This window comes from Gilliamella sp. wkB178 (genome assembly GCF_001690705.1).
In the GTDB taxonomy this organism is placed as follows: domain Bacteria; phylum Pseudomonadota; class Gammaproteobacteria; order Enterobacterales; family Orbaceae; genus Gilliamella; species Gilliamella apicola_K.
Genome location: NZ_LZGK01000013.1, coordinates 1 through 57671, shown reverse-complemented (window position 1 = coordinate 57671; position 57671 = coordinate 1). Strand labels below are relative to the sequence as shown.

At 34.2% G+C, this 57671-nt stretch carries 47 protein-coding genes, 4 tRNA genes, 2 rRNA genes and 2 pseudogenes (1 of these 55 running past the window's edge); 15 read left to right on the top strand and 40 right to left on the bottom strand.

What is annotated here, in order from left to right; all coding sequences use genetic code 11:
* Window positions 1-1774, bottom strand: partial view of a KUP/HAK/KT family potassium transporter gene (locus tag A9G13_RS04530; RefSeq protein ID WP_065556433.1) — the 5' portion only. It extends 245 nt beyond the left edge of the window; the window shows 1774 of its 2019 coding nt (coding positions 1-1774); the start codon lies at window positions 1772-1774; the stop codon falls past the left edge of the window.
* A gap of 385 nt (window positions 1775-2159) precedes the next feature.
* Between A9G13_RS04530 and A9G13_RS04525 the strand changes: the two genes are divergently transcribed.
* Window positions 2160-2573, top strand: a complete 414-nt coding sequence (locus A9G13_RS04525; protein WP_065556432.1) for a hypothetical protein — start codon at window positions 2160-2162, stop codon at window positions 2571-2573.
* Window positions 2574-2584: 11 nt separating this feature from the next.
* Window positions 2585-2944: a fumarate reductase subunit FrdD gene (gene frdD / locus A9G13_RS04520; protein ID WP_081301161.1), complete on the top strand. Its 360-nt coding sequence runs from the start codon at window positions 2585-2587 to the stop codon at window positions 2942-2944.
* Window positions 2945-3004: 60 nt separating this feature from the next.
* Here the strand turns inward: frdD and A9G13_RS04515 are convergent, their stop codons facing one another.
* The 5 genes and pseudogenes from A9G13_RS04515 to A9G13_RS04495 all read right to left on the bottom strand — a co-directional run bounded on the left by A9G13_RS04515 (window position 3005) and on the right by A9G13_RS04495 (window position 9639).
* Entirely contained in the window at window positions 3005-3865 is an 861-nt protein-coding gene (locus A9G13_RS04515; protein WP_065556431.1) for a hypothetical protein, read from the bottom strand.
* A 237-nt stretch (window positions 3866-4102) separates the two neighbouring features.
* A pseudogene (gene yejF, locus A9G13_RS04510) lies at window positions 4103-5686 on the bottom strand (microcin C ABC transporter ATP-binding protein YejF); the annotation flags it as partial.
* Window positions 5683-6714: an ABC transporter permease gene (locus A9G13_RS04505; protein ID WP_065556429.1), complete on the bottom strand. Its 1032-nt coding sequence runs from the start codon at window positions 6712-6714 to the stop codon at window positions 5683-5685. The gene A9G13_RS04505 and the pseudogene yejF, both read right to left, overlap by 4 nt.
* Window positions 6714-7802 (bottom strand): microcin C ABC transporter permease YejB, encoded by a 1089-nt coding sequence (locus A9G13_RS04500; RefSeq protein ID WP_065556428.1) that lies wholly within the window; start codon window positions 7800-7802, stop codon window positions 6714-6716. Before A9G13_RS04500 ends, A9G13_RS04505 begins: the two co-directional genes overlap by 1 nt.
* A gap of 1 nt (window position 7803) precedes the next feature.
* Window positions 7804-9639 (bottom strand): extracellular solute-binding protein, encoded by a 1836-nt coding sequence (locus A9G13_RS04495; protein ID WP_065557076.1) that lies wholly within the window; start codon window positions 9637-9639, stop codon window positions 7804-7806.
* Window positions 9640-10160: 521 nt separating this feature from the next.
* Here A9G13_RS04495 and A9G13_RS04490 point away from each other — a divergent pair.
* Window positions 10161-10631, top strand: a pseudogene (locus tag A9G13_RS04490) (GNAT family N-acetyltransferase); the annotation flags it as partial.
* A 75-nt stretch (window positions 10632-10706) separates the two neighbouring features.
* On the opposite strand, the gene A9G13_RS04485 reads toward A9G13_RS04490, so the two are convergent.
* From A9G13_RS04485 to A9G13_RS04465, 5 genes are all read right to left on the bottom strand, one after another.
* Complete coding sequence (locus A9G13_RS04485; protein ID WP_065556426.1) at window positions 10707-10940, bottom strand: hypothetical protein; 234 nt, start codon at window positions 10938-10940, stop codon at window positions 10707-10709.
* Between the two features lie 43 nt (window positions 10941-10983).
* Window positions 10984-11499: a ClbS/DfsB family four-helix bundle protein gene (locus A9G13_RS04480; RefSeq protein ID WP_065556425.1), complete on the bottom strand. Its 516-nt coding sequence runs from the start codon at window positions 11497-11499 to the stop codon at window positions 10984-10986.
* Window positions 11500-11512: 13 nt separating this feature from the next.
* Window positions 11513-11812 carry a chorismate mutase gene (locus A9G13_RS04475; protein WP_065556424.1) on the bottom strand — a complete coding sequence of 100 codons (300 nt, stop codon included), beginning with the start codon at window positions 11810-11812 and terminating at the stop codon, window positions 11513-11515.
* 95 nt (window positions 11813-11907) lie between these two features.
* Window positions 11908-12210 carry a zinc ribbon domain-containing protein gene (locus A9G13_RS04470; RefSeq protein WP_141670866.1) on the bottom strand — a complete coding sequence of 101 codons (303 nt, stop codon included), beginning with the start codon at window positions 12208-12210 and terminating at the stop codon, window positions 11908-11910.
* A gap of 119 nt (window positions 12211-12329) precedes the next feature.
* Entirely contained in the window at window positions 12330-14249 is a 1920-nt protein-coding gene (locus tag A9G13_RS04465) for a sigma 54-interacting transcriptional regulator (RefSeq protein ID WP_065556422.1), read from the bottom strand.
* A 237-nt stretch (window positions 14250-14486) separates the two neighbouring features.
* On the opposite strand from A9G13_RS04465, the gene A9G13_RS04460 reads away from it, so the two are divergent.
* From A9G13_RS04460 to A9G13_RS04450, 3 genes are read left to right on the top strand one after another with little or no spacing between them, the layout of a single operon-like run.
* Window positions 14487-15683: a CaiB/BaiF CoA transferase family protein gene (locus A9G13_RS04460; RefSeq protein WP_065556421.1), complete on the top strand. Its 1197-nt coding sequence runs from the start codon at window positions 14487-14489 to the stop codon at window positions 15681-15683.
* Window positions 15684-15695: 12 nt separating this feature from the next.
* Complete coding sequence (locus A9G13_RS04455) at window positions 15696-16637, top strand: hydroxymethylglutaryl-CoA lyase (protein ID WP_065556420.1); 942 nt, start codon at window positions 15696-15698, stop codon at window positions 16635-16637.
* Between the two features lie 10 nt (window positions 16638-16647).
* Window positions 16648-17985 (top strand): MFS transporter, encoded by a 1338-nt coding sequence (locus A9G13_RS04450; RefSeq protein ID WP_065556419.1) that lies wholly within the window; start codon window positions 16648-16650, stop codon window positions 17983-17985.
* Window positions 17986-18475: 490 nt separating this feature from the next.
* Here the strand turns inward: A9G13_RS04450 and A9G13_RS04445 are convergent.
* The 9 genes from A9G13_RS04445 to A9G13_RS04405 form a co-directional block, all read right to left on the bottom strand.
* A tRNA-Ala gene (locus tag A9G13_RS04445) sits at window positions 18476-18551 on the bottom strand.
* A 125-nt stretch (window positions 18552-18676) separates the two neighbouring features.
* On the bottom strand, window positions 18677-19672 hold the full coding sequence (secF, locus tag A9G13_RS04440) for a protein translocase subunit SecF (RefSeq protein ID WP_065557075.1): 996 nt from the start codon (window positions 19670-19672) through the stop codon (window positions 18677-18679).
* 15 nt (window positions 19673-19687) lie between these two features.
* Window positions 19688-21544 (bottom strand): protein translocase subunit SecD, encoded by a 1857-nt coding sequence (secD, locus tag A9G13_RS04435; RefSeq protein WP_081301160.1) that lies wholly within the window; start codon window positions 21542-21544, stop codon window positions 19688-19690.
* Between the two features lie 58 nt (window positions 21545-21602).
* Window positions 21603-21935 (bottom strand): preprotein translocase subunit YajC, encoded by a 333-nt coding sequence (gene yajC / locus A9G13_RS04430; protein WP_065556417.1) that lies wholly within the window; start codon window positions 21933-21935, stop codon window positions 21603-21605.
* Window positions 21936-22126: 191 nt separating this feature from the next.
* Window positions 22127-23818 (bottom strand): NADH-quinone oxidoreductase subunit N, encoded by a 1692-nt coding sequence (locus A9G13_RS04425; RefSeq protein ID WP_065556416.1) that lies wholly within the window; start codon window positions 23816-23818, stop codon window positions 22127-22129.
* A 5-nt stretch (window positions 23819-23823) separates the two neighbouring features.
* Window positions 23824-25368, bottom strand: coding sequence for a complex I subunit 4 family protein (locus tag A9G13_RS04420; RefSeq protein ID WP_065556415.1), 1545 nt, complete (start codon window positions 25366-25368; stop codon window positions 23824-23826).
* Window positions 25369-25385: 17 nt separating this feature from the next.
* Window positions 25386-27233 carry an NADH-quinone oxidoreductase subunit 5 family protein gene (locus A9G13_RS04415; RefSeq protein ID WP_065556414.1) on the bottom strand — a complete coding sequence of 616 codons (1848 nt, stop codon included), beginning with the start codon at window positions 27231-27233 and terminating at the stop codon, window positions 25386-25388.
* Window positions 27230-27532, bottom strand: coding sequence for an NADH-quinone oxidoreductase subunit NuoK (gene nuoK, locus A9G13_RS04410; RefSeq protein ID WP_065556413.1), 303 nt, complete (start codon window positions 27530-27532; stop codon window positions 27230-27232). The genes A9G13_RS04415 and nuoK overlap by 4 nt, the downstream gene beginning before the upstream one ends.
* A gap of 1 nt (window position 27533) precedes the next feature.
* A complete protein-coding gene (locus tag A9G13_RS04405) occupies window positions 27534-28025 on the bottom strand; it encodes an NADH-quinone oxidoreductase subunit J family protein (RefSeq protein ID WP_065556412.1) in 492 nt (163 codons plus the stop codon).
* Window positions 28026-28373: 348 nt separating this feature from the next.
* Between A9G13_RS04405 and ppc the strand changes: the two genes are divergently transcribed.
* Window positions 28374-31019: a phosphoenolpyruvate carboxylase gene (gene ppc, locus A9G13_RS04400; protein WP_065556411.1), complete on the top strand. Its 2646-nt coding sequence runs from the start codon at window positions 28374-28376 to the stop codon at window positions 31017-31019.
* A 39-nt stretch (window positions 31020-31058) separates the two neighbouring features.
* Here ppc and A9G13_RS04395 read toward each other — a convergent pair whose 3' ends face one another.
* The 5 genes from A9G13_RS04395 to aspS all read right to left on the bottom strand — a co-directional run bounded on the left by A9G13_RS04395 (window position 31059) and on the right by aspS (window position 36447).
* Entirely contained in the window at window positions 31059-32120 is a 1062-nt protein-coding gene (locus tag A9G13_RS04395; RefSeq protein WP_065556410.1) for an SEL1-like repeat protein, read from the bottom strand.
* 135 nt (window positions 32121-32255) lie between these two features.
* Window positions 32256-33719 carry a 4-hydroxy-3-polyprenylbenzoate decarboxylase gene (ubiD, locus tag A9G13_RS04390; protein WP_065556409.1) on the bottom strand — a complete coding sequence of 488 codons (1464 nt, stop codon included), beginning with the start codon at window positions 33717-33719 and terminating at the stop codon, window positions 32256-32258.
* A gap of 80 nt (window positions 33720-33799) precedes the next feature.
* The gene (locus A9G13_RS04385; RefSeq protein ID WP_065556408.1) at window positions 33800-34216 is read right to left on the bottom strand and encodes a hypothetical protein; all 417 of its coding nucleotides are present in this window, start codon (window positions 34214-34216) and stop codon (window positions 33800-33802) included.
* A 10-nt stretch (window positions 34217-34226) separates the two neighbouring features.
* Entirely contained in the window at window positions 34227-34679 is a 453-nt protein-coding gene (gene nudB / locus A9G13_RS04380) for a dihydroneopterin triphosphate diphosphatase (RefSeq protein WP_065556407.1), read from the bottom strand.
* Window positions 34680-34689: 10 nt separating this feature from the next.
* A complete protein-coding gene (gene aspS, locus A9G13_RS04375; RefSeq protein ID WP_065556406.1) occupies window positions 34690-36447 on the bottom strand; it encodes an aspartate--tRNA ligase in 1758 nt (585 codons plus the stop codon).
* A gap of 273 nt (window positions 36448-36720) precedes the next feature.
* On the opposite strand from aspS, the gene A9G13_RS04370 reads away from it, so the two are divergent.
* The 5 genes from A9G13_RS04370 (at window position 36721) to dusC (ending at window position 41094) form a co-directional block, all read left to right on the top strand.
* A complete protein-coding gene (locus A9G13_RS04370) occupies window positions 36721-37506 on the top strand; it encodes a DUF3100 domain-containing protein (RefSeq protein WP_065556405.1) in 786 nt (261 codons plus the stop codon).
* Window positions 37506-37955: a hypothetical protein gene (locus A9G13_RS04365; protein ID WP_065556404.1), complete on the top strand. Its 450-nt coding sequence runs from the start codon at window positions 37506-37508 to the stop codon at window positions 37953-37955. Before A9G13_RS04370 ends, A9G13_RS04365 begins: the two co-directional genes overlap by 1 nt.
* Before the next feature lie 18 nt (window positions 37956-37973).
* Complete coding sequence (locus A9G13_RS04360) at window positions 37974-39293, top strand: amidohydrolase (protein WP_065556403.1); 1320 nt, start codon at window positions 37974-37976, stop codon at window positions 39291-39293.
* Window positions 39294-39370: 77 nt separating this feature from the next.
* Window positions 39371-40141: a molybdopterin-synthase adenylyltransferase MoeB gene (locus A9G13_RS04355; RefSeq protein ID WP_065557074.1), complete on the top strand. Its 771-nt coding sequence runs from the start codon at window positions 39371-39373 to the stop codon at window positions 40139-40141.
* Window positions 40141-41094 carry a tRNA dihydrouridine(16) synthase DusC gene (dusC, locus tag A9G13_RS04350; protein ID WP_065556402.1) on the top strand — a complete coding sequence of 318 codons (954 nt, stop codon included), beginning with the start codon at window positions 40141-40143 and terminating at the stop codon, window positions 41092-41094. The genes A9G13_RS04355 and dusC overlap by 1 nt, the downstream gene beginning before the upstream one ends.
* A gap of 14 nt (window positions 41095-41108) precedes the next feature.
* On the opposite strand, the gene A9G13_RS04345 is transcribed toward dusC, so the two are convergent.
* The 10 genes from A9G13_RS04345 to znuA form a co-directional block, all read right to left on the bottom strand.
* A complete protein-coding gene (locus A9G13_RS04345) occupies window positions 41109-42077 on the bottom strand; it encodes a hypothetical protein (RefSeq protein WP_065556401.1) in 969 nt (322 codons plus the stop codon).
* Window positions 42078-42150: 73 nt separating this feature from the next.
* Window positions 42151-43689: a murein biosynthesis integral membrane protein MurJ gene (murJ, locus tag A9G13_RS04340; protein WP_065556400.1), complete on the bottom strand. Its 1539-nt coding sequence runs from the start codon at window positions 43687-43689 to the stop codon at window positions 42151-42153.
* Window positions 43690-43850: 161 nt separating this feature from the next.
* Window positions 43851-43926, bottom strand: a tRNA-Lys gene (locus A9G13_RS04335).
* Window positions 43927-44064: 138 nt separating this feature from the next.
* Window positions 44065-44814, bottom strand: a complete 750-nt coding sequence (gene ybgF, locus A9G13_RS04330) for a tol-pal system protein YbgF (RefSeq protein ID WP_065556399.1) — start codon at window positions 44812-44814, stop codon at window positions 44065-44067.
* 66 nt (window positions 44815-44880) lie between these two features.
* On the bottom strand, window positions 44881-45354 hold the full coding sequence (gene pal, locus A9G13_RS04325; RefSeq protein WP_065556398.1) for a peptidoglycan-associated lipoprotein Pal: 474 nt from the start codon (window positions 45352-45354) through the stop codon (window positions 44881-44883).
* A 176-nt stretch (window positions 45355-45530) separates the two neighbouring features.
* The gene (gene tolB, locus A9G13_RS04320) at window positions 45531-46823 is read right to left on the bottom strand and encodes a Tol-Pal system beta propeller repeat protein TolB (protein WP_065557073.1); all 1293 of its coding nucleotides are present in this window, start codon (window positions 46821-46823) and stop codon (window positions 45531-45533) included.
* Between the two features lie 427 nt (window positions 46824-47250).
* Complete coding sequence (gene mutM / locus A9G13_RS04315) at window positions 47251-48060, bottom strand: bifunctional DNA-formamidopyrimidine glycosylase/DNA-(apurinic or apyrimidinic site) lyase (RefSeq protein ID WP_065556397.1); 810 nt, start codon at window positions 48058-48060, stop codon at window positions 47251-47253.
* Between the two features lie 10 nt (window positions 48061-48070).
* Window positions 48071-50389 (bottom strand): bifunctional glycosyl transferase/transpeptidase, encoded by a 2319-nt coding sequence (gene mrcB / locus A9G13_RS04310; protein ID WP_065556396.1) that lies wholly within the window; start codon window positions 50387-50389, stop codon window positions 48071-48073.
* Window positions 50390-50512: 123 nt separating this feature from the next.
* A complete protein-coding gene (mepM, locus tag A9G13_RS04305; RefSeq protein ID WP_065556395.1) occupies window positions 50513-51874 on the bottom strand; it encodes a murein DD-endopeptidase MepM in 1362 nt (453 codons plus the stop codon).
* A 12-nt stretch (window positions 51875-51886) separates the two neighbouring features.
* A complete protein-coding gene (znuA, locus tag A9G13_RS04300) occupies window positions 51887-52831 on the bottom strand; it encodes a zinc ABC transporter substrate-binding protein ZnuA (protein ID WP_218059150.1) in 945 nt (314 codons plus the stop codon).
* Between the two features lie 93 nt (window positions 52832-52924).
* On the opposite strand from znuA, the gene znuC reads away from it, so the two are divergent.
* The 3 genes from znuC to A9G13_RS04285 all read left to right on the top strand — a co-directional run bounded on the left by znuC (window position 52925) and on the right by A9G13_RS04285 (window position 56148).
* Complete coding sequence (gene znuC / locus A9G13_RS04295; RefSeq protein ID WP_065556394.1) at window positions 52925-53710, top strand: zinc ABC transporter ATP-binding protein ZnuC; 786 nt, start codon at window positions 52925-52927, stop codon at window positions 53708-53710.
* Window positions 53703-54497, top strand: coding sequence for a zinc ABC transporter permease subunit ZnuB (gene znuB / locus A9G13_RS04290; RefSeq protein ID WP_065556393.1), 795 nt, complete (start codon window positions 53703-53705; stop codon window positions 54495-54497). Before znuC ends, znuB begins: the two co-directional genes overlap by 8 nt.
* Window positions 54498-54624: 127 nt before the next feature.
* A complete protein-coding gene (locus tag A9G13_RS04285; protein WP_065556392.1) occupies window positions 54625-56148 on the top strand; it encodes a YifB family Mg chelatase-like AAA ATPase in 1524 nt (507 codons plus the stop codon).
* 6 nt (window positions 56149-56154) lie between these two features.
* On the opposite strand, the gene A9G13_RS04280 is transcribed toward A9G13_RS04285, so the two are convergent.
* The 5 genes from A9G13_RS04280 to A9G13_RS04260 all read right to left on the bottom strand — a co-directional run.
* The gene (locus tag A9G13_RS04280) at window positions 56155-56493 is read right to left on the bottom strand and encodes a DUF413 domain-containing protein (protein ID WP_065556391.1); all 339 of its coding nucleotides are present in this window, start codon (window positions 56491-56493) and stop codon (window positions 56155-56157) included.
* Between the two features lie 135 nt (window positions 56494-56628).
* Window positions 56629-56704: transfer RNA gene (locus A9G13_RS04275), tRNA-Trp, on the bottom strand.
* A gap of 8 nt (window positions 56705-56712) precedes the next feature.
* A tRNA-Asp gene (locus tag A9G13_RS04270) sits at window positions 56713-56789 on the bottom strand.
* Window positions 56790-56829: 40 nt separating this feature from the next.
* Window positions 56830-56945 (bottom strand): 5S ribosomal RNA (gene rrf, locus A9G13_RS04265).
* A 126-nt stretch (window positions 56946-57071) separates the two neighbouring features.
* A 23S ribosomal RNA gene (locus A9G13_RS04260) occupies window positions 57072-57671 on the bottom strand; the annotation flags it as partial.

The following is a 57671-nucleotide window of genomic DNA, read 5'->3' as shown; positions in this document are numbered from 1 at the left end:
CATTGCGTAATGTACGTTCAACAATTACGTATAAACTATCACCACGTTGTTCTTTTATTGAAGGGTACCTTGAGGATAAATTAACTAAATTTTGTTGTTCCATCCTAGTTGCAATTAATTGTACATATTGTTCAACATGCATATCCACTTTAAAACCAATATTTAGATCAATACGAAAAACTTTATAGGGTACTAAAACTTCAATCTGATACTCAAATTTATAAGGTTCATCCATCCGATTAATTGAAATGAACCAATATGTGTCTGCACGCTTGGGCTTACGTTCAAATAACGAATAGGTTATCTTACTCTCAACCGCGTGTAAACCTTGTGCCCGAGTTAAATAAAAAAGATGGGTAGCGGTTTTATCGATAGTTTTATCACGGCTAATTGCCACAATTTTAGCTAAATATTCCGAATCCAGCTTAACAAATGAATTATGTTCTCGTTTTAAACGGCGCCCGGTGAACCAAGAGTACATAAGAATAAAAATAAAACCAGCAATTAAAATAGACGCAAAACCACCATGGAAGAATTTTTGAATATTAGCAACAAAAAAACCGATTTCAATTAGCATGAAAAATAGTGTTAATGGCACACTATACCAAAGAGGTTTATTATTTTTCATAAAATAAAAGAATAATAATACCGTGGTCATCAACATACTTAAGGTAATAGCTAACCCATAAGCAGCTTCTAAATTAATTGAGGATTGGAAGCTCAGTACCATCAATCCCGAAAGAATAAAAAGGATATAATTTATCGATCTTATATACATCTGACCTTTAATTAAAGTTGGGTATTCAACCCGGACATTTGGCCATAAATCCAGTGACATGGCTTCACTAATAATGGTAAATGCACCACTAATTAATGCCTGACAGGCAATAAATGCAGCCAATGTTGACATGATGATGCCAATTAATCTGAACCATTCCGGCATCATCATAAAGAAAGGATTGACGTCAGGGCTAATAATTTGAGGGTTATAGATTACCCATGCAGCCTGCCCTAGGTAATTAATAATCAAACAACTTTTAACATATCCCCAAGAAATACGAATATTTTTCAACCCACAGTGACCTAAATCAGAATATAAAGCCTCTGCCCCAGTAGTACACATGAAAATTGCGCCTAAAATAACTAATGCATCAGGTGCTTCAAGAATAAATCGTAGCGCATAAATAGGGTTAAAAGCTGCCAATACATTAAAATGCGGCACTAATCGATAAAGCCCTAAAATACCCAATGTTGTAAACCAAATTGTCATCGCTATACCAAAATAACGACCCAAAGCCCCTGTTCCTAATGGTTGGATAAAAAATAAAATCGCAATTAATAATAGGGTGACCGGAATCACTGGAACATAAGGATAAATAACATTCAAACCTTCAATTGCAGTAATAATGGTGATGGCTGGAGTTATGGCACCATCCGCCAGTAAAGCAGCGGCACCAATAATAGCAATAACAAATGTCCATTGATAACGCCGGCGAATCAGAGCATATAAAGATAAAATACCACCTTCACCTTTATTATCAGCACGTAAGGTAATAATCACATATTTGAGTGTTGTTTGAATAGTTAATGTCCAAATCACACATGAAACCGCCCCCAAAATATAAAAAGGGTCAGCCCACTGATTATCAGGTAAACCATGAATGATAGACTTGAGTACATACAATGGTGAAGTACCAATATCACCATATACAATACCAATAGCACTAATAATACCAATAATTCCAACCGGAATTTTATGATTTGAATTATTCATTTCTGCTTGCAGTAAAATATTTTTCAGCGAAACTTAGCATAAGATAGATAATTTAAGCAATATAAAGTAAAAAAATTTGTTTTAATATTATTTAATTGTCTAAGAAGATATCGATACTAAATAACTATTGCATATAATTTAAGGTAATAATGACTTGGATCATCTAATTGATTAACTGAATTAATTCTGGCTATTAGCCTTATTTCAATAAAAAGGATTATTGGTGAGACGCACATAATGCGAAGCTTTATATTGTTAAAAACCGATATCATTACCCACTTTAATTTAGTAACCTAAAATAGGTTTACTACTAAAATGTATGTGCAATACTATCGAATAACCATAAATGTAGTTGCACTAAGGTAAAAGTAACATTGAGAGATTTATGAATCCAAAAAATAATGATAAATATCCAAGCAATGATCATCAACTTAATATTCTTCAACCCCAAACGGCGCCCTCACGATTATTTACTATTTTGCGAAGATTAATTCCATTTGCTATGATTTGGGTGAGCCTAGTGTTAATGTTTGGCGTTATTTGCATGTACACCAATGCAATGGGGCAAGATGAATTTTATCGCTTTATCTTTTTTTTACATAATCCAATTGTTGTTGCTCTAAATAGTTTGGCACTATTAATTGCTTTATTACACTCAATACTATGGTTTAATTCGACTTCTAAAATAGCATCTTTAAGTCAGGGTAATCAAAAATCACGGGCATGGTTAATCTCTGCTGGTTTGTGGATCGTAACAATAGCAATATCGATTTATTTACTTCTATTGGTATTGAAATAAGTGGTATTTAAATGATGAAAAATCAACAATCAGAAAATAAACAGTCAAATAGTACCGTCGCTCGGGGATTATTTATACTTGGTGGCACTTGGGCGGCAATTTTTTCGCCAATTGTGATTATTATTATGGCGTATATTATCCCATTTGGTAATGCACTTAGTCGCTCTTATATTCTTAAATTAGTGAACACTGATCTTGGTAGAGTATTTTTATTACTAATGATTTCACTACCAATTTGGTTTGGATTACCCAAAATATTAACTATATTGAATAAATTCAAAATTTATCCCAAACGCGGTAAATTACTTATTTATGCCTTAGCTCTCGCTTGGACTGCTCATGCAATTTTTATTTTATTCGTACGCGTTTAAATTGACTGTATCCCCTAGTAAATAGCGTTATTATGAATAACGCTATTGTAGTTTGAACAACTAATAATAGGTCAGTTCTCTTGTAATATTAATATGTTTATTATCTTGATTTGCCTTTACTTTAGTCGCTGAAAGCCAATCATTTTTATCGTTAAAATTAAAGAATTTAGTTGTATATTGAGTGGCATCTTTACGAGCAAATAAAAAAGATGATTGAATAGAATTAATGCGATTTTCATCATCAAATTGATATAAGAAAGCAGTTTCATTTTTCATGTTGTTACTAAAATCATATAACACATGAGCTAATTGATTTTCTTTATATTCAAAAGTATATTTTGATGATCCATTTTGATTTGTACCAGTAAATTTACCATTGGCATTAATTTCTTTAAGTTGCCATTGAACATTCTTATTAATCAAGCAACTGTTATCATCATAATGGTAAGTATCCGTTTCCACAAAGACAAAATCTAAAGCTTTTTTGGTTTGGAGTGACTGCATAATTCTACCCTGATCATCAGTAGTAAATTGGACAATACTGGTAGTTTTATCCTCTACATCTTCAATAATATTTTCCCAACCAGCAGCATTTTTATGTAAGTGTTCGGAATAAAGCCGTTGATTTTTCCCAGAGTACAGATCATATTTGCTTTGAGAAATTAATCCATTGCGATCATATTCTAGTGTTTGCTTAGCCGTTGTTGCGATACCTTTATCATCAATCATCGTGTTGGTTGTTCTAATTTCTTGCTTTATTCCTTTCACTGGTGTATCAATAAAATCAAGTATCTGAAAAATATAATTATTTGATGAAACAATATTTTCATCAACTTTATTACTGCAAGTAAGTGCTAGCACATTGATTGAAAAAAGTGATAGGCACGGTGTTAATAAAAAAGCTAAAGTTCGTTTGTTCATAATAACTCGCTAACTTAATCAATATATTTATTTGTTAAAAATAATACTATCTTAATATCAGTATATTAAGAATCCTATATAGTTTTATATGGTATCTTACTTTTTCCGCATTAATAAAGCATCAGCCCAATTGACCTCTTTTTGTTGTTTTTTATCCTCTTTTTGGTCTTCTTTTGCTTCTACTTTTGTTATTTTATCAACATGAATGAGTGTCTTGTTTTTAGGTTTTGGTGGTTTATCCAAAAAAGATAGTAATGCTTTAGTATAATCTGTTTCGGGAGAATAAAAGATCTTTTCACGCGATCCTTGCTCAATAATTTTACCGTCTTTCATCACTACAACTTGATGGCACATTGAATAAACTAGTGATAAATCATGACTAATAAACAAGTAACTTAATTGATGTTTTTCTTGTAATGATTTGAGTAAATTGATAATTTGCCGTTGAATTGTGTAATCGAGTGATGACGTTGGCTCATCTAAAATTAACAATTCCGGTTGTAAAATGAGCACTCGGGCAATGGCTATACGTTGTCGTTGACCACCAGAAAATTCCGTTGGATAGCGGAAACGCATATCAGGCTCTAAGCCAACCTCTTGCATTATATCAATAACTGTTTTTTCACGTTCTGCTTTACTTAGTTTTTTATAAGTAACTAAGCCCTCACTAATTATCTGCTCCACATTAAAACGTGGATTAAGTGAAGAAAAAGGATCTTGAAATACTACTTGCATACGGCTACGAAATGGCAACAGTTTTTTTCCGCTTAGATTTTGTATTGGATGGCTATCAAATAAAATATCTCCACGTGATTTAAGCAAACGTAAAATTGCTAAAGCCGTCGTACTCTTACCAGAACCAGATTCGCCAACAATACCAACTGTTTCACCTTGATGAACCGCAAACCCGATATTATCAACAATCTTCCTTTTTTCTGTGCTAAATAGGTGTTTTTTACTTATCACTTCAACATTGAGATGATTAACATTTAGTAATATTCCCGGAGTATCGGGTAATGGCACTGGATCACCTGTTGGTTCAGAATTTAATAATGTTTTAGTATATTCATGTTCTGGACGTAAAAATATACGTTGCCGATTATTACACTCAACAATTTGCCCTTGTTGCATTACCGCAACTTTATCCGCTAGTTTTTTGACAATGCCTAAATTATGCGAAATAAACAACATACTCATGTTGAGTTCATTTTTTAGCTCTTTAAGTAACTGAATGATTTGTGCCTGTACTGATACATCCAATGCAGTTGTTGGTTCATCAGCAATTAATAATTTTGGATGAGTTAAAATTGCCATCGCAATCATTACTCGCTGCCTTTCTCCACCGGATAATTGATGCGGATATGCGGCTAATTTATTTTTAGGTTGTTTAATGCCTACCCGATCAAGATACTGTAAAATTTCAGCACGCGCAGCATTACGGCGTATTCCTCGGTGTAATGATAAGACCTCATACAATTGTTTTTCTACCGTATGTAAAGGATTAAGTGACACCATAGGTTCTTGAAAAATCATGCTAATCTGATTACCACGAACTTTACGTAGTTCTTTTACTGGGGCATTAAGTAACGATTTTTCCGCAAACAAAATATCGCCAGTTGGATAAGTAACTAACTCTTTAGGCAGTAAGCGTAATATTGACAACGCAGTCACACTTTTACCTGATCCTGACTCACCAACTAATGCTAGTGTTTCTTGCTCATTAATATCAAAACTGATATTACTCACAACTTGTAATTGTTCTTTTGCATTTTTACTAAACGCAATACTTAAATCCTGAATCGATAATAAAGGAGAACTCATCGATACCCTCCTTTGTTAGGATCAAATGCATCTCTTACTGCTTCACCAATAAATATTAATAATGACAATAAGGTAGCAATAATTAAAAAAGAACTAATGCCAAGCCACGGTGCTTGTAAATTATTTTTTCCTTGTAGCAATAAACGGCCAAGTGAAGGAGAATCAATCGGTAATCCATAACCTAAAAAATCCAATGAAGTCAGAGTGGTAATTGAACCGCATAATATAAATGGTAAAAAAGTTAATGTTGCAACCATTGCATTTGGTAACATATGGCGGAACATAATTTTACTATCGCTAACCCCCATGGCTTTTGCTGCGCGAATATAATCAAAATTACGGGTGCGTAAAAATTCAGCCCGGACAATACCCACTAAAGCCATCCAGCCAAACAGAACTATAATCCCAAGTAACCACCAAAAATTAAGCGGTAAAATACTGGCTAATAGGATAATCACAAATAATTCCGGTAAGCCACTCCAAATTTCAATCAATCTTTGCCCAATTAAATCAACTTTACCGCCATAATAACCTTGGATAGCACCAATTATCACTCCAATAATCGAGGTAATAACTGTTAAGAAAATAGCAAAAAACATTGAAATTCGAAAACCATACAAAATGTTAGCTAACACATCAAAACCGGCATCAGTGGTTCCTAACCAGTGTGTTGTCGATGGTGGAGTGGGGAAAGTGCTTGGTGTGTCTGCAATTAATGTATTGTAACTATAACGAAATGGTGCCCATAAAATCCAACCATTAGCGTTGATTTTACTTTGGATTGCTGGATCCAAATAATTAGTTTGGGTCTCAAATTGTCCACCAAATTCAGATTCAGGATAAAAATGGAAAATTGGTGAATAGTATTTATCTTGATATTTAATAAAAATTGGTCGGTCATTAACGATAAAATCTGAAAATAGACTAATTACAAAAAAAATCGAGAATAGCCACAAAGAATAATAACCACGGCGATTATGTTTAAATCGTTGCCAACGTTGCTGATTAATAGAATAGTTTGTGGTCATCAGTTGCGAACCTCAAAATCAATACGCGGATCAATCATCATATAAGATAAATCAGATAACAATTTAGTTATAAGTCCAATTAAGGTAAAGATATACAGTGAACCAAAAATTACCGGATAATCACGCTGAATAATGGCTTCATAGCCTAATAGCCCAAGCCCATTAAGTGAAAAAATAATTTCAATCAATAACGAACCAGTAAATAAAATCCCAACAAATGCAGCAGGAAAGCCTGAAATAATTAATAAAGTGGCATTACGAAATACATGTTTATACAAAATCTGCCGTTCACTTAATCCTTTGGCACGTGCAGTAATAACATATTGTTTGCGAATTTCATCTAAAAATGAGTTTTTAGTCAACATTGTTAATGATGCAAAACCACTAACTACCATAGCTATAGTTGGTAAACAAATATGCCAAGCATAGTCTTTAACTTTACCCCATAGATCAAGTTGCTCAAAATGGTTGGAAACTAATCCGCGCAGCGGGAAAATATCCCAATAACTACCACCCGCAAATAAAACGATTAGTAATACTGCCAATAAAAAAGGTGGTATGGCATAACCAATAGTAATCAGAGTACTTGACCAAAAATCAAAAGTTGAACCATCTTTAACTGCTTTACGAATACCTAAAGGGATGGAAATTAAATAAACAATTATGGTACTCCAAAGCCCTAATGAAATTGAAACAGGTAAACTTTTAGCAATTAGACCTAGTACCGATTCATTTTTAAAAAAACTATTACCAAAATCAAAAAGCACATACTTTTTAAGTGTTTCCAAATAACGTTCCATAATAGGTTTATCAAAACCATATTGTTTTTCTATCATCGCCACAATTTGTGGATCAAGACCACGCGAGCCTCGATAATTAGATTCGTTTTTAGGTTGCTGTAATGGTACCGCGGCACTCCCCCCTCCTGGTAATAATCCTTGACCAGTTTGTGGACCGTTCTCAATCATGGATAATGCTTGATCAACCGGGCCGCCAGGTGCTACTTGCACAATAAAGAAGTTGATCGTTAAAATCACAAATAGCGTAGGAATAATCAATAATAAGCGACGAATAAAATAATTTAGCATATTAATGTTCCCGATTCTTTGACAGGTTGGCTACTTTATCAACATCATACCACCAACTATCGATGCCAATACCATAAATTGGTTTTATAGCTGGCTGACCAAATTTGTTCCAAAATGCGTAATAAGTTTTACTGTTATACCACATTGGGATCATTGGATATTCTTGAGTTAATATTCTATCTAGCGCTCGTCCGAGTGGAATTAATTCTTCTTGGTTGTCCACATTCTTAATTATCTCGGCAATGATGTTATCAATGGCTTCATTGTGTAAACCCGAACCATTCCAAGACGAATTAAGGTATTGGCTGCCCCAACTGATCATTAAGTTTGAAGTTGGGTAATTCACCGCATAATAATTACGTGGCGCCATATCATAATCTCGTTCACGTATACGACGAATAAATTGCGCATGATCCAAGGTTGTAATTTTCATGGTGATCCCTAAACGGGCCAAATTTTGCTGAAAAGGAATAGCATATTTAATATCATCACCAAGATCAGCAATCAGTTCAAACTCAAAAGGTTGTCCTGTTTCAGCATTGAAAAGTTTCCCCTCTTTAATAACCCACCCAGCTTGTTTTAATAATTCACTGGCTTTTAATAAATTGTCGCGGTTAAACCCCTTGCCATCACTTTTGGGTACATAATAAGCATTATCAAACACACGCTCAGGAATAATATGCTTATAAGGCGTTAGCCATTTTAATTCTTGTTCACTTGGTTTACCTATCGCCGCATAAATAGTATTTTCAAAAAAGCTGTAAGGCCTTTTATAGCTTTCATAATAAAAAGCTCGGTTTAGCCATTCGAAATCAAAAGCTAAAGTTATTGCTTCGCGAATTTTGATATCTTTAAATAGATCTTTTTGCAAATTGAAAGCTAACCACCGACTATCTGTAGCTGTTTGTACCGGTTTTTCTTGTTTTATAATCTCGTTGGCATCAAAATATTTACCTTCATATTGAGTAAACCAATTTTTAGGCTGGGATTCACCACGGAAATCGTATTCGCCCGCCTTAAATGCTTCCAAGGCAATACTATTGTCCATGTAGTACTCAATACGCTTTTCATCAAAATTATATAAGCCTTTATTAATCGGCAAATTAGTCGCCCAATAATTAGGATTACGCTTGTAAACCACATATTGTCCCATCTTATAGTCACTAATATAGTAAGGACCACTACCAATTGGTGGGGTGCTAAGTGGTTCCGAAAAATCATGATCTTGCCAAAAATGTTTGGGAATAACCGGAATATTACCAACAAAAGAAAGTAATTTTTCGCGGTCAGTAGCAGGCAAATCAATACGTACTCGATTATTATCTATTGCTTTAACTGTTACCCCTTGATTGTAGACTCGATATTGAGGAACACCTTCAGTCATAAATTTATGAAAGGTAAAAGCCACATCTTCAGCAGTGATCGGTTTACCATCTTGAAAACGCGCATCGGGGTTAATGGTAACTTCCGCCCAACGATAACTATCTGAATAAGTTATCGAAATGGCAATAAGTGGATAAAAGCTAGTAATATCGTCGGCGGTATTAGTAAAAAGAGTGTCGTACAGAGAGGCCGAATTTAGTTCAGGAACACCTCGACTAGCAAATCGATTAAAATTATCAAAATTACCTATCTCAGCTAATTTTATGATTCCACCTTTATAAGCATTAGGATTAGCATACTCAAGATGATCAAAATCATCGGCATATTTAGGCTCACCCAATAATGAAAACACTTTTTGACGATAAACTTTCTCTGTTGTTGAATGTAAACCAGCGTTTGCAGATGATGAAGTTGCTTCCGTTGTATCTATTACTGGTTGTGGTTCAGATGACATTGGTAGTTCTTGATCAGCATAAACAGGCACAGAAAAAACAACTAATCCACTCAGGCAACTAAGTAGGAACAATGCTAGTATTTTTTGTTTAATCTGTTTAATCATCCTAATTTAATTCCTGGTTTATCAAATGTTTGAGGAAAATTGTGTTTAATTTGTCACTCAAATTTTACTAATACTCATTATTAACGATGTCATTTTTACTAATTAAGTTGTCTATTTTGCCAAACTTCAATCGAATGAGCAAAACCTAATTAATAATCTTAGAAATAAGTTATAATATTACCGTAGGTAATCGTTTTAAATTATTCATGTTTAATTGATTTACAATACAAAAAATGAAATCACTCTTTGTAAAGATGTTTCAGGAGAACATAATGTTTTAGTATATAATTAAATCATAACATGCTAAATCCTTCGAGTTAAAATTAGACTTTCTTTTTATAGTAAATAAGTTATATTAATTGTTAAAAATCATACGTAATACTAATAAATTAGCGTTGATGAGTTAAAACAAATTAGAGGCAAAAATGATTGAGATTGTTCCTTACCAAGCAGGTTACCAAGTAATGTTTAGAGCATTAAATGAAGAGTGGATTAAAAATTACTTCGAAATGGAAGAATCAGACTACAAAGCACTAGATAACCCTCAAGAATATATTTTAGACAATGGTGGGCACATCTTTATTGCTTTATTAGAAAATGTACCGGTGGGTTGCTGTGCTTTAATTAAAATGAATAATAACAATTATGATTATGAGTTAGCAAAAATGGCGGTATCACCTAAAGCTCAAGGGAAACAAATCGGCTTTCTTTTAGGAAAAACTGCCTTAGATAAGGCGAAAGAACTCGGTGCTAAAAAAATCTATTTAGAAAGTAATACCAAATTAAAACCAGCAATAGGGCTTTATCAAAAACTCGGATTTAAACAAATTTTTGGCTTACCATCACCTTACCAACGTTGTGATATTCAAATGGAATATATATTGTAAAAACTATCTATTCTACTAAATAGTTAATGAATTGAATTTTGCTAATAACGAAAAATGGTTAAGCAAATATAATCACTATGATTGTTTTACCAATGTTAATATATTCAATATAGCCGTTTTAGCCTGATGGCTATTTTTCCAACAACTGGATCCGGTTAGTAGTGCGCCTTTATTAAGAATTTCTTCTAATGAAGAATTGCGTAATTTAGCAAAGGAATCGAGCTCCATTTGTTCAAGACGCTCGATTATTTTGGTTCCAACAAACTTCAATGCCACTAGTTGATTATATTCTTGTTCTGAAAAAGCCATAATTTCCCTCTTAAGCAATGTTGAAAAAATGTTTAAAATTATCTTAAATTGCAGTATTTAATTTTTTCCATTTCCTGATTTTGGTTCTAAATGATTTAAAAGGTGCGACTGAGTTAATGTGAATAAACTTCGCAACAGTCCAAGCTTCAGGATAGGGTTTAGTCCAATTACGATTATCTTTGGTAAAGAGTGTCGCTTCACTTAAGGACTCAATCCAACGATTCCATATGTCAATTTGTTGTTTAAATGACAGGATTAACTCTTGTAACGATAAGCTTTGATAGGTTTTATAAAATTCTTGATAAAGATCACCTAACCGATTCCATTTATAACCCGGAGCCGGTAATACTGGATTGTCACCGGCAAGTTCTTGATCATCCCAAGATTTAACTAAATTTAACCAACCAAGTTGATAAGCAAGCATTTGTGAGGGTGTGCGATCGACACCGTCAACTAAAACATTTTTTTGCGACTCAGGAATCGAACTAAATTCATCAATAAATAATTGAGCCGTTTTATTAATTTCAGTTAATAACTGCTGTTTATTCGTATATCCCATGTGCAAACTCTATTTATTGTTCTTTATTATTGAAATGCTTCAATTCTTCATTAATAAAATATCTAACTAAATCGGCGTAAAGGTCTTTAATAATATCACCATTTAATCCTAACTCTATAGCCCACTGTTTGCGCTGCTCTAGCATGCTATTAAAGCGCGCTTTTGCTTGAACTTCGTTAGTATTTTTTTTGAATTTACTTGCAGCTTTCACATAAGTAAAGCGTGTAGCTAATAGTTGGATAACACTATGATCAATATTATCTATTTCAGTACGAATATCCTTCATATCTAAGCATTGTTCTGGTGTTTTCATAAGATTGTATTTCCTAGTAATGACTTATAATTGTAACTAAATTAATTAGCAAAACTCGTTTAGACACAATTAGTTACATTAATTAATATTATTCATTATTTACAAAATAGTTTTTTAAATTCCTCATCGGAAAGCATTTCACCTTTTAAGCAAGCTGACGGATTATTTTTCCAATAAGGAAGCAACGTCATATTTTTTCTAACTATTTTTTCAGCATATTCTTTAGGATAGTTTTCTTCATTTATAAAATACTCAACGCCACCTTTAAAAATATCTTCACATGACTTTACTTGTTTTTGGTCGTCAACACAATAAATACAAAAATCACCATCCGCATTATGAAGTGCTATAAACTCTTCTTTTTCAAGTGGCATTGAACAAGCTACACAGAATTTCATCTTTACGTCCTTATATAGTTTAATTAGGATTATTTGACTACTAATTTTAATTTTTTCTTTTTTATCTTTATTAATTAACTTTTTACTCACCTTTTTGTTAGTAATTCAGCGCGACAATATTAAGTTATATTATTCAATTTACGCCATAAACTCATTTTACTTATACCTAATTTTTTTATTACTTTATTTTGATCTTGTCTATAAACATCCATATAGTATTTGATTATTTTATTTTCCATATTTTGAATAATTTGTTTTAAATTCCCTTTTTCTATGTCGATAATTAGTGAAAAATCAGAACAATTCTCTGTGACTACTTTGTTTAGAGCAAAGCCTGTTAATTCTAAGATTTCAATCCAATTCAAATTAGGAAAACTATCAGATAATAATGATAAACGATCAATAAGTTGCTTAAGTTCTCTAACATTACCTTTCCATTGATAATATTTAAAATTATCTAAGAATTGATCAAGCTTAGGTAAATCTTGTTGTTTTTTTAGAAATGATTTTGCCAAATATAAAATATCACCTTTGCGTTCACGTAAAGGTGGTAATGTTAAAGGTAAAACATTTAAACGATGAAAAAGATCCGTTCTAAACAAATTTTCTGCACACATTTTCTCAAGATTTCTATTCGTTGCACTAATAATTCGGATATTGATAGGAATAACATCTTTACCCCCAATACGCATAATCTCATATTCTTGTAATACTCTTAATAATCTACTTTGCAGTAATTTGGGTAATTCACCGACTTCATCCAAAAATAATGTTCCATTATGAGCTAGTTCAATTAATCCTTCTTTACCATCTTTTTTCGCTCCAGTAAAAGCCCCTCCTTCATAACCAAATAATTCTGATTCTAAAAGATTTTCAGGAATGGCAGCACAATTAATCGCGACAAAAGGACCTTTATTACATTGACTTGCTAAATGAATACTTTGCGCAAATAATTCCTTCCCTGTTCCAGATTCACCATAAAGTAGTATTGGAGCATCAGTTCTAGAATAAATCTTAGCTAACGAAATAATCTTCTTTAAGTTTTTATCTTGAGTTTGTATATCATCAAATTTGTATTTTGCATTAAATCCCTTTTTTACTAATTTACCACGAATAATTCTCTCTGCCTTTTGGATTTGAGGAGTTTCTGAAAAAGAACAAACAACACCAATACATTTATTTGCATTAAAAATAGGAATTCTACTAGTAATAATTAAAGTGTTTCCTATATCTTGTAATTCTCCAATTTCTGGGGAACGATTTAATAATACCTGATTTATACGTGTATTTTTAACAATGAGGTCAACTTGCTTACCAATTGCATTAGATGCAGTTAAATTAAAAATTCTTTCTGCTGCTTTGTTGAAAATTAAAATTGTATTGCGTTCATCAGTAACAATGATACCTTCATTTATAGAAGAAAGAATACTTTCTAATCTAGCTAAATAATTATATTGTCGTTGTTTAGTTTCTATTATTGCTTTTGCTTCCCTTAAAGCATTATCTATAGACTCAGTTCCATTTTCAATAAGTGCCGCTTTTAAGTTATTTCTTTTAGCGGCAAAATAAACAGGTGTTCCTCCAATGATTAAGTCATATTTTTTTTTCTTACAAATATCAATGTTGTTTTCAATATCTTGTGAATTATGGAAAATATATTCATCAATCTTTATACCCATTGCTTGAGCAATTTCTTCTACAGAAGGTAAATAGCTACCAAAATTGAAATATGCGATTTTTGTTACCTGATTTTTATAAGGCATAATTGATCGTAATAGGTCTAAAGCCGTTGTTATAATTCTAACTACTGGAATTTCAGTAGTCTTATCAATAAAATCTGCTGTTCCTCCTCGACTTAAAATCACATCATAAATATCAGGATTGAGAGTCTGTGCTATTTGCGCAGCTATATCTAATGAACCATGAAAAACATGGCAATTAAATTGTCCTAATGATTGTTGCGAGACTCCATGACTCAAATTTTGATATGGAGTTATAAGTGCCAAATTAGGTAAATTTGGTTCATTCTGTTTATACATAGGTCTTTTTTACCATTAAATATAATAAAGTATTATCAGTCTTATGCTTTTATATCAAATACGATAAGAATATCAAATTTGATATCTTTATTTTGTGATGTAAATTTTTAATTATTTAAAATAACAATATTTTTCATATAGATATATTTCCTGACAATTCATTTTCTCTGTTGGCACATAAATTGCTGAATATCCATTGCAATAAAATCAACTATTTTTTTTAAAAGGAGAAAAATGATGTCAAGTTATTCAGGTGTTTTAAGTGGAGTTAAGGTTCTTGATTTAACTCGTGTTCTAGCAGGACCTTATTGTGGAATGTTACTGGCTGATATGGGTGCTGATGTAATTAAAATTGAAATGCCAGGTAAAGGAGATGATTCTCGTGCTAACGCACCACAAGTTAATGGTGAAAGTGCTTATTTTATGAATCTGAATCGTAATAAACGAGGGATCACATTAAACCTTAAAAGTGATAAGGGTAAACAACTCTTTCTTGAAATGGTTAAAACCAGCGATATTGTGTTAGAAAATTATCGACCGGGTGTGATGAGAAAACTAGGCTTAGATTATGAAGATCTAAAAAAAGTTAATCCTGCTATTGTTTATGGTGCTGTATCAGGTTTTGGTCACTACGGACCTTATTCACAAAGAGCTGGTTATGACATTATAGGCCAAGCCATGAGTGGTTTGATGAGTACAACTGGTTGGCCAGATTCACCGCCCACTCGTACTGGTACTGCAATTGCTGATGTAGCTGGTGGAATGAGTTGTGCAATTGGCATTTTGGCAGCATACATAAATCGATTAAAAACAGGAATTGGAGATAAAGTTGACATTTCTCTTGTCGATTCAATGGTTTCATCATTAGAAATCATTAATATGATTTATCTATGTTCTGGTCGAATACCTACGAGAATTGGTAATCGTTATGAAGCAATCTATCCTTACGATTCATTTAAAGCTGCAAACGGTTTTGTAATTATTGCTTGTGGTAACGACAAATTATTTAATTTATTAAAAGAGGTATTAAAAATAGATGCATTAGAAGATGAACGGTTTAGTAACAATATTAAACGTGTTGAAAATCATGCAGTATTAAAACCTATTATAGAAAATTGGACCCAAACTAAAAATATAGATGAAATTGTCGATTTACTACTTAAAGTAGGCATCCCATCGGCACCAATAAATACAATTGATCGTGTAACTAAAGATCCTCATATAGCAGTAGCTCGTGAAATGTTTATTGAAACGGTACATCCAGTTGCTGGGAAAATAACTTTAACTGGTAATCAAATTAAATTTACTAATAAAAAAACCTCTATTCGTTCTCCTGCACCATTATTAGGTCAACACAACGCTGAAGTGTTGAAAGAATTTTTCAATTTTGATGACGCAACAATTGAAGAATTAAAAAATAACGGAATTTTATAGAGGATTGGAAAAATGTCTAAAATATGTTTTCAAAAAATAAGAATTACAGAAGTTGGTCCAAGAGATGGGTTTCAAAATATTAAACACCATATTGCTACTGAAATAAAAATTAAAATAATTAAACAGCTTATAGAATCAGGTATAAAAAAAATGGAAATAACCTCAATGGTTAGCCCTAAAGCAATACCGCAACTAGCTGATTCAAAGGAGGTAATCAATGAAGTATTAACTCTTTTTCCTAATCTCATTTCTCATGTGCTTGTACCTAATTTGAAAGGAGCTCAAATAGTTTATGATTTAGGAATACGACATATAAATTATGTTATTTCCGTCAGTCCTGCACATAACAAAGCCAATATAAATCGAACTCATGAAGAGTCTATTGAAGGAATGAAAGTAATACGCCAAGATTTTCCGGATATGGATTTTACTCTTTCATTAGCAACAGTGTTTGGATGTCCATTTATTGGTGCAACTAGCCTTTATATTCTATTAAAATTAATTGAACAGGCTCATCAAGTTGGAATTAATGCTATTACTTTGTGCGATACAATTGGAGTTGCAAATCCAGCACAAACGCAACAAATTCTGACTATATTGAAGAATGAATTTCCTGATATAGACATAGGTATGCACATGCACAATACGCATGGAATGGCGTTAGCTAATATGCTAGTAGGGTTAAATAATGGTATTTCTCGTTTTGAAACAGCGATAGGTGGATTGGGTGGATGTCCATTTGCACCTGGAGCAGCTGGAAATGCAGCTACAGAAGACTTAGTCAATATGCTCAACCGCATGGGTTACGAAACTGATATATCTATCCCAAACCTTTTGTTATGTAATGAAACAATAAAACAATATGTTGAACCTAATCTATTAAGTAGCCTTTCAAAAGCTAGGCTTTATGACGAATTCAACTTTAATGCTAAATTATTGCCAATCGGTGAATAGGAGAATTTTTATGAATAATTTAAGTAAAACTATAAAGATGTCTCACTATCGTTGGTACGTAATGAGTTTTATTTTCATAATTTATACTGTTGCAAATGCAGATAGAGCCAATATAGGTTTCGCTATTCCTTATATTCAAAAAGAATACGATTTAAGTAATACGATGGCAGGTTTATTAATTAGTCTATTTTTCGCAGGTTATGCATTATTTCAAATACCATCTGGTTTTTTAACCAAAAAGTTTGGGACTAGAAAAATGTATTCACTAGGTATGTTTTTTACTTCAGTTTGTACCGGTCTAATGGGTTTAGTTAATTCTGTTTTAATGCTTAAATTTTTAAGACTACTTGTAGGTATTTGTGAAGCTCCAGTTGTTATTGGTTCTACAGCAACAATAAATCAATGGTTCCCTGCGAAAGAAAAAGGTACTGCAACAGGTCTATTTTTAGCTGGTTCAAAAGTTGGCCCGTTAATTGTACCCCCTCTATGTGCATGGATTATTATGACTTTAGGTTGGCGTTATATATTTGTTTTCTTTGCAATTCCTGGACTTATCTTTTCTATATTTTGGTATGTTATGGTTAGAGATAAACCAGAAGAAAGCCGTTTTGTTAATAAAGCTGAAGCGGATTATATTAGAGAGGATAGCTTAACATTAAACAATGTTGATAAAGCAACATCACTTCCTGAATTCAAATTTACTTGGTTAGATAAATTTATTAGAACTAAAAAAGTTCCAGAATTAACATCTTCCAAAGAAGTTTTTAAATGTTGGGATATTTATGGTGCTGCACTAGGTTATTTTACAATGGTTGGTATTGTAAGTATCCTAATGTCTTGGTTACCAAAATACTTAATTTCTGAACGTGGATTTGATCTTTATAGTTCTGCTGGTTTAGCCGCAGCTCCATTTTTAGGGACTGTATTAGGCAATTTTTTTGGTGGATTGTTATCTGATAGAGTTTTTAACAAAAGAAGAAAACCATTGATGCTAATAAGTGCTGGGATTACTATTTTTACAATGTATTCTTTAGTTTATGCTCCAGAAAATAAAATACTTTTAGCTTGTATGCTATTTGGATTAGGACTTTTTCTTTCTTTAGGTTACTCTGCTTTTTCAGTTTATGCTATGGGGCGTGTAGATAAAGCTACTTACCCAATTGCGTATGGGGTAATAAACATGGGTGGACAATTAGGCGGTACTATAATGCCATTTATTGTTGGTGTTATTCTAGATAAATTTCATTGGAACGCGGTATTTATGACAATGGCGGGATTTTGTGTTTTTTGCTTTATTTTTGTAATGTCAATTATTGAACCATTACCAAAAGGTGTTAAGGTTGTATAGCATAACCACATTTGTGATAAGGGAGACAAGAGAATTTTAATATAACCCTTTTAAAATAAGGTCATTATATTTATAAAATATAATCTGAAGTCCCAAACATAGTTCCACAACAAAAAGTGAATCTAGGCATGGGGATTTTTTAACCACAAAATTTGTATTCGTATTTTATTTTTCGTGGTTAAAAAAATTTGATTAGATGGGGGAGCCTCCTAAGGAAATAATCTATTGAGATTTACCTATCCCCCATATTCACATTTTATAGGACTTTCGAAAGCATCTTTTATCTTAGCTGCTAGATTAGCATCAATTAAAGCCTATATTCACTGCATATAATATAATTTCATTAATACACAGGCACAGTTATTGATTGTTTCTAACTCACCATTAGATCCCAATGATTTCATTGTTTTGATAAAATCTTTGTTTTTTAGTTTTATATTTGATTAAATATACTTTAGTGGTTATAAAAGAATTTTACAGAATATTGAATTGGTGGAGCCAAGGGGGATCGAACCCCTGACCTCAACGCTGCCAGCGTTGCGCTCTCCCAGCTGAGCTATGGCCCCAATAGAAAGAAATAAAACTGCGGCTAATGATATGCAACAACAAGATAACTGTCAATCTATTTGATTGTTGCTTGTTTAAAATACGATCAAATGAACTCTGCCATACAATGGCAGGGTTCAATCAATTAACGTAGAATAGAAGGCTGATCAGCACCTTCGGCTTCAACTTTAGGTGGCATAAAGTGTTCGCGTTTAACACCTAATTTCAGTGACATATAAGCAGCAACATAGATAGAAGAGATAGTACCAAGTAAAATCCCTACACCTAATGTTTCCGAGAATCCTTTCAACATAGAACCACCAAAGATATATAAAATAATAACTACCGCTAGTGTCGTTCCTGACGTCATTAAAGTTCGATGTAATGTTTGGGTCAATGAAATATTGATTACATCATAAGGTGATGCCCGACGAATTTTCCTAAAATTCTCACGGATACGGTCAAATACAACGATGGTATCATTGAGAGAATAACCAATTATGGATAACATTGCCGCAATAATAGTCAGATCTAACTCTCTATCAAATAGCGACAAATAACCTGCCGTAATTACAACGTCATGAGCCAATGCCACTACAGCACCTGTACCAAAACGCCATTCAAAACGGAAGGCAATATAAATCAAGATACAGACTAACGCGGCACAAATCGCCAAAATACCGTCTTGCGCAAGTTCGGCACCCACAGTTGGACCAACAAATTCAATACGCTTAATTTGAGCGTCGGCATCAATATCTTTATGAATTAGATTGGATATTTTAGTCCCTAAAGCATTATCTATTACCGATGAAACACTACCATCTTCTTGTTTAGCAGCTGCCAAGCGAATAATAATATCTTTACTACTACCGTAATATTGCACAATTGGTTCATGATATCCAGCGTCACGTAAGCTGTTACGCAAGTCGTCGAGATTGACTGATTTAACTACGGTTAACTCAACTGTGGTACCACCGGTAAAATCTTGACCTAAATTAAAACCTTTGACAAAGATCACTACAAACGATGCAACAACTAATAACATTGAAATAACAAAGGCAATAAAACCAAACTTCAAAAAGTCGAGGACTCTGCGACCATGATTTAGCTCTCTAACATCATGATTTTCTTTTTTATTAATAATCACAATAAACCTCTAAATTGATAACTTATTAACACGACGACCACCATAAATAAGATTGGCAAGTGCTCGTGTACCTACAATCGAAGTAAACATTGATGTTACAATACCAATGCCTAAAGTAATCGCAAAACCTTTTATTGAGCCGGTTCCAACTGCATAAAGAATAACTGCGGTGATTAATGTGGTTAAATTAGCATCGAAAATACTACTCCATGCACCCGCATAACCTTCATTGATTGCATGCTGAACTCCACGACCATTACTCAGTTCTTCTTTAATACGTTCATTTATTAAAACGTTAGCATCAACCGCCATACCAACAGTCAATACAATACCGGCGATTCCCGGCATACTTAGCGTTGCCCCCGGCAATAAAGACATAGCGCCAACAATTAAAATTAAGTTAGCAACTAAGGCTAAGCTGGCGAACACACCAAATAATCGGTACATAGCTAACATAAAGATAACTGAAACCAATAAGCCCCATAAGCAAGATTCTAAACCTTGGGTGATATTTTCTTGCCCCATTGATGGTCCAACAGTTCGCTCTTCAATAATTTGAATCGGTGCAATTAATGCCCCTGCACGTAACAATAGCGATAAATTTTTAGCTTCATCTACATTACTAATACCGGTTACTTGGAAGCGATCACTAAAGATACCTTGAATAGTAGCAACATTGATAATTTGTTCCTGTTTTTCAAGAATTGGCTTGTCATTTTCATCACGTTTGCCGGTATCTTTATATTCAACAAATAAAGTTGCCATAGATTTATGAAGATTTTTTTGCGTAAAATCTAACATGGTTTTACCACCAGCACTATCCAGTGTAATAGCAACTTCTGGTTGGCTATATTCATTAACTCTAAAGGATGAATCGGTAATATGATCACCAGTTAAAACAATACGTTTATACAGTAAAACAGGGCGACCACTGGCCATATATTTAATTTCTGAACCATAAGGTACTCGCATGTCCCCACTAAGCATAGCTGGTAAATTAGCGGTATTGTCTTCATTTACTTGTCTAAACTCAAGTGTTGCTGTTGCACCTAAAATACGTTTTGCTAAAGCAGTATCCTGAATACCTGGTAACTCTACTACGATGCGATCGGAACCTTGACGTTGAACTATTGGTTCAGCTACGCCTAACTGATTCACACGATTACGCAAAATAGTAGTATTTTGTTGGACAGCATCACTTTTGGCTTGTTGTAAGCGCTGTTCGCTGATATTTAGTACAATACTATTTTCACTTTGAGAAGCAACTTTGAAATCTTGTAACCCATTAATTTTAGTAATGGCTTTATTGCGATCTTCTGTATTTTCAAATTGCATCACTATTTGCTGATTGCTGTCTTTCGCAATAGATTTATATTTTAATTTGCTATTAGTAAACTCAATTTTTAGGTTTTCAATGGACTGTTCAGTTAGTTTACTTAAAGCTGTTGTCATATCCACTTCCATTAAAAAGTGAACACCACCACGCAAATCAAGCCCCAATTTCATTGGTTCGGCACCAAGTATGGTAAGCCAAGCTGGGGTCGCTGGAGCTAAATTTAAGGCAACAATATAAGTGTCACCTAACGCTTCAGAAATTAACTCTTTGGCTTTTAGCTGTGTATCATTATCGCCAACACGAATTAAAATAGATTTATTTTCAAATACAAATGACTTAGGTTCAATATGATTATCAGTCAGTAGCTTTTTGATTTTATCTTGGGTGGTTACAGTAATTTCAGAACCCGGTGACCCGGAAATTTGTATAGCAGGATCTTCACCATAAATATTTGGAAGCGCATAAAGGAGGCCGGCGCAAATTACGACGACCAACATTATATACTTCCACAAAGGATAGCGGTTTAACACGACATATTCTCTTGTGGGTTAGGTAATTAACACAATGAGCTATAACAAGATTATCTTATTATAGTGATTTCATTGTTCCTTTTGGTAACACTGATGTAATAAAGTCACGTTTAATTACTACTTCAGTAGAATCATTTAACTCTAACGCAATATAACCATTTTCGTTAACTTTAGATACACGACCAACTAAGCCACCATTAGTTAACACTTCGTCACCTTTAGAAATAGATGACATTAACTCACGATGAGCTTTAGCTCGTTTTTGTTGTGGGCGCATGATCATAAAATAGAAAAATAAACCAAACACTACCAACATGATAGGTAAGAAATAAGGATTGCTTTCAGATGCTTGTCCTGCGTCTGCATACGCTTTAGAGATAAAAAAGTCCATACTTGTCCTCTTAATTCAAATTTACTTTTTAAAGTTTGGAATTATAACACAATAAATAAATCTATTATTAACTATTTATTGTCAAAATGTTTCCTGAGAAGGGTACGTTTCAGTATAAAATATATCAAGCCTATAACTCATAATAGTCTGCAAAACTAATCCACCAATACAGATGATAGATTAGTAATAATCTATGTGGTTAGATATTGCGCCATACTTACTAAATTAAACAACCATTTAGGGTAAACTCCACACAACAGAATTAATAGCGCTGAGATAGCAATAAATAGTTCACTTATTCTAATATCTTGCCATTTTAATTTAATTATGGAGCTAGTTGATAGTTGGTCATCTCGACTAACTGGCCGTATATATAGATTAATAATTAAACGAGCGTAAAAGTATAGGCCTAATGCACTACCAATGACCACTGCCCCCATTAACCACCATAATTCCGCTGTAACACCTAATAATACTAGTAAAAATCTACCAATAAAACCGGCAGTGAGTGGCACACCGGCTAACGACAATAATCCTAATCCCATTGCTAAGGCAAGAATTGGGCGACGCCAAAATAACCCCGATAGATCAACTTCATTTTCATGATCTTGTAATTCATCAGAATGTGATTCTAAACTAATTACCCCTAATATACAGATATTGGCTAATACATAGCTAATTAGATACACGCCAATGGTTTCTAATGCCAGAACTTGATATTGCACCGCAATTAAAGCAATCAATAAATATCCAAAATGGGCAATGGATGAATAAGCCAATAGCCTCTTCACACTACTTTGCATTAAAGCTAATGAATTACCCCACAAAATAGAACAAAATGCCATAATCACTAAAATGATGCGAATGGTTTCATTATTGACGATCGGAGCTAATAAAAATAATCGGGCGATAGCACAAAATACAGCAACTTTACCTACTGTTGAGAATAATAATGCAACCACCGTTGGTGAACCTTGGTAAACATCTGGAAGCCAAAGTTGAAAGGGAACTAGTGATAATTTAAAACCTATCCCCACTAACATTAAGCAGACGCCTGTTAACAGTAATGTGCTTGGATATGACATGGTGGATAACTGGTAGCTTAAACCACTGAAGGTTAGTTCTCCGGTAGTGGCATAATAAAAAGCGATACCCAATAGCAAAAACACACTGGCAACAGCAGATAAAATCATATATTTTATTGCCGCTTCTAGTGAATGCGTTTGTTGATATTGATAACCGATTAGTCCAACAAATGGAATTGATAATAGTTCTAAACCTATAAAGAAAGACATTAAATGGCTAGCATAAACGAGTGTTACTCCACCTAATGTCATAAATAGTAAGATTACATAAAACAAACCATGATGACTTTGTTCATGCTTAAACCAACGATATGCTAGACTAGCCACTATAATTGAAATAATCAAAATCAAACTAGTATAAAGCAGTCCATAACCATCACAGGTAAATAAAGCAGTAATATTATGAGCTTTCCATTCGTTATTATTGTCATCTGCCTGTGAATTAGTTTCACTATTAGAGTTATTATTACTATTGTTATTCACAGCATCATTCGTTGGCGTTACTGGATCAGTCGGTACTGCATCAATGGCTATGGTTTCTTCATTAGGTGTATTAGCATCCGTAGTCGGTTCTGATGGAGTTACAGATATTTGCATATTGTCACTACTTATATCTGTAATCATTTGAGTATTGTTTGAAATTTTATAACCAATCACTGTTGAGCAAATTAGTGCACTTACTAAACCTAATATGGTTAAAATAGTGCACCATCTGGTATCCACTTTTAAAATAAATAGCGCCGACAGCAAAACAATAATGGCGAAGCTTAATACAAAAATCGGTGATAAGGCTAGCATATGTTTTACTCTCCAATTCGCTCTGAAATTATATATTGTTGTGTTTGATTCATAACTGAATAGGACATATCTAGAATCGACTGCGGGTATAAACCAATAAAAATAAGTACAAACAATATACTAGCTAATAACAATATATCTTTTTTACTAAGTAACCGTTTGGATATCGCCTCATTACCAACTTCACCATAAAAAATCGGTTGCATACGAATAATGAATGAAATAGACAATAATAATAAGCCGATCACTAATAAAATTGAATAAAAATAGAATGAGGTATAACTTCCTAGTAACATCATGTAATTACCAACAAAATTGGCAGTACCGGGAATACCTAAAACGGCCAGTATAAAAAATAATGAGAGCGAGGAAAGGTATCTAACATGTTCTTTAAGACCTGTAAATTGACAAATATTACGAGTTGAATAACATTCTACTAATAAGCCACTAACGATGAACATGCCCACTATAGCTAAGTTAATAGCTATCATCTGAATTACCACTCCTTGATAAGCAAGAATAGAACCACTATAAATAATTGCAGTGACAAACCCCATTAATGCTATATGAACATAGGCGATTATTTTTTTTATGTCGGTCTGATTAAAAGTTAATAAAGCGGCATAAATGATTGTAACCAAAGCTAGCAACAGTATTAATGGCATAATCATCAGAGATGCATTGGGAAATAATGGAATAACAAAGCGTAATAAACAAAATGTGGCAGTGTTAAGTAACAAACCGCTTATCATCATAGATCCGGTTGTAGAGGACTCAATATGGGCTTCAATAAACCAATTGTGAAATGGCACAAAGGGGATGCGTACAATAAAAGCGGCCAGAAAGCCTAACATTAATAAAAACTCTGTATAACTAGAGATAGGGGTTTTAGTTAAAATTTGATAATCAAAAGTCCAAGTATCCGTTAAATTCCAATTTATTAAAGCCAATGAAACAATAGATATTAACATTAATAAACTACTAATTTGGGTATAGATCAAGAATTTACTCGCGCCATTAAAACGTAATTGCGAACTTGAATCCCGCCTTCCCCATAATGAAATCAAGAAATAGATTGGTATTGCGACCGCTTCCCAAAAAAAGAATAATAAAAACAGGTCAGTTATTACAAATAACATCATCACGGCTGAAGTCATAAATAAAATACACAAATAAAACAGCCCTAAATTACCTAAATTTTCTTTACTGGAATAAATAATCGTTAACATCACAATAAAGAGTGTCGAGGTAATCATTAATAGCGAGAACCCATCTAAAACCAGATGAAATTGAATACCAAGTAATGGTATCCAATCAATATTTACTTCATCTATCCAATTAGTTCCCTGTTGTAAAACATCTATAGCTTCTATCCATAGATTAATCGCTATTAGTAACGTAACGAGAATGGTTATAAAAGCCACCACTATTGGTAACTTATACCACCGAACTTGGATAGTTACTGAGTTTATTATCCTTTGTACAAAAACATGGCATAGCCAGCCAATAAGTCCGCCAATTATGGGTAAAAAAACAAGCCACAGCAACATGAAAAGTCACACCTTTATCAAATAAAAATCAGTAACATCAATATAATAATGCTACCTATTACCATCGATACCATATACCATCTTAGTTGCCCATTTTCTAGGTTGACAATATACGAATTTATTTTTTTGATTCCCCATATAATCCAATCATCCCACATAGCTAAAGGATCTCTTTTAAAGAGATTAGCCAAGTAGGTATAAGGCTTAACAAATATGGTGTTTAGTAAAAAATCAAACCGCCAATCCCCACAACATAATCGCACTAAAAATTTGACTATTGGAGTATTTAATACCTCTTGTACTTCACTATTCGGGTGTGCATACAATAAATAAGCAATAAGAAAACTTAATAACGTTACCGCTGCTAACAGAAGCTGAAAGGATAACTGACCATTAGTATCTAAATCGGCAATTGGAATAACGCCTTGTATTGGTAAAGGGAAATAAATAAACAAGGCTGTAGTAAAAATCAATAAGATAAAAATAGGGCAATAAGTTATCCATTTAGTCTTGGTAAAATGGTAAATTCTTTGTTTATGATAAAATACCATGAAAATTAATCGCCAAATACTTAAACTTGAGAGTAAAACCCCAAGTAAACCTATGGTTCCAGCGACTAAACTTTCTTCAGTCATTAACCCCCAGATGATATCGCCTTTAATATAAAAGGATGCAGAAATCCAAGGCATCGCACTTAACGACAACATGATTAACAAAAAGATACTATACAAAATAGGAAAATTATTAATTAAACCACCTAATTTACTAATGTCGCGTTCACCTTGGCATTTTTTGATTAAAATAGCTGACGCTAAATTGAGTAATGTGCTAGTAACAGCATAGTTAATCAAACAGTTTAATGATAGGTTCCAATTCTCGGTGGCAAATGCATAAAAAAGGTAACTAATTTGCGCTAAATTAGTATAAGTGATAATGCGTTTAATATCATATTGAACCAATGCTATTGAGCTAGCAAATAATAATGTTAATGATGAAATTAAGGCCATAATAGCAAGTATATCGCTAGACATCATAAATAGATTACTTAATCTTAATATTAAATAAACCCCAGCCAAAATAACGGTTGAAGATTGCATTAAAGTTACGGCTGGCATTGGCGCTAATGTTGTTTCAGTAAACCATGAGTGCATAGGGAAAAGAGCTGACTTACTCATAGCACCCAGAAATAACATTAAGGTTATCCAAAATATAATGTCCGAATCAACGGCTAAATTATCATGGGCTTGAGTTAATACATCGCGAATATTTAACGTTTCAACGGTTTGATAAAGCAGGAAAATACCAATAATTAAAAAGATATCAGTTAAATGCATAATAACAAAGGCTTTAACCGCAGCATAACCGTTACGGACTTGCTTATAATAAATGCCAATAAGTAAGTAAGTGCTTATACTCACCCCTTCCCAACCAATTAGCATAACCAAAAGATTGTCAACCAACACAATGGTCAACATACTAGCAATTAATAAATTACTATAGGCATAAAAGGTATAAATTTCTTTTCTAGATGTTAGATAACAAGCCGCAAAAAAATAGATTAACAAGCCAAAAAAAGCAATGAGTACTAAAAAAGTCAGCGATAAACCATCCAATGTTAACGATATGGGGACTACAAAATCACCAACAGAAAACCAATTCCACAATGGTCTGGTATAAACTAATGACATATCTGGAACAGTGTTTTTACTAAAATCAATACAGGAAAAAATGGTAATTAACATAATCATTAGCATAGTACTAATACCAATAATCATGACATTAATTGAGCGAATATGTCTCCCTAAACAAAGTAACAATAAAAAGGAGATTAATGGAATAATAATAGTTAAATAAAGTAAATTCATCCTTTCATTTCACTCAATGAATCAATATTAAAGATTTTGCGACGGTAAAATAATTTAACAAGAAGAGCAAGTCCCACACAAGATTCGGCTAATACGGTAATAACAGCAATGATAGCAAGTACTTGCCCTTCAGATTGTTGCCAATAGCTACTAGCCGCAACCAACGCAATAATTGCACCATTACTCATTATCATAAAACTGAGTAATAAAAAGTAGAGATTCCGGCGAATCATTATACCTAATAACCCAATCACAAATAAAATAGAAGCAAATATAAGACAATACATGAGTGGTATCATGTTACTTCTCCGATAAAAGGCGATGCATAAAATGATAAGTAATTACTACAGCACCTAATAATAAAAAACCAACTAATTCAATAATCAAAATATAAGAGTTTAATGACATTTGGTGCAATAAATCATTTGATGCTTTCAATTCAGTATAGTCAGTGCTCACTACAGCATAAATGAGTACCACTAATAAAATAAAAGCCAAAATCAGTGGGCCTAACCAAATTTTCGGACTTATGCCACGCTTACTTTGTTCAATATTATCAATGCGAATTCGGAGAATAGTTGCCACTGATAAAAATAAAGTTACTGTACCACCGATAAATAAAATAATATATAAAATAGCCGAAAAATAAGTATCAAGAAAAATAAATATTAAGGCTGTTGCAAAAAATGAGATAACCAAATACAGAATAGCCTTATCAATACGTAAGCTACTAATTACTTTTATACTAGCGAAGATTGTAATGATCGACGCGATATAAAAAACAATGTTCATTAAATAACCTAACTTACATTTATCATGACGTTAGTATATACCCAAATCACTGCAAGATACAGTTTACTAATGCTTTGTCTTCATAAAAAACCAATACTTATAAAAAATTTTAAAAAAATTATTTTAGATTTAGTGTATGTTTTAGTATATTTACTTGGTTCTTATAACTAAAACCAATTAAACAAGTTAATAATATAAAATTTTATGATTTAACCTAAAAACCACATTGTTATAAAGTATATGGAACTACTAAATTAACCTATATTTATAATTAAACAGCTTTGAATTAACCATTTGATACTATTACTTAAAGTTGCTTAGATATAATAAAAATAAAACGAGAATACCATGAATACCCAATACTCTTCTATGCGAAGCAACGTCAACATGTTAGGTACTTTACTTGGTGACGCGATTAAACGTGCCACGGGTAATGCAACATTTGAACTAGTGGAACAAGTCAGACAGTTGTCGAAATCAGCTCAACAAGGTGATAAACAAGCTCACAATGAATTATTAAAGTTAATTAAAAATCTCAATGATGAAGATTTATTACATGTTGCCCGCGCTTTTAATCAATTTTTAAATTTGGTTAATACTGCGGCTGAATATTATGGTATTTCACCTCACGGTGAAGCATCAAATAGTCCACAAAAAATGAAAGAGTTATTTAGCACCCTGAAAAATCTGAATTTTTCCAATCAAACTATTTACCAAGCAATTCAAGATTTATCCATTGAACTGGTGTTAACTGCTCACCCTACGGAAATTAATCGTCGCACTATGATTAACACTTATACCGCTATCAATAATTGCTTATCGCAACTGGATCATAACGATTTAGCTGATTATGAAATTGATCGGATTATGCGGCGCTTAAAACAACTTGTATGTCAAGCCTGGTATACCGATGAAATCCGTAAAAAGCGCCCTACCCCGTTAGATGAAGCCAAATGGGGATTTTCAGTTATTGAAGACAGTTTATGGGAAGGTGTACCGCTATTTTTGCGTGAATTTAATGACCAATTAGTCGATGCTTTTGAAGAACAATTACCCGTTAATCATGTCCCAGTAAAATTTACTTCTTGGATGGGTGGGGATCGTGATGGTAATCCAAATGTTACAGCTAAAGTAACTAGCCAAGTGATGTTACAGGCTCGTTTGAAAGCTATTGAACTATTTTTAGCAGACATTCAAATATTAGTTCGCGAATTATCGATGACGGAATGTAGCCAATCTGTCATTGATTTGTTGGATGAACCGAATAAATCAGCATCTGAACCTTACCGAGTAGTGATGAAGCAACTGCGATCACGTTTGGTGAAAACTCATAGCTATATTGTTTCGCTGCTTAATAATGAGCAAGTGTTAGCTCCAAAGGATATTTTAGTTAAGAATGAACAATTATGGATTCCACTTTATACCTGTTATCAATCATTAATTGACAATGGTATGTCAACTATCGCACATGGACCTCTTTTAGATACACTACGGCGTATAAAAAGTTTTGGTTTGCAATTAGTCAAACTAGATATTCGCCAAGATAGTTCAGTACATACCGAAGCATTAGATGCCTTAACTAAAGAACTCAATTTGGGCCGCTACGCTAACTGGTCAGAACAAGAGAAACAAGATTTTTTATTGACCGAATTACAATCTAATCGTCCTTTATTACCATATAACTGGCAACCTGATGCTATGGTTCAAGAAGTGTTAGATACTTGTCGCGTAATCAAAAAAGCGGGAGAAGAATCCATTGCTGCTTATGTTATTTCCATGGCAAAAGCCCCTTCTGATATTCTAGCGGTTTACCTACTGCTTAAAATTGTCAATTGCGAAAAAAATATCCCTGTAGCACCATTATTTGAAACATTAGATGATTTGAATAATGCTAAAACAGTCATGCAAAGGCTATTAGATATCCCTTGGTATCGTGAAAAAATCCATGGGAAACAGATGGTGATGATCGGCTATTCTGACTCAGCCAAAGATGCTGGAACACTTGCGGCATCGTGGGCACAATATCGCTCACAAGAAGAATTAGTAAATTTATTTAACCAATATAATATTAATCTGGTGTTATTCCATGGTCGTGGCGGTTCAATTGGTCGTGGTGGCGCTCCAGCTCATGCTGCATTACTTTCACAACCACCTGGATCATTAAAAGGTGGATTACGAGTTACAGAACAGGGAGAAATGATTCGTTTCAAACTTGGTTTACCTGAAGTAGCTTTAAGTAGTTTAATGCTGTATGCCTCAGCTATTTTACAAGCTAATTTATTGCCACCACCAGAACCTAAACAAGCATGGCGAACAATAATGGATGAAATGTCAGATATTTCATGCCAATGTTATCGTAGCTATGTACGTGAACGACCAGAATTTGTCGATTATTTTAGATCTGTTACCCCAGAAACTGAATTAGGTAGATTACCCCTTGGTTCAAGGCCACAAAAACGCCGAACTGGTGGAGGCATAGAAAGCTTGCGTGCGATCCCTTGGATTTTTGCTTGGACCCAAAACCGTTTAATGATGCCATCTTGGCTTGGTGCTGGTAATGCTTTAAAATTTGTCATTGAAGAAGGTAAAAAAAACCTCTTGCAAGAAATGTATCATAAATGGCCATTTTTTAATGCACGCTTAGGCATGCTTGAAATGGTATATGCTAAAGCAGATCCCAATATTCATGAATATTATGAACAGCGGTTAGTCGATCCTGCAATGTGGCCACTGGGTGAAGAATTACGTAATTTGTTAACTCAAGATATCAATACTGTATTGAGTATTACTGATGATATTAGTTTGATGGCCGACTTACCTTGGATTGCCGAATCAGTCGCTTTACGTAATACCTATATTGAACCATTAAACTTGTTACAAGTAGAATTATTAAACCGTTCACGTCAGAATTATGATGATGAAAACATCATTGTAGAACAAGGATTAATGATCACAATTTCTGGGATTGCCGCAGGCATGCGTAACTCAGGTTAAGACACTGTGTACAAAAGTAAAAAAGGACATTTGTCCTTTTTATTTACCTTTTAACAATTCGTCTAAATAAGCTTTGGCGTCTTGATCACCTTGCTCCGCAGCTTTAGTAAACCAATAAACCGCACGGTTTTTATTTTTCTCAGTGCCTTCACCTTCCAAGTATTTAATAGCCAAATTATATTGAGCATCAACACTACCTTGTTCGGCTGACTTAATATACCATTCAACAGCCTTTTTGGCGTCTTTAGGCACACCACCACCTACTTCATACATCACGCCAATATTATATTGGGCATCAGCATTGCCCGCTTCGGCTGCTTTAGTAAACCAATGTGCTGCTTGAACATTATCTGGTTTGGTCCCTGTCCCAGTAGCATACATTATTCCTAAATTATACATAGCAAGTACATACCCGCGTTCGGCAGCCTGGGTATAAAAATAATTTGCTGCAACATAATCTTTAGTTAAACCATCACCATGTTCTGACATCAATCCCAGATAATATTGGGCTTCAGGATCATTGTTCTTCGCCGCTTTACTAAACCAATCGGCGGCAACCATACGATCTTGTTTTACACCATCACCAAAAAAATACATAATCCCTAAATTAAGATAAGCATCATAAATACCTTGATCGCCTGCTTTTACCAAATAATCAATAGCAGTTAAGATATCTTTTTGTACCCCTTCACCATCTTTATACATTAATCCTAAATTATATTGTGCTAATGGGTATTTTTGATCTGCGGCCAATTTAAAATATTTAAATGCAGAAACTAAATCTGGGGCAGTACCTAAACCTTTTTGGTACATATAAGCTAAATTATTTTGTGCTTTGGCCAAACCTTGATCTGCGGCCTTTTTATACCAAAATAAAGCTCGAATATCATTAATTTCAACACCTAACCCTTGTTGATAAATAGTACCTAATGAATATTGAGCTTGTGCATCACCTTTTTCAGCCGATAAGCGTAAAGAAGGAATCATTGAACTAGGATCTTTAACGTTTAACTCCGTATCAGATGGAATTTGAGGTTCACTAGCCATTACGCTAAGAGAAATAGCTAACAACAAGGCCCATAAATTTTGTATTTTTTTCATAATAATTTAGTTTTCTTTACATTAGTAGTAATTATACATAAATGAATCATAACGGAATAGTTTTTGTTCATTAAAAATTCAGACATGAAATACTAATATAAACTACCGTTGGTATAGATTGTTTAGCTAAGTAGACTATAACCCAAGTTCTTCCCAAATTGCATCCACACGCGCAACTATATTTGGATCTTTTTTGATGATTTTTCCCCACTCTCGCGTTGTTTCTCCTGGCCACTTATTAGTTGCATCTAAACCCATTTTAGAACCTAAACCAGATATAGGTGAGGCAAAATCTAAATAATCAATCGGCGTATTATCAATAAATGTCGTGTCACGGTGAGGATCCATACGTGTTGAAATAGCCCACATGACATCTTTCCAATCACGCGCATTAATATCATCATCACAAACAATTACAAATTTCGTGTACATAAATTGGCGTAAATAAGACCAAATTCCCATCATCACCCGTTTAGCATGGCCGGGATATTGCTTCTTAATAGTCACAATCGCTATACGATAAGAACAACCCTCTGGTGGTAAATAAAAATCAACAATTTCGGGAAATTGTTTTTGCAAAATCGGAATAAAAACCTCATTCAAGGCTAATCCCATGACTGCTGGTTCATCAGGTGGGCGGCCAGTATAAGTTGAATGGTAAATAGCATCTTTACGACGAGTAAAATGAGTAACCGTAACAACAGGAAATTGTTCAACTTCATTATAATAACCGGTATGATCACCATATGGCCCTTCAGGAGCAGTTTCATTCGGATCAATATAACCTTCAAGAACAATCTCTGCCGTTGCTGGTACGTCTAAATCATTTGTTAATGCTTTCACTACCTCAGTACGTTCCCCACGTAACAATCCGGCGAAAGCATATTCTGGTAAAGTATCTGGGACTGGAGTTACAGCTGCCAGAATCGTTGCTGGATCAGCACCAATTGCTACTGCTACCGGAAACTTTTCATTAGGATGAACTTGCTGCCAATCGGCAAAATCAAGCGCCCCACCACGGTGAGACAACCAACGCATAATTAACTTATTTTGACCAAGTAATTGTAAGCGATAAATACCTACATTCTGCCGATCTTTATGAGGTCCTTTAGTAATGGTTAATCCCCAAGTTAACAATGGCGCTACATCTTCAGGCCAACATTGCATAATGGGCAAACAGGTTAAATCCACTTCTTTATCTTTATAGATTACTTCCTGACACGGTGCAGATGAACGGTGTTTAACTGGCATATTTAATACTTGTTTGTATTTAGGTAATACATTAAAAAACTGTCGAATTCCTTTTGGTGGTTCGGGTTCCCGCAGAAAAGCTAGAAATTCTCCAATTTCACGTAATTGTGAGGTATCTTGCCGCCCCATTCCAAGTGCTACCCGTTTAGCGGTACCAAATAGATTACAAAGAACTGGCATATCATAACCTATTGGATTTTCAAATAATAATGCAGGCCCCTCACGGCGTAATACCCGATCAGCTATTTCCGTCATTTCAAGATAAGGATTAACAGGGTAAATGATTCTTTTTAACTCACCTTGTTGTTCAAGATAATCTAAAAATTCACGAAAACTAGCAAAATTCATCTCTTTTTACTCCATTACCTTGTCATATAACTTAATTACCTTAAGGTAGTTTAACATTTTACAAATTCCTATAATTACTATCAATCTGCATCAAAATTTTCGCTATACAGTGGTACTTGTTTATTTAGATTACACGCAATAATTTTAGGCAATAATGTTTGAAATTGTTTATGGTCGATTTTAATAATTTTATCTTGATCAACTTGATAAAATAGATATTGTTCTGATTGATTATCGGATTTAAAAGATGCTATCCAATAGTTCCTATCATCAGCATTTTCATTAGTAAAAATTTTAATTACACTGCTTTCTCGTTTTTCTGGTTGATCATGTAATTGGTAATTAATCAGTTTTTCGACTTTTTCAGAATCAATTTCATCAAAAAAAATATAGCTACTGTTATTAGGTTGGCATTTTTTTATATTGATATCAGCATAACTATTATGCGTAAAAAACAATAAGCTGGATAGAACGATGGTACATAAACTCAATTTCATTTTCTACCTCCTAATTAATTTTGACCAAAGAGTCAATTTTACTAATAGCCTCACCATTATTAGGCGATAAAGTAAGATTGACGGCATCATTGAAGCATAACCATTGATAAGCTAAGTGTTCTGTGAGTACTGGTGTTATTTCACTTAAAAGCGGTAGATAAAACCAATGCTCTTTATTTACTTTTATATCAGGAGCATATCTATGCCGAAATTGCGGAAAAATCTCAAATTCAACTGTATGTTTGGCATCAAATAATGTTAGACCTTGCTTAATAATATTAATGCCAGTTTCTTCAAGGACTTCACGAATCGCTGTATCATAAGGCTGTTCATTGTCCTCCATACTACCTGTTACAGATTGCCAAAAATTAGGATCATCTAAGCGTTGTAACATAAGACAACGCTTAGTTGTTTGGCAATAAATCACCACTAAAACAGATTCTGGTTTTTTAAAGTTTTGCATTAAGCCGTCGCTATTTTTTGCTAACTTCAATTCCGAGTTCAGTTAAAGCTGCTGGATTAGCTGGGCTTGGAGCATCAGTTAATAAACAGGTTGCAGCAGTAGTTTTAGGGAAAGCGATTACATCACGAATATTATCAGTTCCTGTTAATAACATAGTTAATCTATCTAAACCAAACGCAAGTCCAGCGTGAGGAGGGGTTCCATATTTTAGCGCATCAAGTAAAAAGCCAAATTTTTCACGCTGATCATGTTCATCTATACCTAAAATTGAAAAGACCGCTTGCTGCATTTCAGGGCGATGGATCCGCACTGAACCACCACCAACTTCGTAACCGTTAATAACCATATCATAGGCATTTGCCACAGCATTTTCAGGATTTTTGACTAATTCTTCCGGAGTATAATCTTTAGGGGAAGTAAATGGATGATGCATAGCACTTAGCCCTTCATCCGTTTTTTCAAACATTGGGAAGTCAACTACCCAAAGTACAGCCCATTTACTTTCGTCAGTTATGGCTAAATCTTTACCAACCTTCAAACGTAATGCTCCCAATGAATCACTTACTACTTTATAACTATCCGCGCCGAATAATAAAATATCACCATCTTTTGCTTTAGCTCGATTAAGTAAAGCTTCCATCTGTGTTTCGCTAAAGAATTTAGCTACCGGGCTTTGAACACCTTCAAGACCTTTGCCGCGTTCATTCACTTTTATCCATGCCATACCTTTAGCGCCATAAACTGAAATGAACTGACTATACTCATCCAATTGTTTACGGGTTAGGTGAGCCCCATTAGGCACGCAAAGCAATGCAACACGACCATTAGCATCGTTTGCTGGTGTTGAAAATACCTTGAAATCAACATCTTTAACTAAATCAGCAACATCAATAATCTCAAGAGGATTACGTAAATCAGGTTTATCACTACCAAAACGACGCATTGCTTCAGCAAAAGTCATAATTGGGAATGTACCTAAATCAATATTTTTTACATGCAACCAAAGCTCTCGAATCATTTGTTCCATGACTTCACGCACTTGTTCAGCAGTCATAAATGAAGTTTCAACATCAATTTGCGTGAATTCAGGTTGACGATCAGCTCTTAAATCTTCATCACGGAAACATTTAACGATTTGATAATAACGGTCAAAACCTGACATCATTAACAATTGTTTGAATAATTGCGGAGATTGCGGTAAAGCATAAAATTCACCTTTATGAATTCTACTTGGCACTAAATAGTCTCGAGCCCCTTCAGGAGTAGCTTTAGTTAACATTGGAGTTTCTACATCTAAAAAACCATGTTCATTCATAAATGAACGCACAAATGCTGTCACTTGAGCGCGAGTTTTAAAAATTGCAGTCATTTCCGGACGGCGTAAATCAATATAGCGATATTTTAAACGCTGTTCTTCACTATTATTTTGATTAAAATCGAGTGGTAAAACATCACTACGATTAAAAATCGTCAGTTCAGTTGCAAGAACCTCAACTTCACCTGTAGCCATATCCTTATTAACTTGCCCTTCTGGTCGGACCCTTACTTTACCTTTAATTTGAATACAAAACTCATTACGCAATTCACTCGCAAGTTGAAAGGCTTGTTGGTAATCAGGATCAAAAAAGACTTGTACAATACCTTCACGATCTCGCATATCAATAAAAATCATACCACCTAAATCACGGCGCTTATTGACCCAACCACATAATGTGACCTCTTGATTAATATGAGCTGCTGTTAACTGACCACAATAAATTGAACGCATAAAATATCCTGTTTAAATATCAACCTATAAATAATTAAGTATTATAAATTAAATAACCCCCTTATAAAGGTATTTATTGAGATTTATTCGTTAAATATTCGAATATTATTATTCACAACTTCAATACTATAATCACTATTATTAAAACAATTCATCATTATTGACGCATATAATCTAGGTTATGTATATTAATACGCTTAAAAAAACTCGTGTCATAACTTATTAAGACATCAACAATTTTCCATCTAAAAATAAATTAAGGGGTCTTTAAGTATGGAAATTTTAAAAGACTATAGAGTACACTTATTGGCTCTCATAGTGGTACTTATTTGTGAATTTATTGGTCGGCAGACTATTTGGATAGTCACGTTATACCCAATGCTATATGCCATGATTATTGGTGGCATTATTAGCCTGCCTAAATTAAAAATATTAAAAGAAAAAAATATGCACAATGCCAGTGCCGTAATGATTGTGACATTAATGTTACTCATTGCCAAACTTGGAGTTGCTGTTGGTCCTAAAATAAATGAAATTTTAAACGCAAAATTGGCTCTTCTTTTTCAAGAAGTTGGCCACTTTGCTGGAACTATTTTATTAGGTTTACCATTTGCTATGTTGTTAGGCATGGGACGTGAAGCAGTTGGCGCAACCTATTCTGTAGCTCGTGAACCCAATATTGCCATTGTAGCTGATAAATATGGTTTAGATTCACCAGAAGGTCGTGGCGTCATGGCTATGTACGTTTGTGGTACTTTATACGGCGCAATTTGGATGAGTATTTTAGCTAGTGTAATAGCCAAATTAGACATTATTCATCCCTATGCTTTAGCGATGGGGGCTGGTGTTGGTAGTGGTAGTATGATGGCTGCATCATTAGCACCGATTAGTGATCTTTACCCTAATATGGCTGGAGAAATTAAGGCCTATGCAACGGCAGCCAATTTGATGTCTAGTGTACTTGGTATCTACATCTACATCCTATTTTCACTGCCATTTGCCTCTTTTGTTTATAACACCCTTGCTCGTTTACGACATAACAAAACCGGAGTTAAATAATGAAAATTTTAGAAACAATTTTTTTACTTGTTTTAGTTGCAATTATTATGGCTGCTGGTAATACCGTAGGTTATAAAGTCGATTTTATCATTTCACTACAAGCCCTTGGTATCTTAGTTGTTATCTCAATTGTTGGATTATTTATCAGTAAAATCCCGGGGCTAAATAAATTACCAGTAATTTTATGGGTATCTGTTGTGGCTGCAGTAGCTTCATCACCTATCTTTCCTTATCATGAAATTATTGTATCAATTACGGATCAAGTATCATTACTGGCTGTGTGTACCCCTGTTCTTGCTTATGCAGGGCTTGCTATTGGTAAAGATTTAGCATTATTTAAAAGTATCTCGTGGCGAATTATTCCGGTTTCTTTAGCAGTATTTTCAGGCACATTTATTTTTGCTGCATTAATTGCACAATTCACCTTACATTGGGAAGGTGTGATCTAAGGTATATGAGGATTAACTATGACAAAAGAAGAACTAAAAAAACAGGTTTGCCAAGCAATTGAAGATCGAAAAGCAGATATTAAATCGATTGCGGCAGCAATATGGGCTGAACCTGAACTCGGTTACAAAGAAACGAAAACCGCTAAAAAAGTAGAAGATGCTTTTAATAAACTTGGGGTACCTTTTAAAAATAAATTGGCTTTAACCGGAGTTAAAGGTCGCTTAAAAGGTGGTAAAGGGAGTAAATATAGTGTGGCTGTTATTGGTGAACTAGATGCCATTATTTGCGCCGACCATCCTGCTGCTGATGATTTAACCGGTGCAGCGCATTGCTGTGGTCATAATGCCCAGATTGCTAATATGATGGCCGTAACCATGGGGCTACTTGATTCTGGAGCGATGCAATATTTAGCTGGTGATGTAGTGCCCTTTGCCGTGCCTGCTGAAGAGTATGTTGAAATAACCTACCGTAATCGCTTGATAGAAGAAGGTAAAATCAAATATATCGGCGGTAAGCCCGAACTAATTTCTCGAGGTGAATTTGATGATATTGATATGGCATTACAAATTCACTTAACCAGTGTTCCTAAAGAACGTGCTAATGGTTTTATTGAGATATCAACCACTAGTAATGGTTTTATAGGTAAGTTAATAAATTATAAAGGTGAAGCCGCACATGCAGCTGCCGCACCTCATGCAGGTATAAACGCCTTAAACGCAGCTATGATGGGAATTATGGGTGTACATGCCATCCGCGAAACATTTCAAGAAAAGGATTATATTAGATTCCATCCGATTATTACTCAAGGTGGCGATTTAGTTAATGTAGTGCCTAGTGATGTTAGAATGGAAAGTTATGTGCGTGCGGGTAATGTCACAGCTATGATTGATGCTAATGAACGAATTAATCGAGCACTTAAAGCTGGTGCTATGGCTGTGGGAGCAACTTGTGAAATTAAAGATTTACCCGGCTATTTGCCATTACAAAACAATCCTACACTTAATGATCTATTACAAAATAATGCTGGGGATCTAATAGGTAAAGAGAACGTCTGGGTTGCTCCACATATGACTGCGAGCACTGATACTGGTGATTTATCCCATATTATGCCTGTTAGTCATCCATGGATCGGTTCTATTCGAGGTGTGTTGCATGGTAAAGACTATAAAGTATTTGATGAAGATATGGCCTATATCCGCCCTGCGCAAATGATGGCGTGTACTATTATAGATTTACTTTATGCTGATGCCCACCAAGCAAAAACACTTATGTCAAACTACAAACCATTAATGACTAAAGAAGAATATTTAGCTTTTTTAGCTGGCTTTGATAAATAATCCTAATAGCTTGGCACTTTGGTGTGCCAAGTTTCTGTTATAATATATATCAATTATTAATAACTGAAATCATCCCCATGCAAGAACTTAGTGATCAAGAACTCCTGCGTTATGATAGGCAAATTACCTTACGTGGATTTGATATTGATAAACAACAAATACTGAAAAACAGTTCAGCGCTTATTATTGGTTTGGGGGGGCTAGGTTGTTCAGCTTCACTCTATTTAACCGCTGCGGGAATAGGCAAACTAACATTGATTGATTTTGATACTGTATCAAAATCCAATTTAAACCGACAAATTTTATATACTGAAAAATCTATAAATCAATATAAAGTCACTCAAGCTAAACAAGCATTAACTAATATCAATGCCGATACGGTTATTGAAACAGTTAATCAACAACTTGATGATATTGAGCTAACATCACTTATTGAACAACATAATATTGTGATTGATTGCACTGACAATTTAACAACTCGTGAACAAATTAACCGCTGTTGTTTTGCTGTAAAAAAAACATTAGTTTCCGGCGCGGCTATTCGTATGGAAGGGTTATTAACGGTGTTTACTTATCAAAATGATGAACCTTGTTATCATTGTTTGAGTCGATTATTTGGTCAAGATCAACTTACTTGTGTGGAAGCTGGAGTCATGGCTCCGTTAGTGGGTATGTTTGGTTCAATGCAAGCATTGGAAGCTATAAAAGTATTAACCAATTATGGGCAGCCATTGGTTGGACGTTTACTCATGGTAGATACGATGAACATGCAATTTAATCCGGTAACTATAATTAAACAAGCTAATTGCCCCGTATGTGGTAGTAAAGACTTACACAAGGTAACTTAATGTCACTGGAAAGAATTATCTTAGCCCCAATGGAAGGCGTACTTGACTATCACGTAAGGCAAATCTTAACTGAAATTAATCAATTTGATTATTGTGTTACCGAATTTATAAGGGTTACCCATCATAAATTATCCCAACGAACTTTTTATCGACTTTGTCCAGAATTGTATAATCAGGGTAAAACTAAATCCGGTACACCAGTTCGGGTACAACTTCTTGGACAATCACCCGAGTGGATGGCAGAAAATGCAGTTAGAGCTATTGAATTAGGATCATTTGGCGTAGATATTAACTTTGGTTGCCCGGCAAAAACCGTAGTCGGCAGCCAAGGTGGGGCTTTTTTATTAAAACACCCTGACCAGATATTTAATATTGTTAAACAAGTACGACGAGCGATTACCAATACTAATATATTATCAGTAAAAATTCGTTTAGGTTGGGATGACAAATCACTGTGCTTTGAAATTGCTGATGCCATCCAATTAGCTGGAGCAAACGAAATTGTAATTCATGGTCGAACTAAACAAGACGGTTACAAGGCCGATAAAATTGATTGGCATACTATTGGACTAATTAAACATCGCCTATCAATTCCAGTTATCGCCAATGGTGAGATTTTTTCAGTATTAGATGCCCAAAATTGTATTAATCAAAGTCAAACTAATCATATTATGCTTGGTCGTGGTATTTTAAATATTCCCAACTTAGCTAATATGGTTCGTTTTTCTCAGCCAGCTTTAAATTGGCAAGCAGTAATGCAAATACTAATGCGCTACGCCACAACACCAATTGCTAATGTTAAACCGCTTTATCATTCTGCGCGTATTAAACAGTGGCTTATCTATTTGAAACAATATTATGCTCAAGCTTCAGAATTACTCCAAGATATTAGAATGTTAAAGTCTCAACAAGAGATCTGTAATTTTTTAAAAACCAGGACTATTGAATTATAACAATAGAAGTATGCCTAACCTCTTGGTGGATTTGCAAAATAGTATTTGGTCACATAGCGTATAATTAAACAAGATAAAACCAATGATAACAGGAAAGTAAAAGTTGGTGACAACAACATGAAAACTGTATCAATATTATCAAACCAACTAATAAAATAATATGTATTAAATTGAATTACCCATAAAATAATATTTATTAATAATATTAGGACATTAATTACAGTAGCGCTTTTAATGATTCTATCTGATTGCAATACTACAAAAGTACGTTTAAACAGATTTTTGGTTAAAAATATAACTATTAAAAAATTAATTAAATAAATAATCAATGGTAACAACAAATTTGACCAATATGAAAAATGAAAATTCTGTTCGTTTAGTTGTATATTTAATCTTTTCAAAAAAGAAGCAAACATAATAAAAAGGAAAAAGAAAAACGCTAGGAATAAAATAAAGTGAATTTTTGGGCTATTGTATTGGGTTAACTCAAAAGCTTGTTTACTTTTATCAAACCAATCTCCAAAAAGTTTAATATAATAATATGTCAACAAACTAGCTAAACTAAAATATAATAAGGTAAAAACAACAATTATCTGTATAAAAATAAATGACTTTAAAACAGAATCAATAATGTCGTCCAATATATACACATAAGCTATTTGCTGGCATTTATCTAACAAGAAACCCAACACATTAATAAAAAATATATTAATCACTAATAAACCAATATTTTTTAATGTGATAATATGAATATTTATTCGATATAACGCAATAGAAGCAACTACAAAAAATAGCAAACAATCGGGAATTAAATAAAATAGCTGAAATACAATATAATCCCTTCCTATTGACCACAAATAAGAGTAATTATCAAGCACATCCCAAAAAATGATAATAAAACCGATCATTGTGACCAATAATTTCGAAATAGTCAGTAAAACCACAAAAATAAAAGGCAGTTTAAAAAAGGATAATTTTTGCATTTAACTTTCCTTTTTATTAAGGATTTTATACTGAAACGTATAGTTCTCAGGAAACATCTTGACATACATCCTTTTATTCAATACGTTTAATAAAATGTTTAATTTTAAAACCCATCACAATAAGTGAGCCAAAATAAACCGTAATACCCACAATAACTAATAGCAATAAGCGAATAACTCGTATTAACATTGACCCTGTTGACCAATCAGGTAGCCACTGGGCACCACACCATAACGCCATAGACATTAGTAAAACTGCCACCATTACTTTAATTAAGAATCCTCGCCATCCTGACTGTGGTTGGTAAAGTTGCTTCCTACGTAGTTGCCAAAACAATAATCCGGCATTAAAGCAAGCAGCAAGGCCTATTGATAGTGAAAGACCCGCATGTTTTAATGGACCAATAAAAGCAAGATTCATTAATTGTGTTAACAGTAAAGTAAAAATAGCAATTTTTACTGGTGTTTTAATATCTTGGCGAGAATAAAATGCCGGAGCTAATACTTTAATCAAAATCAAACCAAGTAAACCAATCGAATAGGCAACTAGAGCACGTTGCGTCATTAAAGTATCATTTAAAGTAAATTGTCCATACTCAAACAATGTTGAGATTAATGGGCGAGATATTACCCCTAAGGCTACTGTACTTGGTAAGGCTAATAAAAAACAGAGTCGCAATCCCCAATCAAGCAGTTCTGAATATTGTTTATGATCACCTTTGGCAAAACTCTTAGCTAACGATGGCAGCAAAATAGTTCCTAAGGCTACTCCCAGCACTCCAGCAGGAAACTCCATTAGGCGATCGGCATAATACATCCAAGATACCGAACCTGAAATTAAGAAAGAAGCAAAAATGGTGTTAATAATCAGCGAAATTTGACCAACTGATACACCCAAAATAGCAGGTCCCATTTGCTTTAATACTCGCCAAACCCCACTATCTTTAAAACTAATCCGCGGTAACACCAACATGCCAATTTTTTTCAAATAAGGAAGTTGATAAAGCAATTGTAAAATACCCCCGACCCCGACAGAAACTGCCAATGCCATGACTGGTGGATTGAAGTAAGGTGTTAAAAATAATGTAAATACAATCATGCTTAGATTAAGCAAGGTTGGTACAAATGCTGGTACTGAAAAACGATTCCAAGTATTTAAAATCGCTCCTGCCAGAGAAGCGAGTGAAATAAAAAAGATATATGGGAAAGTTATTTGCAATAAGTTAGTAGCCAGCTCAAATTTCCCCGCCGATTCTTGTAAAAACCCTGGCGCCGTCAGCATAATTATAATAGGAGCAGTAACCACACCTATTAAAGTAACTATAGCCAAAACTAAGGTTAATAAACCAGCCACATAAGCAACAAAAGTTCGTGTAGCTTCAATACCTTGTTGATTTTTATATTCAGCTAAAATCGGCACAAATGCTTGAGAAAAAGCACCTTCAGCGAAAATACGTCTGAGTAAATTAGGCAACTTAAAAGCAACAAAAAAAGCATCGGTTGCCATTCCTGCTCCAAAAAAACGAGCAATGATGGCATCACGCACGAAACCTAATACGCGTGAAACCATAGTCATTGAACTAATTGCCGCTAAGGATTTTAGAAGATTCATATATACAACCTAAAACAAATACTGAGGCATAGTCTACAAATTATTCTTTTAAATCACCATGTTTTTTTCAATAAACTTAGATTTAAAATCATTACCAGTGTTTTAAAAACGGAATTAGCTTAAGGATTTTTAAATGGAAATAAGAGTAATAAAAAAGAAAGTGGTGGGTCGTGAGCGATTCGAACGCTCGACAAACGGATTAAAAGTCCGCTGCTCTACCGACTGAGCTAACAACCCATTTTGAACGATAATTACGGTACGCTTATTGATTTAAGGGTACAAGCAATTTCGGGTTGCTATACTACTTATAATTGCCAAACAGCGCAACCCTTTTCTGTCTATTTTTTTTCAACAGATGGATATTTATACACATTATTAAAGTGATGCTAATTTTTTGTTTGCTAAATCAACGGCATTTTTGTCATTAGCATATTTATTGACGACTTGTTGAAATACTGCTTTAGCACTTTTTTTGTCACCTTTATCTAATAGAATTAGGCCTACTTTATACAGGCTGTCAGCAGCTTTAGGTGAGGATGAAAAGTCTTTTACTACAGTGGCATAATAAAATGAGGCATCATCTTTTTTACCTTGTTTATAAAATAATTGACCAAGCCAATAGTTAGCATTGGCTCGGTAACTAGACTTTGGGTAGGTTTGTAAAAACTTTTGGAAAGCAACAATTGATTCATTACTCTGTTTACTATCACCGACAAACTGCATAATGTAATTATAATCATTTTTATCATTACCAGATGTTGTCCAGCCAGTTAAATCGGCCGATGAAGATGATGATGACTGAATTGCAGTTGAATCAGAGGTTGATGTAGTTGAATCATCAGTAGTTGAATTAGAATTAGTACTTGAAGTAAACCCTGAACCATTCGCCATTTGTTGCAATATCATTTTTTGACGTTCAATCGTTTGATTGAGTTGATATTTAGTTTCTTCTAACTGCCCTCGTAGCGCATCAACATCAGATTGTAAATCACTAATTTTTTGTTGATTTTGAATTAATAATTGCCCTTGAGCTTGCACAGTTCTATCTATTTCAGAACTACCAGCTGCACAACCATAACATGTAAACAGAAGAAATAAGAACAATGAGAGAGTTTTTTTATACATATTATAAGACTCGAACGTGAACTTAAAAAATAAACGGCTGAATAATCAGCCGCTATAAGACATAAATTAATATGTAACTACTGCACGACGGTTTTTAGCATATGCTGCTTCATCATGTCCTAATACAGCAGGTTTTTCCTTACCGTAAGAAACGATTGACATTTGATCTGATGAAACACCATTACCTTGTAGGTATGATTTAACAGCAGAAGCACGACGTTCACCTAAAGCGATGTTATATTCTGGAGTACCGCGTTCATCGGCATGACCTTCAATAACTACTCTTAAGAAAGAATGTGCACGTAAAAACTCAGCATGAGCATCTAACATTCTTGTATAATCTGGTTTAACATTATATTTATCAAAGTCAAAATATACTGTATTCATTTGTTGTAGTTTTTGAAGCATTTCTTGTTCTGCTTGGGTTAAAGAACCATTTGCATTACCATTCATATTGTTCTTGCTATGAGAAGAACAAGCTGTTACAGCGATTAATGGTAAAGCAACCGCAGCTACTTTAATAAATTTAGAAAATTGCATTGTATTAACTCCTTTATGTTTGAATAAATTATTACTTATATTTTATTATACATCTAACCAACTTCAGGTAACACACTTTGTGTTATCGATTAGGAAGATTAGCAGTATATATTATAACGACCTTTCGTTTTGCACAATTTTAATATTAATAATATTGATTATATTTTAAGCACTCCTTACAAATATGGTGACCAAGCAGGGAATTTTACCTGCCCATCAGACGCTGGCAACTTAGCTTTAAAGTTCCCATCTGTTGAAACCAGATTCAATATTGTCCCTAATCCTTGTGATGAACTATAAATAATCATAGTACCATTTGGTGCAATACTTGGGGTTTCATCTAAAAATGTGTCGGTCAAACGTTGATAAGTATTGGTTGACACATCATAACGGGTAATATGTTGTTCACCATTGTTGGTTGAGATCATAGCAATAAAAGAACCATCAGGTGAAACCCGAGCATTTTGATTTTGGGTATTATCCCATGTTAATCTTTGTGGTGATCCACCATTAATATTTATACTATATAATTGTGGTCGACCAGCCTGATCTGATGTGTAAACAATTGTTTGATTATCTGGCATCCAAGATGGTTCGGTATCATTACTACGATCCGAGGTTATTTGAGTAATTTTTTTAGAACTCAAATTCATCATATATAAATTTAAACTTCCACCTTTCGATAAAGCAAAGGCTAATTTACTGCCATCAGGAGAAAACGCTGGAGCACCATTATGTTGTGGAAAAGAAGCAATCGTTTCAACAGATCCACTATCTAATGTTTTTAAAACTAATGAAGAATGTCCACCTTCAAAAGTTACATATGCCAATTTTTTACCATCAGGTGACCAAGTAGGTGACATTAAAGGTTCTTTGGAACGATGTACTGTCATTTGATCATAACCATCATAATCTGAAACCCGAAGTTCATGGGTAAATGGTCCTTTAGTTTTAACCACATAGGCAATTCGAGTTCGAAATGCCCCACGAATACCAGTTAGAGATTCAAAAATTTCATCACTGGCTGTATGAGCAGCATAACGTACCCAACGTTTGTCAATAGAAAATTGATTTTGTGCTAAAACCGCTCCCGGACGACTTACAGTATCAACTAATTGATAAGTGATAAGATATTTGCCTGAAGCGTCAGGTTGTATACTTCCAACAACCACGGCAGAGATACCGAGTTTATTCCACACCACAGGGGTAACTTCAGAAGCGGTAGTTGGTTTTTGCGGCATGCTACTAACATCGATAGGATTAAATTTACCACTATTACGAAGATCTGACGCCACAATTTCTTCTATCATTTGCGGTGGTTCACCAGATCCAGTCCATCTAAATGGTACAACTGCAATTGGTTTAGCAGAACTAACACCATCAGTAATAACAATATGTACTTCAGCATTACTAACTATAGTGTAAAATAAAATAAACAAAGTCATCAAAAAGCGAGAAGCAAATTTGATCATCTTAAATTCCTTAATAAAAAACGAAAATATTACGTTAGAATAAATCTAAATATTTAATAACGAAAAAGATAAAAATTTTTATAATTAATATGTTATCACTAATTTGTGCCACATATTAGATCTCCCAAAAAAATAAATATTTTTACAGCAAGAAAGATAGCCGATATCGTATAACAAGTCCATACTCTTTAAAACAAAAAGATTTTCTAATATTTATAATTTTAATCGAAATGAAATTATTAAGAATAATAAATAATCAGAATAAATTTTCGACTATACTAATCCGATTTAAGAAAGGTTTAAAGTATTTGTAAAGATTTTTTATGAGGAGTAGGACATTGATTATTAATAATACCAGAATAAGACAAGCCAATTTATTATATAAAAAGAAGATAAATCAAGGGGCAATATTAACTAATGATATTTATTTTTGACAATTAATACAGTAAAAAGTATTTCGTTGACCTATTTTTTGTGATTTGATTTCGCTACAACAAACCAAGCATTTTTTACCCACTCGCCCATAAACTTGCAATTGTTGCGCAAAATAACCAGGTTTGCCATCCGATTGTAAAAAATCCCTAAGTGTTGTACCGCCTTGTTCTATTGACTGAGTAAGTACTAGCTTAATTGCTGTAACTAAATTTTCTAATTCAATTAATTGTAAAGAACTAACTTTGCGGTTTGGATTAATTCTAGCCATAAAAAGTGATTCAGAGGCGTAAATATTACCTACTCCCACCACAATATGATTATCCATAATCCAACTTTTAATTGGTTTATGACTTTTTTTAGCTTTTTCTAGCAGATATTCAGCAGAAAATTCAGCACTTAACGGCTCAGGCCCTAAATGTTTTAACTGAGTTACATCATCAATTGAATCTGTCCATAGCCAACAACCAAACCTTCTTGGGTCTGTATAACGAAGTATGACTCCATTAGTTAATACCAAATCTACATGATCATGTTTGGATGGTTTTTGCTTATTTAATAAAATCCGCAAACTACCCGACATACCCAAATGAATAACTATCCAATTGTTGGTCAATTGCAATAACAAATATTTAGCCCTTCGTTTTACATCCAAAATGACTTGACCTTGAGCCTGTGTAATTGCTTTATCAATTGGCCAACGTAGTTTAGGTTGTCTAACGATGATTTGTTGGATAGTTTGTCCCTTTAAATAAGGTAAAATCCCTTGTCGACTCGTTTCAACTTCAGGTAATTCAGGCATAGTTTTTCACTTAATTATTCAACATTTCAGTTACCCAAGTGGGTGCTTGTTGCCCAGGCACCAATTGGTTATTACCAGAACATAAACTTTGCGGATTAATTGTCCACGCAGGTAAAGTTCGTCCTGCCCCACTATCACATTGCCAGCGACCATTACTATCAATTGGTACCATATAAATATTTTGAGGCACTGGTAATGTCAGTTTTTTAGGTGGATTATTTTGTAAATATTCACTATAAATTTTTAATGCCCCTGTTGCCCCAGTTAATTTCATTGGCGAATGATCATCAAGTCCAATCCAAATTACGGCAACATTTTTACCATCAATACCCGTAAACCAACTATCACGCGAATCATTACTAGTACCTGTTTTAGCAGCTAATTTAAATACACCATATTTCGGTTTTAATGAACGTGAGGTACCGGACTCAACTACTTGTTGCATTGCGTAAGTAGTTAAGTAAGCTGACTGTTGGGAAACCGCCTGAATTTGCTGCGGATAATTTTGATATACCAACTCGCCTTTTTCATCTAATACATAGCGTAAAATTGTTAATGGCGAACGTTGACCATTATTACTAATAGTTTGGAACATTTGCGCTGTTTCTAGTGGTGTTAATTCCAAAGCTCCCAGTAATCTTGATGGTAAATTAGGAATACGATCAGCTGGTACTCCTAATGCTTGTAGCGTATTTTTAGTAGCATCAAGCCCAAGTGCCATGCCCAAATTAACTGTTGGAACATTTAGTGAAAGCGCTAAAGCATCAATTAACATTACCCGATCACGATATTTGCGGTCAAAGTTTTTAGGTTCCCAATAATTGCCATTATCAAGTTTGATTGATAATGGATTATCATTGAGCCAAGTATTTAGTTGATAACGATCTGGTTGTCCTAATGCTGTTAAATAAGTCGATGGTTTAGCTAACGAGCCAATCGCTCGCCGAGTTAGCCATGCACGGTTATAGCCTGGATATCGTGGTTCGGCACTACCAATAATTGATCTTATTTCTCCAGTTTCACGACTTACAATCACCATCGCCGTTTGTAAATCTTTATTCGTTGATTTCCGTAAGGTTTCAATTTCGTTGGTTACCGATTGTTCTGCGGCAGATTGAGCTACTGGATCAAATGTGGTAAAAATCTTCATCCCGGAAAGATGATCTGCTTGATCACCTAATTGTTTACGCAATTCACTACGAACAACTTGCATAAATGCCGGTTGCGGCGAAATAACGCCCCCTTTAGGTAACACTGAAAGTGGACGTTGACTTAATAAGTTATATAACTCTTCATCAATAATTCCTTGTTGCTGAGCTAACTTCAATACTACATTACGGCGCTCAATAACCTGTTGTGGCTGGGTCCATGGATTATATAATGAAGCACCTTTTACCATACCAACTAGTACTGCTTGCTGATCTAAGGTGAGTTCGTTTACCGGTCGACCAAAATAATAAAGACTTGCTAGTGGAAAACCATGGATCTCTTCACTTCCAGCTTGACCAAAATACACCTCATTCAAATAAAGTTCTAAAATACGTTCTTTACTATAACGAGACTCTAATATTATTGCCATATAAGCTTCACGTATTTTACGGCTTAGGCTACGTTCATTAGTTAAAAAGAGATTTTTAACCGTCTGCTGAGTTAAGGTACTTCCCCCTTCTGTTCGCCCAGTAGTTAAGTTAACAAAAATTGCTCTTCCAATAGAGTAAAGACTTACACCATGATGTTCATAAAATCTTTTATCTTCCGTTGCCACCAATGTTTGTAGCAACGAATCCGGAAACTCTTTTAATGGTACAAATAATCGCTGCTCACCATTAGGTGAATGCATCATAGTAATCAATTTAGGATCAATTTTAAGTAATCCAAAATCGCGCCCCGTATCTAAATTAGTAATACGGTCAATACGATTATCATAAAAGGTAATTTTGACGCGAAATGCTTGTTCTTCACCATCAGGGAAAGTAAATGGGCGACGATAAATTTCGACACTATCATTACTAACAATAAATTCACCAGGCCTTGTTGCTTTGGTATCTTGCTGACGATATTGCGCACCGACTAGCATTGTTACTATATCGTTCAAGCTATATTCACTATCAGGTTCCAAATCAATAATTTGTCCATAAACAGCAGCCGGTAATTCCCAAACATTACCATCAATTCTTTCTTTGATTTGTTGATCAAGATAAATACCGTACACTACTGTTACAGCAACAAAAATTAGAAATAGTTTAAATAATAGTGACCACAATCGTCTTGAGAGTGTCCGTTTTTTTATTTTTTTGTCTTTTTGAGTTGATTTAGTTGACTTTTTCAAACCACACCTAGTATTCAATATTCATAATAAACTGACTTATAATAACACAATTTATATGCGATATATCTGTGTTCTTTTTGTAAAGATATTTCAGGTAAGGCTAACGTTTGAATAAAAACAATATTAAAAGCTAAGCTGTGATTTAATATTTTTAACTTTTGCTATAAATGCATTTTTAGATTTACCGGTTAAACCTTCCGAAATTGGTAAACTAGCAGTTAATGGATTTACTGGTTTATTATTGATATGTAACTCGAAATGTAAATGCGGCCCTGTAGAACGCCCGGTATTCCCAGATAAGGCAATTTTATCCCCTTGCTTAACTTGTTGACCAGGTTTTACTAAGATTTTATCTAAATGCATATAGGTGGTCATATACTGGCGCCCATGCCGAATAGCAATATAATTACCTGCTGATCCACTATATTTAGCAATAACCACTTCACCATTACCAACAGATAAAACTGGCGTCCCCCGCGATACAGCAAAATCGACACCATTATGCGGGGTTACTTGTCCAGTTATTGGATGTAAACGGCGCGGATTAAAACCTGAGGATACACGCGCACGCTTTGATAGTGGATAACGCACAAAACTTTGCGCTAAGCTAGCACCATTTACATCATAATACTTACCATCATCAGCTAAAATTGCATAATAATCTTTGCTACCATTTTTAATGCGAACACCTAATAATTGGCTATTAGATAAACGTTTACCATGCATTTCTCGTGATAATAACACCAAAAATTTATCACCAATTTGTAAACGTCTAAAATCTAATCGCCATTGTAATGCTCGAGTAATAATACCTATTTCACTACTTGTCAATCCGCTCTTACGCGCATCTGCTACAAAATTAGATTTAATTTCACCTTTAATGACTATATCTTGAGGAACACCATCTGCCGTTTCTGAACTTTCAACAAATTTATCCCCTGATTTTTCATATATACGTATATTATTGCTTGAAATGGTCCAACTAAAAGTTTGTAAATTATGAGCATCATCAGTAGTCCAACTAATTTGTTGACCTATTCTTAAATTTGCTAATTGTTTGAATTTTGTAGTTAATTGATAAATATCATTTTTATTAACATTATAACGTATCAAAATATCATGCAAAGTATCACCACGAGAAATGGTATATTGTACCGTGTTATCTTTATCATCAATGATATCATCAAGTTCATCTTTAGCTATTTCATCTTCAGGAATATCAGATGATTCCGTTAATTGCTTAGAGGCTGATTTACTATCAACCATTTCAATTTGACCATCACCTACAACTACAGGAGAACGCGGATTATCAGTTACTGTTGTTTCAGCTTGAGGATTTAAAGGAACATAGACCGTGCGTTCCAAATTAAGAGGACGCCATAAAATGGTGAATAAGATAACAATGACAAGGACTCCTAATACTGAAAAATAAGGATTTTTAAAATTATTTTTTTCAACATTAGGGGATTTAATTTGTTGTGCCAAAATTAACCTTAACTAATTATTATCTAAACAATCCAACAGTTGCTGTGTTAATTTTAATAAAAATTGTGAATATGCATCTTTTGTCAGAATAATACCCGTTCCTAATGGATTTAATTCTCCAACGCGAACATTGGTTCCGCTCACTAATTTTTCAATCATTGCAGGGCTAAACTGCGGCTCTCTAAAAACACATACAGCTTTTTGTTCAATTAGCTCTTGTTGAATAGCATAAATTTTTTGAACACCTGGCTGTACTGCTGGATTTATGGTAAAACTACCTAGATTTTTTAATCCGAACTGTGACTCAAAATACCCGTAAGCATCATGAAACACAAAATACCCTTTATTTTGAACGCTAATTAATTTTTTTGCAATGTTTTGTTCTGTTTGGGCTAGTTTTAAAGTGAATTCGTTTAGGTTTTGGTCAATTATAGCTTTTTTATCTGGATATAGTGTAATAAGTTTATCATGAATGGTTTTAGCAATAATTTTAGCTATTGTGGGTGAAAGCCAAATATGTTCATCATATTCACCATGATGAGAATCTGAATGATTATCATGTGAGTCTTCGTGTTTTTCATTACCGGTTTGCAGTAACACTTCAATTTCTGGTACTGACATTAATTCTATTTGTTTTTGTTTATCAACATTTTTTAAAACAGTTGGCATAAAGGTTTCCATATCTTCACCAACCCAAATAACCAATTCAGCAGATTTAAGCTTAACTAAGTCTGAAGGTTTTAAAAAATAGGTATGCGGAGATGCACCATCAGGTAATAAAACATCAGTATCAACAACACCGGTCGTTATAGCCTCAGTAATAAAACCTATCGGCTTTACCGACGAAATAACGTTAGCATTAGCAAGTGAAAATACCGCACTGATTACCAAAGATAAAAGACTTATTATAATTTTCTGAACTAGTTGTTTAAAATTAATGACTATATATTTTTTCACATTATTATCCAATGATTATGAAATGTACTGGAATATGATTTATATATGTTATAATATAACATAACATACAAATGAACAAGGATTATCATTGCCGTGTCTCGATTAATTTCTCTTGATAATGTTAGTGTTGTAATCAATAAACAAAAAATATTAGATGATATTTCATTAACAGTTAGTCCTAAGCAAATTATTACATTAATTGGACCAAATGGTGCCGGGAAATCAACTTTGGTTAAAGTTATTCTAGGTTTAATCCCGCTTACTTCTGGAACTATTAATCGTGCTCCTTATTTAACTATTGGTTATGTACCTCAATCAATAAATTTAAATCCTACTTTACCCATTACTGTTAAACGCTTTATGCAATTAAATAAGCTACTAAAAGATAACGATATCATCAGTATACTATCAATGGTAAATGCTGATTATTTATTTAATAAATCTATGCATCAATTATCCGGTGGCGAGTTACAACGGGTATTACTTGCTCAAGCATTGGCTAAACACCCACAATTACTTATTCTTGATGAACCTACACAAGGTGTGGATGTTAATGGTCAAATCCTATTATATGATCTAATTGCTAATGCGAGAACTCAGTTCAATTGTGGTGTGCTGATGGTTTCTCATGATCTTCATTTGGTTATGGCCAAAACCGACGAAGTCATTTGTTTAAATCATCATATCTGCTGTTCTGGTACCCCTGCTATTGTATCGAATGATCCTGAGTTTATTGCTCTTTTTGGTCCACAAGGTGCTACTAGTATTGCTGTTTATCAACATCATCATAACCATCAACATGATTGTTGTAAAAATATTCATGACAATGCAAAACACATTATTTTACCTAATATAGAACAAGGGAAGCAGAATGATTGAGCTATTATTACCTTCATTATTAGCGGGATTATGTTTAACCATGGTAACTGGACCTTTGGGTACTTTTGTGGTTTGGCGCAGAATGTCTTATTTTGGCGATACATTATCCCATGCGGCTTTATTAGGGATTGCTTTCGGTTTCTTACTACATATTAATCTATTTTATGCGGTAATTTTTGTTACTCTTATGTTAGCTATCGGATTACTTTGGTTGGAATCTCAAAAACAGCTTCCTATTGATACATTACTAGGTATTTTGGCACATAGTGCATTATCACTAGGCATAGTCGTGATTAGTTTAATGAAAAATATTAGGGTTGATTTAATGGGTTATCTATTTGGTGATCTTTTATCGGTAACCATGACAGAAGTTTATCAAATTGCTGGTTGTGTACTCGTAATAGGCTTTTTATTAATTTGGCGTTGGAATCACTTTTTATTTATCACTGTCAGTGAAGAATTGGCTTTTAGTGATGGGATTAATATACAATTTACTAAACTACTTTTAACCCTTTTGTTAGCATTAACAATTGGTATAGCAATGAAGTTTGTAGGAGCACTTATCATTACATCATTACTCATTATCCCAGCTGCTACCGCAAAGTATTATTCTAAAACTCCTGAAAATATGGCTTTAATTGCAATAATATTAGGGATGCTATCAATTGTTGGCGGTTTATACTTTTCTTTTATTTATGATACACCAACGGGACCTACTGTTGTATTAACTAACACTTGTTTATTTTTTATATCTTTATTGATTACAAAATTATTTGCTAATCAATAAAATTGTTAATTTTTGCAAAATCACAATTCTTAATGGAAGATTGTTCTCAAGAGTGACAGATTTTATCTATTCCTTAGTATAAGGAAATTATTATACCAATATTTTAAAGACACAGATTATCCATATTATGTCACTTGCAATTATCTACACTAGAGCTTCCTTTGGTATTCAGGCGCCGCAAATTAATGTTGAAGTCCACATCAGTAATGGTTTACCGGGTTTTGTTTTAGTAGGTTTGCCTGAAACTACGGTTAAAGAAGCAAAAGACCGTGTACGTAGTGCCATTATTAATAGTGGATTTACGTTTCCTTCCAAAAAAATTACTGTAAATCTTTCTCCTGCAGATTTACCTAAAGAAGGGAGTCGTTTTGATCTGCCAATCGCTGTTGCTATTCTCGCAGCAACTGAACAAATTCCAACAGAACATATAGCGCAATACGAATTTTTAGGTGAATTAGCACTTTCAGGGGATATAAGAGCTGTAAAAGGAGCGATTCCTGCTGCACTTTCATCTAAAAGAAAAAATAGAACACTAATTATTGCTGCTGAAAATCAATCTGAAATTTCGTTAATTCATGATAATAATACTTTAATTACTAATAACTTATCTGAATTATGTCAATATTTATTTAAACAATTTAATTTGCCTAGTGTTGAATATCGTGAATATCAAGATACTGAGAACCAACAAGCTAACTTAGAAGATGTAATTGGTCAAGAACATGCCAAAAGGGCTTTAGAAATTGCTGCTGCTGGAGGCCACAATTTACTATTAATCGGTCCACCGGGAACAGGTAAAACAATGTTGGCAACACGTTTAACTTCTTTATTGCCTCCTTTAACTGATAACGAGGCACTTGAAAGTGCTGCAATAACGAGTTTAGTTAGCTTAAATGGTTCGATCAAGAACTGGCGTAAACGACCTTTTAGATCACCTCACCACAGCTCATCCCCGGCGGCACTCGTTGGTGGTGGTAGTCTTCCTAAACCAGGAGAAATATCTCTCGCACATAATGGTATTCTTTTTTTAGATGAATTACCTGAATTTGATCGTAAAGTTTTAGATGCATTACGAGAACCGATTGAATCTGGCGAAATCACTATTTCAAGAGCCAATGCTAAAATCAAGTTTCCAGCTAAATTTCAACTTATAGCAGCGATGAATCCAAGTCCAACAGGACATTATCAAGGGACACATAACCGCACCACTCCCCAACAAATTATTCGCTATTTAAATCGACTTTCAGGACCATTTTTGGATAGATTTGATCTTTCTATCGAAGTACCTTTATTACCACAAGGAACATTAAGCAAAAAAACAATTCAATCTGAATCGACACAATCAATAAAAATGCGAGTTTTACAAAGTAGAGAAAAACAATTAAAAAGAGGTAAGAAACTAAATAGCCAATTAATGTCGAAAGAAATTCAACTTTATTGTCAATTATCTGATGCCGATAGTGATTATTTAGAACAAGCTTTAATAAAATTAGGACTTTCTGCTAGAGCATGGCATCGCATATTGAAAGTATCGCGTACTATAGCGGACTTAGATTTATCAGAAACTATAGAACGAAAACATCTCTCAGAAGCTTTAAGTTATCGTTCTATGGATCGTTTACTAATTCAATTACACAAAAATATTGGCTAAAAAAGTTTAGTCGTCATTATCAACAAAATCATCACTAACATCAACTTGAGGTTTACCTCCAGATAATGTATGAAAACGTTTTGGTTTATTTATACTAGCAAGATACTTAAGCCATACTTTCTCAAAGTCTGTAGATGCTTCCTTTTTACCTTTACACACAGAAACAAATGATTTCTCTTCTGCGGTAGTAGGTTTTCTTGTTTCTGCATCAAGATCTTTAAAGGCACAACCATATTTTTCTAAAATTTGAGCTTCTTTAATAGTAAAATCACCATGACGAGAAAATCCTCTTGGATAATTTTTATTATCAAAAAAACGTTGTTGACTTACAAAACTCTCAGCCATTTTCTATCCTCTAGGTTGTTGTATACATAGTTGGGCGGGAATTATAATTAACTGAGTTAATCTGTAAACATTTTTCTGTGATTTATATAGATAGATTTAACTGATTGGTCAAAATTAAAGCAAATCATTGATATATGGCAGGGGCGGAGAGTCTCGAACTCCCAACACCCGGTTTTGGAGACCGGTGCTCTACCAATTGAACTACGCCCCTAAATAAGGTGGCGGAACGGACGGGGCTCGAACCCGCGACCCCCTGCGTGACAGGCAGGTATTCTAACCAACTGAACTACCGCTCCACCGAATTTGGTATGTATTTTACTACTATTTAATTTAAAAGTCTGGCGGCACCCTACTCTCACATGGGTAATACCCACACTACCATCGGCACTACGGCGTTTCACTTCTGAGTTCGGCATGGGGTCAGGTGGGACCACCGCGCTATTACCGCCAGACATATCCTGTACTCTCTCTATTCTTCATCAATGTGTTATTTATCTGTTAACTACAACACACCAACTCCAATCCGGAACAAACTGTTTTATATTCTTTATTCGCGCACCAAAACAACTCCGAGTTGTAAGGTTAAGACTCTCGGTTCATTAGTATCAGTTAGCTCAATGTATCACTACACTTACACACCTGACCTATCTACGTCTTAGTCTCAAACGGACCTTACAGATTCTCATCTGGGAAAACTCATCTCAAGGCTAGTTTCGTGCTTAGATGCTTTCAGCACTTATCTATCCCGCACGTAGCTACCGGGCAATGCAATTGGCATCACAACCCGTACACCAGCGGTGCGTTCACTTCGGTCCTCTCGTACTAGAAGCAAACCCTCTCAATTTTCCTACGCCCATGGCAGATAGGGACCGAACTGTCTCACGACGTTCTAAACCCAGCTCGCGTACCACTTTAAACGGCGAACAGCCGTACCCTTGGGACCTACTTCAGCCCCAGGATGTGATGAGCCGACATCGAGGTGCCAAACACCGCCGTCGATATGAACTCTTGGGCGGTATCAGCCTGTTATCCCCGGAGTACCTTTTATCCGTTGAGCGATGGCCCTTCCATTCAGAACCACCGGATCACTATGACCTACTTTCGTACCTGCTCGAGCCGTCACTCTCGCAGTCAAGCTAGCTTTTGCCATTGCACTAACCTCCTGATGTCCGACCAGG

Coding starts and splice junctions, on each gene's coding strand:
- ppc (WP_065556411.1), top strand. CDS start 28,374: ATGAATACCCAATACTCTTCTATGCGAAGCAACGTCAACATGTTAGGT.
- aspS (WP_065556406.1), bottom strand. CDS start 36,447: ATGCGTTCAATTTATTGTGGTCAGTTAACAGCAGCTCATATTAATCAA.
- ubiD (WP_065556409.1), bottom strand. CDS start 33,719: ATGAATTTTGCTAGTTTTCGTGAATTTTTAGATTATCTTGAACAACAA.
- A9G13_RS04280 (WP_065556391.1), bottom strand. CDS start 56,493: ATGGCTGAGAGTTTTGTAAGTCAACAACGTTTTTTTGATAATAAAAAT.
- A9G13_RS04415 (WP_065556414.1), bottom strand. CDS start 27,233: ATGAATTTACTTTATTTAACTATTATTATTCCATTAATCTCCTTTTTA.
- pal (WP_065556398.1), bottom strand. CDS start 45,354: ATGCAATTTTCTAAATTTATTAAAGTAGCTGCGGTTGCTTTACCATTA.
- A9G13_RS04455 (WP_065556420.1), top strand. CDS start 15,696: ATGTCTAAAATATGTTTTCAAAAAATAAGAATTACAGAAGTTGGTCCA.
- A9G13_RS04405 (WP_065556412.1), bottom strand. CDS start 28,025: ATGAACATTGTTTTTTATATCGCGTCGATCATTACAATCTTCGCTAGT.
- murJ (WP_065556400.1), bottom strand. CDS start 43,689: ATGAATCTTCTAAAATCCTTAGCGGCAATTAGTTCAATGACTATGGTT.
- A9G13_RS04525 (WP_065556432.1), top strand. CDS start 2,160: ATGAATCCAAAAAATAATGATAAATATCCAAGCAATGATCATCAACTT.
- A9G13_RS04475 (WP_065556424.1), bottom strand. CDS start 11,812: ATGAAAACACCAGAACAATGCTTAGATATGAAGGATATTCGTACTGAA.
- A9G13_RS04465 (WP_065556422.1), bottom strand. CDS start 14,249: ATGTATAAACAGAATGAACCAAATTTACCTAATTTGGCACTTATAACT.
- A9G13_RS04345 (WP_065556401.1), bottom strand. CDS start 42,077: ATGCAAAAATTATCCTTTTTTAAACTGCCTTTTATTTTTGTGGTTTTA.
- A9G13_RS04395 (WP_065556410.1), bottom strand. CDS start 32,120: ATGAAAAAAATACAAAATTTATGGGCCTTGTTGTTAGCTATTTCTCTT.
- A9G13_RS04355 (WP_065557074.1), top strand. CDS start 39,371: ATGCAAGAACTTAGTGATCAAGAACTCCTGCGTTATGATAGGCAAATT.
- A9G13_RS04370 (WP_065556405.1), top strand. CDS start 36,721: ATGGAAATTTTAAAAGACTATAGAGTACACTTATTGGCTCTCATAGTG.
- A9G13_RS04470 (WP_141670866.1), bottom strand. CDS start 12,210: ATGAAATTCTGTGTAGCTTGTTCAATGCCACTTGAAAAAGAAGAGTTT.
- A9G13_RS04420 (WP_065556415.1), bottom strand. CDS start 25,368: ATGTTGCTGTGGCTTGTTTTTTTACCCATAATTGGCGGACTTATTGGC.
- A9G13_RS04460 (WP_065556421.1), top strand. CDS start 14,487: ATGTCAAGTTATTCAGGTGTTTTAAGTGGAGTTAAGGTTCTTGATTTA.
- A9G13_RS04360 (WP_065556403.1), top strand. CDS start 37,974: ATGACAAAAGAAGAACTAAAAAAACAGGTTTGCCAAGCAATTGAAGAT.
- A9G13_RS04485 (WP_065556426.1), bottom strand. CDS start 10,940: ATGGCTTTTTCAGAACAAGAATATAATCAACTAGTGGCATTGAAGTTT.
- dusC (WP_065556402.1), top strand. CDS start 40,141: ATGTCACTGGAAAGAATTATCTTAGCCCCAATGGAAGGCGTACTTGAC.
- A9G13_RS04505 (WP_065556429.1), bottom strand. CDS start 6,714: ATGACCACAAACTATTCTATTAATCAGCAACGTTGGCAACGATTTAAA.
- ybgF (WP_065556399.1), bottom strand. CDS start 44,814: ATGTATAAAAAAACTCTCTCATTGTTCTTATTTCTTCTGTTTACATGT.
- A9G13_RS04365 (WP_065556404.1), top strand. CDS start 37,506: ATGAAAATTTTAGAAACAATTTTTTTACTTGTTTTAGTTGCAATTATT.
- znuB (WP_065556393.1), top strand. CDS start 53,703: ATGATTGAGCTATTATTACCTTCATTATTAGCGGGATTATGTTTAACC.
- yajC (WP_065556417.1), bottom strand. CDS start 21,935: ATGGACTTTTTTATCTCTAAAGCGTATGCAGACGCAGGACAAGCATCT.
- nuoK (WP_065556413.1), bottom strand. CDS start 27,532: ATGATACCACTCATGTATTGTCTTATATTTGCTTCTATTTTATTTGTG.
- A9G13_RS04385 (WP_065556408.1), bottom strand. CDS start 34,216: ATGAAATTGAGTTTATGTACCATCGTTCTATCCAGCTTATTGTTTTTT.
- A9G13_RS04500 (WP_065556428.1), bottom strand. CDS start 7,802: ATGCTAAATTATTTTATTCGTCGCTTATTATTGATTATTCCTACGCTA.
- nudB (WP_065556407.1), bottom strand. CDS start 34,679: ATGCAAAACTTTAAAAAACCAGAATCTGTTTTAGTGGTGATTTATTGC.
- A9G13_RS04425 (WP_065556416.1), bottom strand. CDS start 23,818: ATGCTAGCCTTATCACCGATTTTTGTATTAAGCTTCGCCATTATTGTT.
- A9G13_RS04285 (WP_065556392.1), top strand. CDS start 54,625: ATGTCACTTGCAATTATCTACACTAGAGCTTCCTTTGGTATTCAGGCG.
- mutM (WP_065556397.1), bottom strand. CDS start 48,060: ATGCCTGAATTACCTGAAGTTGAAACGAGTCGACAAGGGATTTTACCT.
- A9G13_RS04495 (WP_065557076.1), bottom strand. CDS start 9,639: ATGTCATCTGAACCACAACCAGTAATAGATACAACGGAAGCAACTTCA.
- frdD (WP_081301161.1), top strand. CDS start 2,585: ATGATGAAAAATCAACAATCAGAAAATAAACAGTCAAATAGTACCGTC.
- A9G13_RS04515 (WP_065556431.1), bottom strand. CDS start 3,865: ATGAACAAACGAACTTTAGCTTTTTTATTAACACCGTGCCTATCACTT.
- A9G13_RS04480 (WP_065556425.1), bottom strand. CDS start 11,499: ATGGGATATACGAATAAACAGCAGTTATTAACTGAAATTAATAAAACG.
- A9G13_RS04450 (WP_065556419.1), top strand. CDS start 16,648: ATGAATAATTTAAGTAAAACTATAAAGATGTCTCACTATCGTTGGTAC.